General features: G+C 60.6%; 54 protein-coding genes (2 of these 54 running past the window's edge). 34 read left to right on the forward strand and 20 right to left on the reverse strand.

Annotated features, from left to right (window positions below; all coding sequences use genetic code 11):
* From GRO01_RS12170 to GRO01_RS13635, 20 genes are all read left to right on the forward strand, one after another.
* Window positions 1–849, forward strand: partial view of a phage terminase large subunit gene (locus GRO01_RS12170; RefSeq protein ID WP_174787451.1) — the 3' portion only. Its footprint begins 465 nt before the window's first position; the window shows 849 of its 1,314 coding nt (coding positions 466–1,314); the start codon falls outside the window, past its left edge; the stop codon is at window positions 847–849.
* A gap of 46 nt (window positions 850–895) precedes the next feature.
* On the forward strand, window positions 896–2,314 hold the full coding sequence (locus tag GRO01_RS12175; protein ID WP_062507278.1) for a phage portal protein: 1,419 nt from the start codon (window positions 896–898) through the stop codon (window positions 2,312–2,314).
* Entirely contained in the window at window positions 2,311–2,826 is a 516-nt protein-coding gene (locus tag GRO01_RS12180; protein WP_231490034.1) for a phage scaffolding protein, read from the forward strand. The genes GRO01_RS12175 and GRO01_RS12180 overlap by 4 nt, the downstream gene beginning before the upstream one ends.
* A gap of 70 nt (window positions 2,827–2,896) precedes the next feature.
* Window positions 2,897–4,276 (forward strand): hypothetical protein, encoded by a 1,380-nt coding sequence (locus tag GRO01_RS12185; RefSeq protein WP_062507280.1) that lies wholly within the window; start codon window positions 2,897–2,899, stop codon window positions 4,274–4,276.
* A 53-nt stretch (window positions 4,277–4,329) separates the two neighbouring features.
* Window positions 4,330–4,731 (forward strand): hypothetical protein, encoded by a 402-nt coding sequence (locus GRO01_RS12190; protein ID WP_062507282.1) that lies wholly within the window; start codon window positions 4,330–4,332, stop codon window positions 4,729–4,731.
* Window positions 4,732–4,741: 10 nt separating this feature from the next.
* The gene (locus GRO01_RS12195) at window positions 4,742–5,341 is read left to right on the forward strand and encodes a hypothetical protein (RefSeq protein WP_174787452.1); all 600 of its coding nucleotides are present in this window, start codon (window positions 4,742–4,744) and stop codon (window positions 5,339–5,341) included.
* 12 nt (window positions 5,342–5,353) lie between these two features.
* A complete protein-coding gene (locus GRO01_RS12200) occupies window positions 5,354–6,334 on the forward strand; it encodes a hypothetical protein (RefSeq protein ID WP_062507284.1) in 981 nt (326 codons plus the stop codon).
* Window positions 6,335–6,430: 96 nt separating this feature from the next.
* Complete coding sequence (locus tag GRO01_RS12205) at window positions 6,431–7,918, forward strand: phage tail protein (RefSeq protein WP_062507292.1); 1,488 nt, start codon at window positions 6,431–6,433, stop codon at window positions 7,916–7,918.
* On the forward strand, window positions 7,919–8,344 hold the full coding sequence (locus GRO01_RS12210; protein WP_011252772.1) for a hypothetical protein: 426 nt from the start codon (window positions 7,919–7,921) through the stop codon (window positions 8,342–8,344).
* Complete coding sequence (locus tag GRO01_RS12215; RefSeq protein WP_062507294.1) at window positions 8,341–8,658, forward strand: hypothetical protein; 318 nt, start codon at window positions 8,341–8,343, stop codon at window positions 8,656–8,658. Before GRO01_RS12210 ends, GRO01_RS12215 begins: the two co-directional genes overlap by 4 nt.
* Window positions 8,659–9,697: 1,039 nt before the next feature.
* Window positions 9,698–10,612: a hypothetical protein gene (locus GRO01_RS12220; RefSeq protein WP_062507299.1), complete on the forward strand. Its 915-nt coding sequence runs from the start codon at window positions 9,698–9,700 to the stop codon at window positions 10,610–10,612.
* Window positions 10,613–10,616: 4 nt separating this feature from the next.
* The gene (locus GRO01_RS12225; protein ID WP_174787453.1) at window positions 10,617–10,829 is read left to right on the forward strand and encodes a hypothetical protein; all 213 of its coding nucleotides are present in this window, start codon (window positions 10,617–10,619) and stop codon (window positions 10,827–10,829) included.
* Entirely contained in the window at window positions 10,826–11,887 is a 1,062-nt protein-coding gene (locus tag GRO01_RS12230) for a hypothetical protein (RefSeq protein ID WP_062507301.1), read from the forward strand. The genes GRO01_RS12225 and GRO01_RS12230 overlap by 4 nt, the downstream gene beginning before the upstream one ends.
* Window positions 11,884–12,507, forward strand: coding sequence for a baseplate assembly protein (locus GRO01_RS12235; RefSeq protein ID WP_062507303.1), 624 nt, complete (start codon window positions 11,884–11,886; stop codon window positions 12,505–12,507). Before GRO01_RS12230 ends, GRO01_RS12235 begins: the two co-directional genes overlap by 4 nt.
* Window positions 12,504–12,863, forward strand: a complete 360-nt coding sequence (locus GRO01_RS12240) for a hypothetical protein (RefSeq protein ID WP_062507305.1) — start codon at window positions 12,504–12,506, stop codon at window positions 12,861–12,863. Before GRO01_RS12235 ends, GRO01_RS12240 begins: the two co-directional genes overlap by 4 nt.
* A 44-nt stretch (window positions 12,864–12,907) precedes the next feature.
* Window positions 12,908–14,047 carry a baseplate J/gp47 family protein gene (locus tag GRO01_RS12245; RefSeq protein WP_062507307.1) on the forward strand — a complete coding sequence of 380 codons (1,140 nt, stop codon included), beginning with the start codon at window positions 12,908–12,910 and terminating at the stop codon, window positions 14,045–14,047.
* Window positions 14,048–14,089: 42 nt separating this feature from the next.
* Window positions 14,090–15,328, forward strand: a complete 1,239-nt coding sequence (locus GRO01_RS12250) for a hypothetical protein (protein WP_062507309.1) — start codon at window positions 14,090–14,092, stop codon at window positions 15,326–15,328.
* A gap of 4 nt (window positions 15,329–15,332) precedes the next feature.
* Entirely contained in the window at window positions 15,333–16,019 is a 687-nt protein-coding gene (locus GRO01_RS12255) for a hypothetical protein (RefSeq protein ID WP_062507311.1), read from the forward strand.
* Window positions 16,019–16,942, forward strand: coding sequence for a hypothetical protein (locus GRO01_RS12260; protein ID WP_244926382.1), 924 nt, complete (start codon window positions 16,019–16,021; stop codon window positions 16,940–16,942). Before GRO01_RS12255 ends, GRO01_RS12260 begins: the two co-directional genes overlap by 1 nt.
* On the forward strand, window positions 16,932–17,279 hold the full coding sequence (locus GRO01_RS13635) for a hypothetical protein (protein WP_244926383.1): 348 nt from the start codon (window positions 16,932–16,934) through the stop codon (window positions 17,277–17,279). Before GRO01_RS12260 ends, GRO01_RS13635 begins: the two co-directional genes overlap by 11 nt.
* A gap of 8 nt (window positions 17,280–17,287) precedes the next feature.
* On the opposite strand, the gene GRO01_RS12265 is transcribed toward GRO01_RS13635, so the two are convergent.
* The 9 genes from GRO01_RS12265 to GRO01_RS12305 form a co-directional block, all read right to left on the reverse strand.
* Window positions 17,288–18,601, reverse strand: a complete 1,314-nt coding sequence (locus GRO01_RS12265; protein ID WP_062507595.1) for a c-type cytochrome — start codon at window positions 18,599–18,601, stop codon at window positions 17,288–17,290.
* Window positions 18,598–20,376, reverse strand: a complete 1,779-nt coding sequence (locus GRO01_RS12270) for a GMC family oxidoreductase (protein WP_062507597.1) — start codon at window positions 20,374–20,376, stop codon at window positions 18,598–18,600. The genes GRO01_RS12265 and GRO01_RS12270 overlap by 4 nt, the downstream gene beginning before the upstream one ends.
* 1 nt (window position 20,377) lies before the next feature.
* Window positions 20,378–21,088 (reverse strand): gluconate 2-dehydrogenase subunit 3 family protein, encoded by a 711-nt coding sequence (locus GRO01_RS12275; protein WP_062507599.1) that lies wholly within the window; start codon window positions 21,086–21,088, stop codon window positions 20,378–20,380.
* 140 nt (window positions 21,089–21,228) lie between these two features.
* Window positions 21,229–22,050 carry a hypothetical protein gene (locus tag GRO01_RS12280; protein WP_062507601.1) on the reverse strand — a complete coding sequence of 274 codons (822 nt, stop codon included), beginning with the start codon at window positions 22,048–22,050 and terminating at the stop codon, window positions 21,229–21,231.
* A 687-nt stretch (window positions 22,051–22,737) separates the two neighbouring features.
* On the reverse strand, window positions 22,738–23,091 hold the full coding sequence (locus tag GRO01_RS13640; RefSeq protein ID WP_062507605.1) for a hypothetical protein: 354 nt from the start codon (window positions 23,089–23,091) through the stop codon (window positions 22,738–22,740).
* The gene (gene hslO / locus GRO01_RS12290) at window positions 23,088–24,017 is read right to left on the reverse strand and encodes an Hsp33 family molecular chaperone HslO (RefSeq protein ID WP_062507607.1); all 930 of its coding nucleotides are present in this window, start codon (window positions 24,015–24,017) and stop codon (window positions 23,088–23,090) included. Before hslO ends, GRO01_RS13640 begins: the two co-directional genes overlap by 4 nt.
* Window positions 24,017–25,072 (reverse strand): ornithine carbamoyltransferase, encoded by a 1,056-nt coding sequence (gene argF, locus GRO01_RS12295; RefSeq protein ID WP_371857414.1) that lies wholly within the window; start codon window positions 25,070–25,072, stop codon window positions 24,017–24,019. The genes hslO and argF overlap by 1 nt, the downstream gene beginning before the upstream one ends.
* Window positions 24,988–26,190: an aspartate aminotransferase family protein gene (locus GRO01_RS12300; protein WP_062507611.1), complete on the reverse strand. Its 1,203-nt coding sequence runs from the start codon at window positions 26,188–26,190 to the stop codon at window positions 24,988–24,990. The genes argF and GRO01_RS12300 overlap by 85 nt, the downstream gene beginning before the upstream one ends.
* 168 nt (window positions 26,191–26,358) lie before the next feature.
* On the reverse strand, window positions 26,359–27,936 hold the full coding sequence (locus GRO01_RS12305) for a D-aminopeptidase (RefSeq protein WP_062507613.1): 1,578 nt from the start codon (window positions 27,934–27,936) through the stop codon (window positions 26,359–26,361).
* A 66-nt stretch (window positions 27,937–28,002) separates the two neighbouring features.
* Here GRO01_RS12305 and GRO01_RS12310 point away from each other — a divergent pair, with 66 nt between their 5' ends.
* The 8 genes from GRO01_RS12310 to GRO01_RS12345 all read left to right on the forward strand — a co-directional run bounded on the left by GRO01_RS12310 (window position 28,003) and on the right by GRO01_RS12345 (window position 34,832).
* A complete protein-coding gene (locus GRO01_RS12310) occupies window positions 28,003–28,617 on the forward strand; it encodes a regulatory protein RecX (RefSeq protein ID WP_062507615.1) in 615 nt (204 codons plus the stop codon).
* A 5-nt stretch (window positions 28,618–28,622) separates the two neighbouring features.
* Window positions 28,623–29,108: a CHAP domain-containing protein gene (locus tag GRO01_RS12315; RefSeq protein ID WP_062507709.1), complete on the forward strand. Its 486-nt coding sequence runs from the start codon at window positions 28,623–28,625 to the stop codon at window positions 29,106–29,108.
* Window positions 29,109–29,178: 70 nt separating this feature from the next.
* On the forward strand, window positions 29,179–29,433 hold the full coding sequence (locus GRO01_RS12320; RefSeq protein WP_062507617.1) for a twin-arginine translocase TatA/TatE family subunit: 255 nt from the start codon (window positions 29,179–29,181) through the stop codon (window positions 29,431–29,433).
* On the forward strand, window positions 29,433–30,056 hold the full coding sequence (locus GRO01_RS12325; RefSeq protein WP_231490074.1) for a methylthioribulose 1-phosphate dehydratase: 624 nt from the start codon (window positions 29,433–29,435) through the stop codon (window positions 30,054–30,056). The genes GRO01_RS12320 and GRO01_RS12325 overlap by 1 nt, the downstream gene beginning before the upstream one ends.
* Before the next feature lie 2 nt (window positions 30,057–30,058).
* On the forward strand, window positions 30,059–30,625 hold the full coding sequence (locus GRO01_RS12330; RefSeq protein WP_062507621.1) for a 1,2-dihydroxy-3-keto-5-methylthiopentene dioxygenase: 567 nt from the start codon (window positions 30,059–30,061) through the stop codon (window positions 30,623–30,625).
* A gap of 9 nt (window positions 30,626–30,634) precedes the next feature.
* On the forward strand, window positions 30,635–31,318 hold the full coding sequence (gene mtnC, locus GRO01_RS12335; protein WP_062507624.1) for an acireductone synthase: 684 nt from the start codon (window positions 30,635–30,637) through the stop codon (window positions 31,316–31,318).
* Window positions 31,315–32,238, forward strand: coding sequence for a bifunctional riboflavin kinase/FAD synthetase (locus GRO01_RS12340; RefSeq protein WP_062507626.1), 924 nt, complete (start codon window positions 31,315–31,317; stop codon window positions 32,236–32,238). The genes mtnC and GRO01_RS12340 overlap by 4 nt, the downstream gene beginning before the upstream one ends.
* A gap of 206 nt (window positions 32,239–32,444) precedes the next feature.
* Window positions 32,445–34,832, forward strand: a complete 2,388-nt coding sequence (locus GRO01_RS12345; RefSeq protein WP_062507628.1) for a TonB-dependent receptor — start codon at window positions 32,445–32,447, stop codon at window positions 34,830–34,832.
* Here the strand turns inward: GRO01_RS12345 and GRO01_RS12350 are convergent.
* Complete coding sequence (locus GRO01_RS12350; RefSeq protein ID WP_062507630.1) at window positions 34,810–35,604, reverse strand: tetratricopeptide repeat protein; 795 nt, start codon at window positions 35,602–35,604, stop codon at window positions 34,810–34,812. The genes GRO01_RS12345 and GRO01_RS12350 overlap by 23 nt on opposite strands.
* Window positions 35,604–36,575 (reverse strand): TraB/GumN family protein, encoded by a 972-nt coding sequence (locus GRO01_RS12355; protein ID WP_231490076.1) that lies wholly within the window; start codon window positions 36,573–36,575, stop codon window positions 35,604–35,606. Before GRO01_RS12355 ends, GRO01_RS12350 begins: the two co-directional genes overlap by 1 nt.
* A gap of 178 nt (window positions 36,576–36,753) precedes the next feature.
* Here GRO01_RS12355 and ileS point away from each other — a divergent pair, with 178 nt between their 5' ends.
* The 5 genes from ileS (at window position 36,754) to dld (ending at window position 44,523) form a co-directional block, all read left to right on the forward strand.
* On the forward strand, window positions 36,754–39,612 hold the full coding sequence (gene ileS / locus GRO01_RS12360) for an isoleucine--tRNA ligase (protein ID WP_062507632.1): 2,859 nt from the start codon (window positions 36,754–36,756) through the stop codon (window positions 39,610–39,612).
* Window positions 39,612–40,124 (forward strand): signal peptidase II, encoded by a 513-nt coding sequence (lspA, locus tag GRO01_RS12365; RefSeq protein ID WP_062507634.1) that lies wholly within the window; start codon window positions 39,612–39,614, stop codon window positions 40,122–40,124. Before ileS ends, lspA begins: the two co-directional genes overlap by 1 nt.
* 65 nt (window positions 40,125–40,189) lie before the next feature.
* Window positions 40,190–40,762 (forward strand): DUF3035 domain-containing protein, encoded by a 573-nt coding sequence (locus tag GRO01_RS12370; protein WP_062507636.1) that lies wholly within the window; start codon window positions 40,190–40,192, stop codon window positions 40,760–40,762.
* 89 nt (window positions 40,763–40,851) lie between these two features.
* Window positions 40,852–42,711 (forward strand): DNA mismatch repair endonuclease MutL, encoded by a 1,860-nt coding sequence (gene mutL, locus GRO01_RS12375; protein ID WP_083541228.1) that lies wholly within the window; start codon window positions 40,852–40,854, stop codon window positions 42,709–42,711.
* A gap of 81 nt (window positions 42,712–42,792) precedes the next feature.
* Window positions 42,793–44,523 (forward strand): D-lactate dehydrogenase, encoded by a 1,731-nt coding sequence (dld, locus tag GRO01_RS12380; RefSeq protein ID WP_062507638.1) that lies wholly within the window; start codon window positions 42,793–42,795, stop codon window positions 44,521–44,523.
* A 23-nt stretch (window positions 44,524–44,546) separates the two neighbouring features.
* Here dld and GRO01_RS12385 read toward each other — a convergent pair whose 3' ends face one another.
* The 5 genes from GRO01_RS12385 to GRO01_RS12405 form a co-directional block, all read right to left on the reverse strand.
* The gene (locus GRO01_RS12385; RefSeq protein WP_174787454.1) at window positions 44,547–46,691 is read right to left on the reverse strand and encodes a TonB-dependent receptor; all 2,145 of its coding nucleotides are present in this window, start codon (window positions 46,689–46,691) and stop codon (window positions 44,547–44,549) included.
* 115 nt (window positions 46,692–46,806) lie between these two features.
* Window positions 46,807–47,229: a DUF2946 family protein gene (locus GRO01_RS12390; RefSeq protein WP_062507718.1), complete on the reverse strand. Its 423-nt coding sequence runs from the start codon at window positions 47,227–47,229 to the stop codon at window positions 46,807–46,809.
* 92 nt (window positions 47,230–47,321) lie between these two features.
* A complete protein-coding gene (locus GRO01_RS12395) occupies window positions 47,322–48,212 on the reverse strand; it encodes an EamA family transporter (protein ID WP_062507640.1) in 891 nt (296 codons plus the stop codon).
* Window positions 48,213–48,214: 2 nt separating this feature from the next.
* Complete coding sequence (gene parE, locus GRO01_RS12400) at window positions 48,215–50,230, reverse strand: DNA topoisomerase IV subunit B (protein WP_041111662.1); 2,016 nt, start codon at window positions 50,228–50,230, stop codon at window positions 48,215–48,217.
* A 67-nt stretch (window positions 50,231–50,297) separates the two neighbouring features.
* Entirely contained in the window at window positions 50,298–50,858 is a 561-nt protein-coding gene (locus GRO01_RS12405) for a hypothetical protein (RefSeq protein ID WP_062507642.1), read from the reverse strand.
* 312 nt (window positions 50,859–51,170) lie between these two features.
* Between GRO01_RS12405 and GRO01_RS12410 the strand changes: the two genes are divergently transcribed.
* Window positions 51,171–51,716, forward strand: coding sequence for a hypothetical protein (locus GRO01_RS12410; RefSeq protein ID WP_062507720.1), 546 nt, complete (start codon window positions 51,171–51,173; stop codon window positions 51,714–51,716).
* 132 nt (window positions 51,717–51,848) lie between these two features.
* On the opposite strand, the gene GRO01_RS12415 is transcribed toward GRO01_RS12410, so the two are convergent.
* From GRO01_RS12415 to topA, 4 genes are all read right to left on the reverse strand, one after another.
* Window positions 51,849–52,997, reverse strand: coding sequence for an OmpA family protein (locus GRO01_RS12415; protein WP_062507644.1), 1,149 nt, complete (start codon window positions 52,995–52,997; stop codon window positions 51,849–51,851).
* A gap of 156 nt (window positions 52,998–53,153) precedes the next feature.
* Window positions 53,154–53,495: a DUF1491 family protein gene (locus GRO01_RS12420; protein ID WP_062507646.1), complete on the reverse strand. Its 342-nt coding sequence runs from the start codon at window positions 53,493–53,495 to the stop codon at window positions 53,154–53,156.
* Between the two features lie 25 nt (window positions 53,496–53,520).
* Window positions 53,521–55,269 (reverse strand): S41 family peptidase, encoded by a 1,749-nt coding sequence (locus tag GRO01_RS12425; RefSeq protein ID WP_231490078.1) that lies wholly within the window; start codon window positions 55,267–55,269, stop codon window positions 53,521–53,523.
* A 177-nt stretch (window positions 55,270–55,446) separates the two neighbouring features.
* Window positions 55,447–57,671, reverse strand: the 3' portion of a protein-coding gene (gene topA / locus GRO01_RS12430) for a type I DNA topoisomerase (RefSeq protein WP_062507650.1). It continues 472 nt past the right edge of the window; only the last 2,225 of its 2,697 coding nucleotides appear in the window; its start codon lies beyond the right edge, outside the window; the stop codon is at window positions 55,447–55,449.

Below are 57,671 nucleotides of genomic sequence, written 5' to 3' on the forward strand. Positions count from 1 at the left end.
GAATATATCGATGCCAATCCGCCGAGCATGGGACACTGGCTTTATGTGCTTTTCGAAAGCGGGATCGAGCCGAAGTCGGGGGAACCGTTAGCGGACAGGTCGCTGTATGCGACGATGATCCTCAATCCGCAGGCCAACCGGGATAATCTGAGCGAGGATTATCTCGCCAGCCTTGAATCGCTCCCTGAGCGGGAAAAGCGGCGGTTTCTTTATGGTGAATATCAATCGGTTGTTGAAGGTGCGCTGTGGCGGCTGGAGATGTTCCGGCGTGAGGCGGCGGTTACGGCGCAGAGCCGGGCGGATGTGGCGGCCCGTATGCGGCGTATTCTGGTGTCTGTTGATCCTTCGGGGGCTGCGGGACCGGAAGATTACAGGTCCGATGAAATCGGGATTGTGGTCTGTGGCGTTGATGCGGCTGGTGTGGGACATGTTCTGGAAGATCTGTCTGCCAGGGATAGTCCGGCGGGCTGGGCTGCCAGGGCCCTGCGGGCATTTGATGAATGGGGTGCTGAACGCATTGTTGCGGAGCGGAACTTCGGCGGGGCTCTGGTAGAGGGCACGATCCGGAGTGTGCGGGCGCATGCCTCGGTCAAGCTGGTGACGGCGGCGCGGGGCAAGGCGGCACGCGCCGAACCGGTTGCGGCACTCTATGAGGTTGGCAGGGTTGTTCATCATGGCCGGTTCACGGCTCTGGAGGATCAGCTCTGCCATTTTTCGGTCAGCGGATATCGCGGACCACGGTCTCCGGACCGGGCGGATGCGATGGTCTGGGGGCTGAGTGAACTGATGCTTGCCGGACGTGGCGGCATGACGGGCTGGAGCTCGTCTGGATTTTCGCTGGCGCGCTGAACCGATCTTTGCGGGTCGGAATGCGGCCTGAAACAATGGAGAACACATGGATTGGTTGTCCCTGCAACAGCGTTACGCTGTTCCCGCGGGTGCGTCCGCGCGGACGGCGCGGCTGCTGGCGCTTAAGCGTGTTCTGGATGGGACGCAGTATGATGCGCTGCCGCACCCGTTCTCGATGGAGAAGTCGGGGGCGGGGGAATACATTCCGCTGTCCAGCCGGCGTCCTTCGGTACGGACAAATCTGTGCCGGACGGTGGTGGATGAGTCGGTTTCGCTGCTGTTCGGGGATACGCACTGGCCGGGTCTGGTGACGGATGATGCGCGGGTGACGGAAACCTTGAGCACGTTCGCTTCCCAGACCAGGCTGGCGTCGCTGCTGATGGAGGCGGCGCGGCTGGGGTCGGTTGGGTCGGTTGCGATCCTGTTCGAAGTCTCGGCAGGGGTTCCGAAACTGTCGGTTCTGGAAACGGCGTATCTGACGCCGTTCTGGGATGATGCGACGGGGGAACTGCTTCGGGTTGAGGAGCGGTTTTTGGTTCGGGGGCGGGATCTGGCGGCGCAGGGCTATCCGATTGCGGATGAGCTTCTGGGCGCACAGTTTTGGTGGCAACGGATCTGGACGCCTCTGGACTGTGCGGTTTCCGTGCCCTGGCTAGTGGGGATGGATGGCGGGGTCCGGGATGAAAGCCGGTCCGTGCGGCATGGGCTGGGGTTTGTGCCGATTGTCTGGACGCGCAATCTGGGTGGGCCTTATGGGCGTGATCCGGAAGGTGAATGCACGTTCGAGCGGGCGATCGATACGGTCATCGAGGCGGATTATCTGCTGTCACAGGCAGGTCGGGGGCTGAAATACGGGTCTGATCCGACGCTGGTGCTGAAGACGGGTGGGTTTTCCGACGGTGTGGCGCATCAGGGCGGGGCGGCTTCGGCGCTGACGCTGCCGCCGGAAGGTGATGCCAAACTGCTGGAAATCAACGGGAATGCGGCGGGGGCGGTGCTCGATCATTATCGGGAACTGCGTCTGGTGGTGCTTGAGCAGTTGCATGGCAACCGGGCGCATGGCGACCGGGTTGGTGGTGCGCAGTCGGGCAAGGCCATGGAGATGATGTGTCAGCCACTGATCTGGCTGGTGGATCGTCTGCGGCATTCCTACGGCGAGGGGGCGCTGCTCTCGATTTACCGGATGGCGTGCCGGTTTTCCTGTGTTCTGGAAAACGGGCTGCGGATCGGGGGAACGCTGGTCAAGGACCTGCCGTACTGCCGCATGAGCCTGCGGTGGCCGGCATGGTTTCCGTCTACCGATCCGGAGCTGCTGTCACTGACGCAGGGTCTGGTGACGTCGGTCTCCAACGGAATTCTGAGCCGCGAGACGGCGGTTCGGATGTTTGCGATGGCATCGGGAAATTCTGATCCGAATACGGAATGGAAAATGCTGGAGCAGTGGTGTGCTTCTGAACAAGCATGAGTGTTGACGGGGGAATGATGTCCGGAACTGATGACACCATTGAGGATGTGGAGGCTCTGCGTCAGGCGCTGAATGAAGCGCGGAGCGAGGTTGAGGCGGTCCGTCAGGAAATGACGGATGTTGTGACACGGCAGGAGACGCTTCAGCGCAGCCATGAGGAAGCGCTGGCCCGCGTGCGGGAGGACAGTGACCGGGAAGTCATTGTGGCGGCGCTTCGGGCGGAGGCGATCCGCAATGGTGCGCATAATCCTGATGATGTCGTGCGGCTGATTGATCTGGAAGGGATCAACCGGGGCGAGGATGGTTCCGTGGTCGGTGTGGCAGAGGCTTTGCAGCAGGCCCGTCAGGAGCGGGCCTATCTGTTCGGCGAAGCGCTGCGACCCGGATATTCGAGCGGAACCACCGTCGGGCAAGCAGCGCCTCGCCCGGGCGGGATTGAACCGTTCAATGCGCGCGCCGTCAGCGAGGCGGATTATGAAGCGCGCAAATGGCAGTTTCTGGCCCAGGGCTGAGGTCCGGGACGATATTTGACCGGGTCTGATGGCAGGCCGGGTTCAGAAAACACATTTACGGAAAAAATACATGAGCATTGATAATTTTCCTGTTCAGCTTCAGGCCGCCATTCAGCAGGGTTTTCTGGCCCGCGAGTTCGAGAATGGTCTGAAATCCCGGCTGGGTTTCCGGCAGGTTGCCGATCGTGAAGTATTCCCGAATGCCATTGGTGAGACGCTGACGAAGACCCGCAAGAGTCTCAAGGCGCCGGTGACGACGCCGCTGAACCCGACAGGCAATACGAATTTCGATAATGGTCTGACCCCGTCTGGCTGGTCGGTCGAGCAGTACACGCTCTCCATCAACCAGTATGGCGATACGATTGACCTGAATATGGTGACCAGTGGCGTGGGAATTGCATCGCAGTTTCTGGCCAATGCCAACACTAATGGCGTGCAGGCCATGCAGTCTCTGGACCGTCTGGCGCGTAACACGCTTTTTGGCGGTGCGCAGAATGGTGTTGGTGGCTATCTGGGCGGCAATACGCGTGTGACTGCGACGCTGGGCAGCGAAGAGAACACCATTGCGGTTGATGATATCCGCGGCTTCCAGTCCGTGATCGTGAATGGTCAGGTGACGCCGATCAGTGCGACCAATGGCATGACCGTGACTGTTGGCAGTGATGTTTATACGCTGGTCAGCGTGGCGGCAGATGCGGCGAATGTGTCCACGGCACCAGGCGGTGTTTCGGGGCAGATGACGTTCTCTACGGCTGTGTCTGTTGCGGATGGCACGGAAGGTCAGGCCGTTGTGGCTTCCACGGCACCGCTGGTGATCCGTCCGAATGGTCGTCTGACAACGGCGGCACTGCAGACGGCCAGTGCGAGCGGTCTGGCGGATACGCTGGGCATCCAGCAGGTTCTGGCTGGTGTGGCGACGCTGCGGCGTAACAACGTGCCGATGATCAATGGTGCGTATCACTGTTACCTTGATGATCTGCAGCTTCTTTCGCTGTTCCGCGATCCGGATTTCAAACATCTGTATCGTGGAGCTTATGGTTCGGAAGAGTATCGTTCCGGACAGGTGATTGAATTGCTCGGCGTGCGGTTTATTCCGACGACTGAAGCGCCGCAGCAGGCATCTCTGGGTTCCGGTTCCATTCATCGTGCGCTTCTGCTGGGACAGGGTGCGCTGATTGAGGGTGACTGTGCTCTGACGGGTCATTCCGATATTCCGGATTCCGAGCGTGCGCTGATCGAGATGGTGGATAGCGTGGCGATGGTGACGCGTGAGCCGCTGGATCGTCTGCGCCAGATCATTGCGCAGTCCTGGTACTGGATTGGTGGTTTTGCGCTGCCGACCGACGTGACGGCGGACATGACGGTTATTCCGACGGCCACGAACAGCTATCTCAAGCGTGGTGTCGTGATTGAGAGCCTTGGCACGGATGCGCTTGGTCTGACGTTCTGAGGTTTTTTGGCTCCTATCTGTAAGGCGGGGGCCTCTCTTGCAGGGAGAATGACATGTCCGGAACGGTTGGTTTATCGACGGATATTCTCTCGGAAGGAGAGAAAATGGATATCCGTCGGTTCTGTGGTTATCCCGCGATCGGGTCGCGTGAAGGCAATCAGGAATCCTGGCGTTTCTTTCAGGTGGAAGGGGCGCTTGAATGGCGGATGAATTGTCTGTCCGGGGCAGAGCTTCAGCAAATCCGGCTTTATCTGTCGCAGCTTTATCCGCTGGAAAACGCGATTACGGCGTCGTCGGACAATCTGGATACGGCGCGGGCGGCGGGCTGGTATCACAATGGCCGGGAAGTGCAGGACCGGGTGATGCTGTTCACGCTGTGGCGGCGGCGTCTGTGTGCGTTTCTGGGCGTGACGGGTGGTCTGGAGTTGCAGGACGGCCGGGCGATCGTGGTTTGAGGAGAGGGATGTGCAGCAGGCGATGATCGCGGCCAGGCTTTCCAAAGGATATGCGAGGGCTGCGGCTGTGCTGGGGGCCTCGGGGGAGCAGTATCGGCCTTCGGGAGGGCTGTCGCCAATGGAAACCCTTTATGCGCAGCCTATGCTGGCTTTTGACGTCGATGCCGGGTTTTCGTTTGCACGGCCGATCGGGTGGGGCATTCCGACGGAATATGTCCTGACGGACCGGCGGGATGATACGCAGGTTGCCGATATTCTTGTGGCGAGCGGACGGACGTATTTTGTGGCGTCCGTGGAGCCGTTGCGGCCTCCCCTGTGTGTGGTGTGTAGCCGGACGGTTTCAGTCAGCGGTGTTACGGGGACGGTGCAGACGCTGGTCTCGGAATGTCCGGCGGCCATTATCATGCGGGCGAAGGGAGAGTCTGCAGGCAGTGGTGTGCCGGGGGCAACGCGTCCGGGACAGTCCGTGATGTATCTTCCGCTGCTGCCCGGTGTGGTGCTGACGCCTTACATGACGGTCACGACTGATCTGGGCACGACTTATACAGTCAATGCGGTGGAAATGTCCGGGTTCGGGATCCGGTGTACCATGTCGCTTCAGCAGGTCTGAGGGAGGGCGAAAATGACAGATGCCTCCAGAGTCGGATTGGCGCTGGCTTATAACTGTGCGCAGATCCTGTATCCGGATGGGCTGTCGGGAGCTTCAGTGACAGGGCGGCAGGTGGTGCTGCGGCGGGGGTGGCTTTTGCCGAGCGATCTTTTCGCGGCGCAGAACATCCGCAACAACATCGATTTCGTGACTGTTACCATGGCGCCGCGGAAAATGCCGGAATGGGCTGAACCTTTGGGGCGGCCCTGGCGGGTACAGCAGAAAGTGGTTCCTACGGTTGGGGTCGTGGTTACGGATGGGACGGTTGAGATCGTCTTTTCCGGGACATCCACGCCTGCGGGTGTGGTGGCGGTCTGGCTGGATGACATGCCGCATGGAGGTGCCCCTTCCGCGGCTTATGCGGTGACGGCGCAGGATACGCCAGCGACGGTTGCGGCGGCTTTGGCGGCGGCGTTGACGGATGGTGTGGCGAGCGGAGCAACGGTCAGTGTGCCGGGACGGGTTCTGAACGGTCATGCCGGTGGGTATGGGCAGTCGGTCCGGGTGACGCGGCGGCAGGCGCAGCTTTATCGGGTTTCAATCTGGACTGCGGATGCGACGGCGCGGGAGACACTGGCGTCCGTGCTGGATGCGGCACTGGCGGAGCAGAGCTGGATTACTACTCTGGACGGGCGGGAGGCTCAGCTTCGGTTTCAGAGCGTGGAAGACGTCGACACGATGCAGAACGAAGCGTTGTACCGGCGGGATTATTTCTATGAGCTGGTTTTCGATACCCTTCAGGTGCAGTGGGCCTCCGAAATGCTGTGCGGTATCGGAAACCTGTCCGACGAAGAGGGGCTTCCGGCATCTTTCGGTATTCTGGCACCGGGTACGGCAAACCAGACAGTGACGGCGGCTCTGGAGGCCATGCAGGCGGCGGTTGCGGCGCAGGCGGCAGCCTCGTCCTATCCGGGGCTGGGTGTTGACCGGTTCGGGACGGTGGTTGCTGCCTGACGGACAGGCTGAGTCAAAGGGCTGAAATTTCATCAGGAAAGCGGGTAGCTTCTGTCGGAAGCGCCCGCTTTCTGCATTTTGGAGAGCGATCCGGGGATGTCTCTGGTCTATCAGGCGGGAACGCTGAATACCACGGCACTGACCGTGCCAAATCTTTATGTGCAGATTGCCCAGCCGCAGACGCTGGCCCTGGCTGGAGCATCGTCTTCGCAGCTGGGTGTCGTGGGAACTGCCGGCTGGGGGCCGGTGGGGATGCCGCTGCCGATCGGGGGCATGAGCGACTATGTCGCGGCGTTCGGTGCCAAGCAGAACAGGACGACAGATGCGGGTCTGGCGGTCAATATCGCCGTGATGCAGGAAGCGTCGTCCTTTGTGGTCGTCCGGGTGACGGACGGGACAGACGTGGCTGCGAAGGGCACGATTGATGGCGTGGAAATCCAGGCCGTTCATACGGGCAGCGTCGGCAACGGGATCGTGGCGGCCGTAACGGCGACGGGTTCCGGATACGCCCTTGCGGTGGCCCATGCGGATCTGGGAGCTGCGACCTATGCCGGGGCGGACTGGTCTGCCATTGCGGCGGCTGTGTCTCAGGATCTGAATGCACTGGTAAAAATCGTGCTGCCGGAGACGGTTCCGGCTGTGGCCGCTGCGAACGTTACGCTTTCGGGCGGTACGGATGGCGGTGTACCGACGACGGCTCAGTTTATCGGGCAGGACAGTACCGTCCGGACTGGCATGTATGCGCTGCGCGGGCAGGGCTGTGCGGTGGCGCTGCTGCATGGTGTGACGGACAGCACGTCCTATACGGCTCAGGCGGCTTTCGGAACCTCCGAAGGGATCTACATGATCGCGGCTGGGCTGGCGTCCGACACGGTAACGAATGCCATTTCGGTCAAGGCGGCGAGTGGGCTGGATGCGTCGTCGGTCAAGCTGATGTTTGGTGACTGGCTGTGGTGGAATGATGACACCAACGGCATGATGCTGGTCAGTCCGCAGGCGTTTGCCGGTGGCAAGCTGGTGGCGCTTTCGCCGGAACAGTCCAGTCTCAACAAGGCGTTGTCGGGAGTGGTTGGCAGCCAGAAGGCGGGTCTGACGGGGAGCAGTGCGACCTATTCTACGGCCGAGCTGTCTGCCCTGTTTACGGCCGGGATTGATGTGATCTGCAATCCGGCGCCGGGTGGAACGTACTGGGCCGTGCGTTGCGGTCACAACTCGTCCAGCAAGAGCACCATGAATGGTGACAACTACACGCGCCTGACGAATTACATTGCGGCTTCGCTTGCTGGTGGCATGGGTGGTTATGTGGGTGAAGTGATCAACGATACGCTGTTCAGCGATATTCGTTCGACGCTTCTGGGTTTTCTGTCGTCGCTGCTGTCGCAGGGTATTCTGGGCGTTCAGAATGGTGAACTGCCTTACAGCGTGGTCTGTGATTCGAGCAATAATCCGCAGTCCCGCACGGCGCTGGGCTATGTGCAGGCGGATGTTGCCGTGCGGTACCAGGGCATCAACGAGAAATTCATCGTCAATCTGCAGGGTGGTGCATCTGTCACCGTGTCGTCTGCATCGGGGAGTGTCGGCTAAATGGCAAATCCATACAGCATTGGCCGGGATTGCCGGATTACGGTTCTGTGGAATGGTCAGCGGGTGGATCTGCGAGATGTCACGTCTTTCAGTGCGGCTCAGGAAACGCAGGCTTTGCGTGCCAACCCGCTGAACGGGGTGCCGCTGGAGTTCAATGTTCCCAATGGCTGGCGGGGGGCATTCCAGATTGCCCGCGCCAATGCAGCACTGGATAATCTGGTGGCGGCTGTCGAGGCTGCTTACTGGAATGCTGGGACGGTCGGCAGCGGAACGATCTATCAGTACGTTACTGAACCGGATGGAACGACCAGCACCTGGGAATTCAGCAATGTTTCCATGCAGCTGAAAAGTGATCCCTGGCAGGCAGATCACATGATCCATCAGACGGTTCAGTTCTTTGCTTCTACGAGGACGAAAATTTCGTGAGTGATTTTCCGCAGGAAGTTGTCCTGTCCGACAACCGCCGTCTGACGCTGCGCGAGATTGATCCGGCGGATATGCTGGATCTGATCGAGGCAGCGGGCAGTGCGATCAATGGCGCGTCGGCATCCGCATGGCTCGGTTATGCGGAGATGATCTGTTCGGTGACGGCCATTGATGGTGTGCCGGTTCAGATGCCGCAGAACAAGGATGAAATCCGGGATCTGGCGCGTCGCGTCGGGAAGGCCGGGATTGCTGCGCTGACGCCGCTGTTTGAGCGTGATGCGGATGAGGATCTTCGGGACGTCGCAAAAAACTGAGCCGGCACTCCGGGTTCCAGGAGATGCTTTATCTGCTGGATCACGGAGTGCCGTGGGATGTGTTGCGGGGATGGTCGCGGGCACGGCGTCTGGCGGCCTGTGTCATTACCGCAGAGCGGGACGGGCACAGTTTTGACTGGAATATGATGTCCTATCAGGGAGAGATATGATGCGGCAGGTGCTCTGGCAGAATATTCTCTCGGTCAGGACGTTTCCTGTCGGCTTTTCCAGAGGAATGGCACGAAGTTCGGTTATGGTTTCGGCTGTGCCCCGTTTGAAAAGACGGGTCGGGGTTGCTGTGTCTCGTGGGCGGGGCCGTTCTATTTTGGAGGTCGGGAACGGGTTTTCCGGAACGCGTAGAAGTTCTGACAAGCCCGGAAAGGTTCATATCCGAAAGGTGGATGGAATTGTTCATCCGTCACTCTTTTCCAAACGTGCAGAGTGCCGGACAGACATGTTTTCTCGGCCGGTTTTGTCGGCATCGAGTTCTGCTTCTGGGAGTGTGGCTTTCCTGAAACGGATTTCGTGTTCGGTTGAACGGAAATTACAGGGCGTAGGTGCGCGGAAGCGGCCTGCTCCTGCAGGCGTACGAGGCACGGCATCTGCCAGGCATCCTGCGCCGATTGTGGCAATTGCGACGAAACGGCGCAGTCATAGCATGGAAGCTGGGTCCCGTGTTCTCTCCAAAGTGGTCAGGACCGGGACGGGGCGTAAAAGCGGAGCGGCCGTCAGGGGTAAGCCCGGGAGCGGAGTAAATTGTGTGCCGGCGGTTCGCAGGGCTGTGGTTAGCGGGCAGTCTCATGAGGGCGTTGGTCAGGCGTATGCGCGGCATCAGGACGTTTTGGAAACCGAGCGTCATCATGAGCCAGAGGCTCCGGATGTTCATGTGAACAATGAAGCGGGGAATATTGGTTTTCTGCTGGGAAATCGACGTTCCCGTCTGGCTGCGCGCCGCTCTGGCGGTGGTGTCGATGAAATCATGCAGCCTCAGTATCCGGGCCGAAGTATCGGATTTTTCTGACAGAGGAGATGTTTCCTGATGGGTATTGGCCTTTCTGACATAGAAAATGCCATTGGCGCTGTGGGGCGGCTGGGATCATCATCACCCGTCATACTGGGAAATCTGGTTCTGACAGGAATTGAGGTTCCTGACACATTGCAGGTCGGCGGGCGTCAGATGCTCGTTGTGCATCGTCTGCCGGGAGGCGGGCGGGTTGTTGATGCGCTGGGGAATGACCCAGGGCGTCTGGAACTGAAGGGCCGGTTTCTTGGTCCGGATGCGCAGATGCGGGCGCAGGCGGTCGAGCGCATGCGGATGGCGGGGCAGCAGGTCGCCTTTTCGGCGGCTGGTTTGTCCGTGCAGGTTTGGATCGCCCAGTTCACTTATGTCTATCAGGCAAAAGGGGCTGTCTGTTCCTATACGCTGATCCTTGAACGGCCGCAGGAAACAGCATCCACACAGACGTCAAGCACTCTGTCCGGAGTGCTTGGGGACGATGTGGGAAGTGCTCTGGACAGTTTTTCGGGGGTGGTTTCAAACGTTTCCGAAGGTGTGTTTACGGCTGCTGGACAGGTGTCTTCAGTCGTGGGGCAGGTCATGCCGCTGGCCAGTCTGGTGGGTGCGGGTGGATTTGCCGCGAAGGTGACGGATGCTCTGGGGACGGTCAACGGTGTGGCGCAGAGTGGTATGAATCTCGCCACGGTTCCGTCTGCACTGGCGTCTGTTGCAGGTGGACTGGAAAGTGGGGGAAGCGGTTTGCAGTCCGTGATCACCGGGGCGGGGCAGAATGTCGAATCTATCCAGCCGGTCAATAGTGTGTCGCTGAATGCTCTGGGTCAGAACGCAGCCCTGCTGAGCGCTGCGACGGATGCAGGAAGTCTGATTAATCGGGCTGCGGCGAATGTGGCCGTGGCGCAGGGACAGGAAACGTCTGTACCGTCCGTTTTCGCATGAGGGAATGATGCAGGATATTATTGTCAGTGCTGCGGATATTTCCCTGTTTCATGTGGCTGCGCGTGAGCTTGGGGATGCGTCCCAGTGGTGGAGAATTGCGCAGGTCAACGGGATGACGGATCCGGATCTGGGGAAAATCCCGGAAACTGTCGTGCTGAAGGTTCCATCGGTTGAACGTGATCTGGTGTCCGGTCTGCCGGATGGAGCCGGGTCATGAATGTCAGGAATCTGGAAGCCCAGGTCCTTTTTGACGGGCAGGTTGATCCGGTTCTGGCGCTTGTGCAGTTTGAAGTCGATGCCAGCCGGTATGAAGCCTGTGATGTTGCCTCGCTGCGTTTTGCGGTTCGGAATCAGGGACAGGGAAACCTGTGGTTTGAGGCAGAGCAGCCGGCGCGGAAACGGGTGACGCTTCAGATGCGGAATACCCAGAGCGCCAGTTCATCCTGGACAACGCTGTTCGAGGGGCGCCTGGATCATATCGAATATGCGGCTGAACATGCCTGTCTGGAAATGGAATGCCGGGATGCGCTGGCGGCTCTGATGGATCTGCGGGTTCAGGATGCCTGGCTCAATCATACCCAGCAGGAGCTTCTAGAAATCATGGCTCAGGCTGCGGGGTTGGATGCGACGATCTCGTTGCCTTCAGATCAGGCCACGCTTATGGCCGGTCAGTTCTGGCAGATCGAGCATAAACGTGGCGCTCTCATGGGGCAGCATCGGTTCCAGACGGCGGCTGATCTGGCTTTTACGATTGCACGGGATGCATTCTGTGATCTTTACGCAGAAGGAACATCCCTTGTCTGTCAGCCGCTGGGCTCTGCTTCCGATGCGGGCGCGCAGGTCACGGATATGCGTCATGCCGTTCTTGAGACGAATGTTGCGCGGGACCTTCAGCTTTTATCCGGTGTCGTTGTGCATATGGCGTCGTGGGATTCACGACAGAGAAGCACGACGCAGGTCTATTACGATGGTGTTTCATTTTCTCAGGATGCACCGGCGGGAAGTGCCAGCATCCATACATTTCGTGTTCCTGGACGCAGGCTGGATGAGTTGCAGCGGCTGGCTCGTGGCAAACATGCGCGGATTGCTGCTCATGCCTTAACCGTCCGGATCAGGATTCCAGGCGTCATTGGTATTGCGCCACGGAATTTCATGACCGTCGTGACTGGCAGTCAGGAAAAGACTCTGGGAATTGATCAGGTTATTTCCCGTTTTTCTGTGGAAAAGGGATTTGTGCAGCAGGTTGTCCTGCGGGATCGCGGAGGGGAAACATGAATGATGCCCGGTTTGATGCCGCTGTGCTGCAGGGCCGGACGGCGCATACGATGTTCGGGATTGTCTCGGCCGTTGATCCTGTCAACTATGCCGTGAAAGTCCGGATTCAGCCTGAAAATGTGGAGACTGGCTGGATTCCGGATGCGGGTGGCGTTCATGCGGGGGATCTGCGGATTGCATGTCCGTCTTCGCCTGGAACGCATGTTGTTCTGCAGCCGGTTGAAGGGGATGGCGAGCATCTGGTCGTGATGGGATGTGTGTTTGATACCGTCGTGATGGCGCCTGTTTCTCCGTTCACCGGTTCTGCTGCCCAGCCTGGCGAACTGCTGGTCAGGGGCGGGTGTGGACGCCCGCCGGTTTCATCCTCTGGAGCATCGGGAAGTGCATCTTCCGAGGCTGGCTGGCTGCATATCGGGCCGAGTGGTGTTGCGGCAGGGGCGGGCAATGCGCGGCTGGTTCTCAGGGACGGAGAGATCAGTTTTTCTGTAGGAGGCACAGCTATGACGCTGAGCTCCGCCGGGCTGAAGGTTTCGGGTGGAGATGTGCGGACGGACCAGCATTCCCTGAACGGGCATGTCCATCTGGCAGGAAGCCAGAATACGGGAGGGCCGATTGGATGATCGCTCTTTCACATGTTTTTGGAAATGATCTGGTTCTGGATTCTGGCGGACTTGGGACGGTTTCCGGAACTGAACTGACGCGGCAGAGCCTGCTGAGGCGTTTGCTGACCGTGCCAGGGGATTATATCTGGCAGCTTGATTATGGTGTGGGACTGCCGCTCATGGTTGGTCAGGTCATTGCGCCGGAAGCCATGGAATCTGTCATCCAGGCGCAGGTGCAGGCGGATGCCGGCGTGGATTCATCGCAGGCAGTGACTGTAACTGTAACGGACGAAGAGAGCGGCGTTTGCAGATGCAACGTCTCCCATGTCGATGCTGGATCCGGTCAGCAGCAGAGCCTGTCTTTTTCCTACTGAAATAATGAGAGCGGCACGTTACTGAACCGCTCCAAGAGGATGCGATGTCTCTCTCCTTACGTTCCTTTTCCACGACTGTTTCCGCAGCCGTGACAGCAGCGCAGGCCTCCTGTTCCCAGTTGCTGGATGTTTCCATCGGTTCCCCTGCGCGGGCTCTGATGGAAAGTGTGGGCGGTGTTGGCCTGTGGTTGCAGTATCTGGTGCTGCAGTCACTGCTGCGGACCCGTCTGGCGACGTCTACGGGCTCCGATTGCGACAGTTTCGTCAATGATTTCGGCATGACCCGACTGCCGGGTACGCCCGCGACGGGTCTTGTGACGTTTACGTCTTTCATGGCCAGCGAGCAGTCGGCGGTTGTGCCGCCCGGCGTCATTGTACGGACTGTCGGTGGGATCTCATTTGTCGTGACGCAGGACCAGTCTCTGCCGACCTGGTCGGCGTCTGCCGGGGGATATGTACGGGCAGCGGGAGTTTTCACGTTGTCTGTCCCGGTTTCGTGTCAGGTGGCTGGATCGGCCGGGAATGTTTCAGCCGGTGCGATCTGTCTTATGGGTACGGCGGTATCGGGACTGGATACCGTGACGAATACGGCACCTTTTCTCAATGGTTCCGATCAGGAAACGGATAGTCAGCTGAGGGCGCGGTTTCCGCTCTGGCTGGCGGCCAAGGCATCCGCAAGTCGTGCAGCGGTCGGGAATGCCATTGCGAATGTCCAGACGGATCTGAGTTACTCCCTGCGGGATGGTCTTGATGCGGCAGGGCTGGCGCGGAGCGGGTATTTCACCGCCGTGATCAATGATGGGAGCGGTGTACCTTCAGATCAGCTGCTGTCAGAGGTCTATGAGGTTATTGATTCGGTCCGGGCGCTCGGGGTCGGGTTTGGTGTGCAGGCGCCTCAGGTTCTGAGCGTGGATGTCTCCATGGATGTGGTGGTGCCGTCTTCCGTAACGGTACAGCAGGCGCAGAGTGCCATTCAGTCTGTTGTGGCAAAGGATATTGCGTCGATGACGGTAGGCGATGGCTATCCGTACAGTCGCCTGTCTTATCTGGCCTATGCCGGTGCAGGCATTTCCGTGACGTCGGTTCTGAATGTCCGCCTGAACGGAGGGCAGGCCGATATTCCTGCAAACGGCAATCAGGCTCTGGTTGTCGGAAACATTCAGATCAATGTCACTCAGGGCTGAGGATTCGGAATCTGGCTCTATCGGTAGGGATGAGGAATTCTCATGGCTGTCTTTAATACTTATCCGAAACTCGACTCCCTGACAGGAGAAGAGGTTCTTGTTCTGGCGGATTCCACCGGAACACGGACGGTTACGGCTACTGTGGCGCAGGTGATCGAAGCACCTGTCAGCGTTGAGGCCAGTGGTCAGTTCTATTCGGACAAGGGTGCGCAGGTAAAACGGTTTGCGGACCGGCTTCTGGTTGGTGTGGCGGCGGAAAATCCGGCTTTGAGTGATCGGGCCAGTTCTTCGCAGGATGACTGGCTCTCGGAAACCATGGCGGCGACATCAATCGGTCCATGGGCCCTGCAGGATGCCCAGTGCGCGTCGGTTGCGCAGTTTGGCAACAGTGCGTTTGTGGCGGGTTCGCGGACGTCAGATGCGCTGAGCGGGTCTTCGGTTCTGGGTTTTCAGCCGAGCAGCATTGGAGTGGCGTCATGGGGAATTTCCGATGACACGTCCAATCCCACGACCACGACAGCCTATGCCTATTATGGCGAGGCATGGCGCATGGCGGGTGTGGATTATCAGCCTACTTTCGGGATGGAGCTTGAGGCGGTCAATTTTGGTGGTCTCGCCGTCGGACAGTCGACGCCTTATGCGCCGAATGTTGGTGGTGGCGTGTACGGGATCCAGCTTGGTGCAGGAGGTGGCCAGACTTCTGGAACTTCTGATGCTGCGGCAGGAATGGTTTTCGTGTCCAATCCAAATTCTTGGCAGACGGGTACTGTCTTTGGGGCACAATCCCTGACGGGGACGGATGGGAAGGATTCAGGCTACGCATCGGCTGTTTCGCTGGCTCGCAATCAGGCGGTCGAGTGGCACACACCTGAAACCGTTTCTGGTGTGGCAGGTGCCAATGTGGGGGCATTTGTCCGTTCGACGGTGACCGAGCGCTCCAATGGGACGCGACAGGAGTTTAGCGATAACGGAATCCTGTTTGCCAACATCGAAGGGCAGACGCTTTTTTCGGTCGCTACGATGGAGAACCCGACCAATGCGCTGCAGGTGCAGGCTGGCGCAGGAACGCAGGCAGCGGGTCTGTATGTTCAGGAAGGAACGGGTGGTTCTGGAAATCTGGGTCTTTTCCCGGCAAGTGGCGGAGAATTACAGATTACATCCCCAGTCACGGGGGCAGGCGCTACGATGCCGAGTGTTGCTGATGGTGGTTTCCTGCATATCAACATCAATGGCGCAGATTATCGCATCCCGCTGATGAGTGCTGCCCAGGCCGGGGGTTAATGGCATGGGCATTCTTTATGATGAAGAACGGAATATTCTCCGGGCCTCGGATGGAAGTATTCTTTTCGATACAGGTCCGGCGCCAGGATCGGCAGAGGATTTTGCGGGCCGGTTGAGGCGGCTGTTGCCGAAAGGATGGTTCCCGGCTGAACCTCAAGGGCTGGAGGAAGAAGCTGCGCCGGTTCTGGCTGCTCTTCTGAAGGGGTTTGGGGTTGTTCTGGCCGGGATCTGGCAGTTGATGCTGGAATGCTCGCAGCAGATGCGTCTTTCGACGATGAGCGGCGCGTTTCTGGATATGGCCGCAGATGACTATTTTGGTGAAAGCGGTCTGGTGCGACAGGTATCCGAAACGGATGTTGCCTATCGGAAACGGATTAGAACTTCCCTGTTCGCCGAACGCAATACACGTCAGGCTGTCACAAACGCGATCGTGGCCGCAACCGGTGTTCAGCCGATGATCATTGAGACACTGAATGCGGCTGACTGTCATGCTCTGGGCTGCGCGCCTTCTCCCGCCATGGGCGGAGGGTATGGTTATGGGGCAGCCGGTCTGCGGTATGGCAGTCTTCAGGGTGGCCAGTTTTTTGTAGAAACACAGTTGGGAAAAGCTGCGGATCTGGCAGCAGTCTGCCGTGCCGTCGACCAGACGGCAGCCATGGGCGTTACCGGCTGGATCAAGGTGAAAAGTTAATGGATCGGGCAATCGTTTATGCGGGATCGATCCCGCTTGATACGGACCTTCTGCGTGCAGGGCGATACACCAAGGCTGCGCTCGGAAACCTGGCATCAATGCTTTATGGCCCGAATGTTACGGCGGCTTCCGGGTTGGGGTATTCCGCGTCTTCCAGTGATCTGAGCCTGACAGTGTATGCGGGCTCGATCATAGCGCCCGGGGTCATGGATGTTTCGACCATTGGTGGGAATGGTGGTGGCCTCGGCGCGGATACGACCGCTCTGACGTGCCAGTACTGCAGCACTGCGGCCCAGACTGTCAGGATGCCCGGAACGGGAAATACCTATACGGTCTACGCCATCTGCTCCGAGCAGGATGCTGACCCTGTGGTGCTGCCATTCTTCAATGCCAGCAACCCGTCGCAGACACAGGTCGGTATCCAGAATGCCGGTGGTGCCCTTCCTGTTCGGCGATCGGGTGTCATCACACTGGTTGCGGCTACCAATCCTCCCGCTGCTCCGGCGGGAGGGTATGTTGTAGCGCTGTACACGATTGCGGTCCCACAGGGGGCCAGCAGTCTGGCGGGTGTAACGGTTCAGCCGGGACAGGTTTTCTGGCCAACCATTCCTGAGCTGGCCACCCAGGCACTCCTCAAGGCTTCGACGGAGCCCATGACGCTTGTGACAGGAAATGGCTCGGTTCCCGTTCCAGCCTGGGCATCAAGGGTGGAACTGCGCGTTATTGGCGGCGGCGGTGGTGGAGCTGCTTCGCAGGCCGTGACGACGGCCAGTTCGTTTTCAGGAGCAGGCGGCGGCGGGGGGGGGGGGGAATGCTTGGGGTATTTATCCTGTCAGCCCAACGCAGGGAAATGGTCTGGCTATTACCATTGGAAATGGAGGTGCGTCCGAACAGACGGGTGGTACGTCTCTGGTGAGCTATAACGGACAGACACTTCTGCAGGCTGAAGGTGGCCAGGGCGGAACGTTCTATTCCACAACCGGATCGGCCGGCGGCGTTGGCGGGAATGCTTCTGGTGGAACGGTCTGGAACCAGAGCGGAACTTCTGGCGGAGACGGGCAGTGCAATGCCTATACGTTCTCTGGCTATGGAGGAGATGGTCCATGGGGCGGCGCAGGGCGTTGCGGCAATCAGGGAGGCCGGAACGCTACACGGTATGGTGCGGGGGGAGGCGGTTCCTATTCGGCAACGGCCGATGGAACCGCTTCCAGTGGCGGCTCAGGATATCAGGGCTGTGTCCTGTATCGCTTCCTGCCCTGAAAACATGGTCAGTTCAGCGAAAGTGCGTCATCCGCCATATCTGGAGGAGGCATGCTTTTGCTGAGCCGTTTCACGTCCTCTGCTGACACCGGGGAAGCATTGTTACCCCACGCATGGCGGATGAATGTCACGACATCGGCGATCTGTTCGTCCGTCAGCTTGTGTTTGAACGCTGGCATGACGATGGAGGAGGGCGCGGCTGTCATCGCGGGGAGCGTTGCACCGCTCTGGATGATGTGAATGAGTGAGACAGGATCGTCCTGCATCATGACAGGGTTGCCGGCGAGAGGCGGAAAGACGGAAGGATAGCCTTTCCCATCAGTGCGATGACATGCCGCGCATCGATCAACATAAATGCGCGCCCCCCGATATGAGAGATCTGCCTTGTGAAGCTGATCGGTTATCGTGGAGTCATAGGTCCATGGCTTCTGGGTCTGATCGGCAGCTTTCAGACTCTTGAGATAATGAACGATGGCGTGCAGGTCATCATCCGTCAGTTTCTGCGTTCCATGCACGACGGCAGAAGTCATGGATCCGAAAACACTACCGGTATTCGCGCGACCGGTTCTGAGAAAAGATACGATGTCATCCTCGCTCCAACGACCCAGCCCTGTGCGGTTTTCCTGACGGAGTGACGGGGGTGTCCAGCCATCCACCATGGCGCCACCGGCGAGGTAAAGATTCCCATCCGTCGCAGTAAGCGCTTTTTCCTGCATGGTTATGGCGCGGGGGGAATGACAGGCCCCGCAATGGGCTGGTCCTTCCACGAGATACGCACCGCGTGCAAGTTCGGGATCAGTGAATTCTCCCGAGGTTCTGGGGATGGCTTTTGTAGGAGTAGGAGCAAAGGCCCAGCGCCAAAAGGTTAGCGGCCAGCGGATGGAGAGCGGCCACGCAATGCCGTTCTTTGGAGGAGAAATGGGTGCGGCTTTTACGCCTTCCCGAAAATAGACAAATAGGGAATGGATATCGCTGTTCGTCAGGCGGGCATAGGATGGAAAAGGCATGGCGGGGTAAAGCGTTGCGCCATCACGACGCACGCCTTCGCGTAATGCTCTTCCGAACTGGGCTTCCGTATAATGGCCGATTCCGTGCTCTGGATCTGGTGTAATGTTGGTGGAGTAGATTTTTCCCATGGGAAGGGAGAAAGAAACGCCCCCGGAATATTCTGGCTTTCCGCGTACGGAGTGGCAGGCTGCGCAATCGGAAGCTGCGGCCAGATAGCGCCCTTTTTCTAAAGTTGCGTTGTCAGTATCCTGCGCGACGGCTTTTCCAGCCAGACCGCTTCCGAGAATGCATGCTGCAAGCAGAGGCCATTTCATGCCTGCACCAGCGGGCCAGGAGATTTTAGATAGGTCGTGCGAATATGGTGTGCGGTCCAATATGCGAGTGCAGCCACCATTCCTGTTGGATTATATCCCATGCCCTGCGGGAATGCATTTGACCCGATAACAAAGACGTTTGATACGTCCCAGCTCTGAAGATAGCGGTTCAGAGCGCTGGTCTGGGGATTTTCTCCCATAATGGCGCCTCCGCCCAGATGGGTGGTCTGGTATTTGCGAGTGTCAAAAGGCTGACCCGGATTGAGGTGAACCAGATTCATTTTTGTCGCACCCATAGCGCGTGCGATGGGTTCGATCTTGCTGACAACATACTGGTTCATGCGGATATCGTTGTCCTTCCATGTGAAGGTCATGCGGAGCAGTGGCTGTCCGTACGCGTCCTTCCAGGTGGGATCGAGGTCCAGATAGACGTCCCGATACGCCATGTTGCTGCCATGTGCATCAATACCCAGCGAATGCTTGTAGGTATTGATCAAGGCGTCCTTATAGGCAGAACCCCAGCGTGGGGTGCCTCCGCCTCCGGCACCGGTTGCCGCGGCAATCGGCTTCATTCCGGCCTGATTGACCCAGACAGGGGAGCCTCCCACAAAACCAAGTGGCCCATGATCGAAATTCATGCTGTTGAAATCATCGATGGCAACGCCGGCACCACCTGCCCCGACAAACTGGTTGGTATAGGTCGAGGAGGGGAGCCAGACGCGTGAGGATGTGATGGTCTGGTAAACAAAATTGCGTCCGACTGTTCCGGTGTTGCTGACAGGGTCGTAAGGTTTGCCGATACCGGAAACCAGCATCAGATGAACATTGTTGAACTGAAATGCTCCCAGAATGACCAGATCGGCGGAAAGCGATGTTTCCTTGCGGGTTCTGGTGTCCAGGTAAGTGACGCCGGTCGCCTTCTTTTTCGTGCTGTCGAGATCGACCCGAAGAACATGGGCGTTTGGAATCAGAGAGAATCTCGGATCCTGCCGTAATGCCGGCAGGATATTTACGTTGGGCGAGGCCTTGGAATACAGGTAGCAGTCATACCCGCTGCAATATCCGCAAAAATTGCATGGTCCCATCTGACAACCATAGGTGTTCGTGTACTGGCGTGATGCATTGGCTGCGGGTAACGCGTAGGGATGGTATCCAGCACTTTTAGCTGCATCGCGGAAAACCGACGCCGAAAAAGTATCCTTCATTACCGGAAGTGGAAAATCGCTGGAACGATCCGGAGAAAAAACATTTCCGTTTCCAACAATTTTTCCCTGAACCTTGTAGGCTTCACCCGATGTGCCGAACACTTTTTCCGCCTTGTCGAAAAAGGGCTCCAGCTCCTCGTAGGTGACACCATAATCCTGAAGGTTCATGCCTTCGGGAATGAATTTCTCGCCATAGCGTTCGATCACGGAGCTGCGTAGTCTCAGGTCTTCAGGCGCAACGCGGAAATGGACGCCCGACCAGTGAAGACCGGCTCCTCCAACACCTTCACCGGGGAGGAAGGCTGCGAGTTGCCGGTAAGGTAAAGCTGTCTGGTCTATGGTATTGCGGATGGTCACCGTGGACTGGGACAGGTTCTGGAAAAGGCGTTTGCGCACAGCGCCGCGCAGTTCATCAATTGAATCCGGATAGGCGCCTTCAACCTGCGTCGTTCTTTCGGCGCCACGTTCAAGCATGACTACGGAAAGCCCTGCTTCGGTCAATTCTTTGGCGAGAATTGAGCCGGCCCAGCCAGCTCCCACGATGACGGCATCGACATGCTTTTCACCCATTTTACGCGGTCTCCCCCGAGATGGAGACCGGTCCGATGGGGTAGGGTGCACCTTCCTGATTGGCCCAGTCCATGAAATCCGCTCTGGCTCCTGGAAAGCCGAGCATGACCCAGCCTGCGAGACCCCGGTTGCCACCATAAAGAGGATCGGCAAACACGCCTTCAAGGGTATTAGTCCGGAGCTGTTCGAAAAACACGCGCCCTGGAATTTCGCCGAGCTGGACGGACCCTCCTTCCAGCGCAGTCAGGATCTCGTCCTGCTGTACGGCTGCAAGGGCTGTAAACTCCTTGCCATATTGCTGTCTGGCGTAGGTTTCGACGCCGGCAATACCTTTGCGATAGAGGTCGCGCGGAACGAACGGAAGCTGATAGCCAAGATTGGCAGGGCCCTGCTGGAACGGACCAGACATATACCAGTTTTCCCCATGCCCATAAGGGGTCTGCATCTGCCGGTCGATGAATTCGGCCACACCCAGTGCTTTACCGCCCGGACCATTATGGTCAGAGGGGAAGAGGCGGTCGCTGGCGGCTTCCAGAAACTGGTATTCCTTCATATCGAAGAAGGTGGGCTGATAGGACTGGACCGCTTCCGCTGCCAGAGATTCGGTCCACTGGGTACTTCCCGAAGCCATCCAGAATGATGTGGTTCCCACGAGCCCTTTCACGAAACTGCGGCGGAGCGGACGGTTCAGTGTCGGTTCCATGGGTGGCACAGGTTTCTCCGGAGAATAGGGCAGGAATCACAGAAAATCTGAAAACAGGCGATTTACAAAATCAGTATCTTCGTCCCCTACCCAAGACGGGGGCGGACTTCCAGACGCACGGCCATCACAACATGACGAGAGTTGTAAATTCAGTGCGTTGCTGTGCTGTCTGTTGACGGAAGCTGCAACGTTCCGGGCTGGGGAGAATGCTGGATGGCAGGCGCTGTTGTCGTCTCAGTGTCTGCGCCGGTTGGGAAAATGGCATCCGGCCCGCTTGGAGCGGCAACGGGTGTTACGGTTTTCTCAGGCGTAACCGGAGTTGCGGGAATAGCAGTTGTTGTCACTACCGGCGTCGCAGGAGTGGATACGGGTGCTGTGCCCGGAGCTCCGAGAGCCTGCTGCTGAACGCCACCATTGACGAGAGGTGTACCGGCAGCATCCGTCATCCATGACATGAGCTTTTTGTGGATCTGGAATTCCAGTTCCACGTTCATGTCCTGCATCATCTGGCTGGTAAGGGTATAGAGTTCCTTACGGGATGTTGGATCATGGTCTCCTGCATCAAGCTTGCGCGTAATGCGGGCATGGACGAAGCCGGTATGCTGGTTTCCGGCATCGGCGATATTGAGCTGCACGTCCATTGCACCGGTCACAGCATTGTCGCCTGCCCGGTTCAGATAGGCCTGCTTGATGATGAAATCGGCCTTGCCCGAACTTCCGCTGGCAATCAGGCGCTGACTGGCCATGGCTTTCAGGGCTTCATCCGGCGCTGTTGGTGCCTTGGCTGAAAGTGAATCTGGCGTAGCCGGAGCCTCATCCTGCACGTTGATGGAGGCTACATTCAGATGGATCTGTGAAAGGTAGCTGTAATCGAGCGGCGGAAAAGTCTGGTTCGTGTCTCCATCAGAGCATGCGGCTACGCCAAGGGACAGCACCAGAGCACCCAGACCAGTCCAGTAACGTACGCGCATATCCTGTCTCCTGAAGACGTTATAGCCGTCCGAAAAGGGACTTGAACCGGCTCTTCAGCCCCTGTTTAGACGTCTGAGGGTAAGATGGGGAAGCTGGCTGTTCAGCCAGAGGCAATGACGGACTGGTCTGCTGTGCTTCCGGTCCGGGAGTCGCAACAGGGCCTTCATCAGGTTCGGAAAGCGCAGTCTTTATTGGGAAAGGTTCTGATAGATTGTTCGTCAGATTCTTTGCCTGAAGGCCAGAAGCCTGTCCCACGCCAAAATCCTCTGCCATGAACGGTCGTGCCTCTCGAATAAGTGCCGCATGTTCAGGATGGCGTGCATACCAGCTCAGAATCAGTCCCGGAATCACCGCCGCGCCCGGATCATCGCTGATCAGGAGGGGGCCGTCAGGATAATAAAAAGATGGACGCAGCGCAGGCAGGTTTTCGTTCCAGATCAGGTAGAAGACTGTATTGCCATCCTGAAAGCGACTGATACTCAGAGGCCCCGTCTGAAACGTGATCTGAGCCAGAAGGGGTAGCGCCGTAAAGGGTGAAGAAACAATCAGTGGTCCTGATGTCCGTTTGGTGGACATCAGGGCAGTCATCCGATTTTTACCGATCTGACGACCGTTCGGACAGGGGAGTGCCTCTCCGCTATCAGCATGGCCCGAGGGTAAAATAAGCGTATGGGGTGCAAATCCCCCTAACCAGGAACCCGACAGTTCGTTGAAGGCGATTTCCGGCAGAGTTTTGCACGACAGAGGCGGCTGATCAGGTAGGGGCCCCCCAGCACTCCTGTTGCCAGAGGCCAGAAAACATAATCCATGGCTGTCAGGAGACGCCGCCGGACAGGTTCATGCAGAGCCAGGACATGGCTTGCACTGTAATTTTCGCCTTCAAGCCACCAGCAGGCCTGTCGCCCGCTGCTGTCTTCGCCGAAAACCACGACACTGAAATCGTCTACAACCGGGGTGCGGCTGACAGGCGCCCAGCCGGGATAAAGCTGCTCGACCGGAAAGCCATCGAGCTTTACGTCATCAAGCAGTGTCAGCGTCATTCAGACCGTTCTCCAAGTTCTTCGCGCGTAAAGCGGAAACCCACATTACAGAACTCACAGTTCATCGTAATGGCCCCGTTCTCGACCATATGGTCGAGATCATCATCGGGGAATGTTTCCAGAACGGATGCCAGCCTTGCCCGGTTGCATCGGCAGCCATAAGCCAGTGCGCGTGGGGCGCCCAGACGGACATCCAGCGTACCGAAAAGCCGATGAATCAGCTGCTCGTTCGAAAGTGCCGGATCAAGAACTTCCTGCTCCGTAACCGTCTCGGCCAGCGTGCAGGCAGTTTCCCAGGCATCTTCATCCTGCTCGGTCGCCTCAATCCCGCCTTCGGCTGCAATCCGCTCCAATACCAGCGCTCCGGCCTTCCAGCCATTTGCCGATTTCGCACAGAACAGCCGGATCCAGCAGTCATGCTGTTCACTGGTGTGAAAATAGTGCATCGCCATTTCGGCAAGGGTCATGCCAGTCAGGTCTACGATGCCCTGATGCCGGTCCATGTCCGGCCCCTGATCAATGGTGAAAGCCATGTAGCCGTCACCAAGGAGTTCCTTGGCGGTCTCAGGTAGCGCATTCCGGTCAGCACCTTCGCGCAGACGCGCAAAGAACCGCAGATCTCCGCTATCTGTTGCATCTGCAACGAGCATGGAGACCGGTCCATCCCCCTTGATCTGTAGGGAAAAGGCCCCTTTGAACTTCAGAGCCGAGACCATGGCGGCCACGAGCGCCAGAGCCTCGCCTCCCAGCCGGGAGACGGCATCAGGATTGTCGTGACGGGACAGGATGGCATCAGCCAGTGGCCCAAGCCGCACCAGACGGCCCCGGACAGGGGAGCGTTCCAGATAGAACGGCATTACCCCGCCGGAGACGACCATGTTCGGAACATCAGGACGGTTCGTGTCGAGGAATGGTGGTGTATCCATTACCCGTTTTCTCTCCCAAGGGCCCAGAGCAGCAGGCCCTTCTGCGTGTGCAGGCGGTTTTCCGCCTCATCAAAGACAACGGACGCCGGGCCTTCAAAGACTTCGGACGTCACTTCCTCTCCGATATGGGCAGGCAGACAGTGCAGGAACAGGGCATCAGGCGCAGCTTTCGCCATCAGGGCCGTGTCGACCTGATAGGGCTGGAAGGCCTTGAGCCGTCTTTCGCGATCCTTGTCCCCCATGCTGACCCATGTATCGGTCAGGACGGCATCGGCTCCGGCAACCGCTTCGGCCGGATCACGGAAGACCTCGATCGTCGCGCCATGGGCACGGGCCCAGTCTACCGCTTCGGGGTTGGGAGAGAAGCTCTCCGGCGTGGCCAGACGGACATTGAAGCCCAGAAGAGCTGCGCCTTCCATCAGAGACGTAGCGACATTGTTGCCGTCACCAATCCAGGCCAGCGTTTTCCCGCGGATCGGCCCGCGATGTTCCTCGAATGTCAGGACGTCCGCCAGGATCTGGATTGGATGGGAGACAGGCGTCAGGCCGTTGATGACCGGCACCGAACTCCATTTTGCCAGTTCGCGCAGATTGGCGTCATTGCCGGTCCGCAGCACGATCACGTCCAGAAAACGCGACAGCACGCGGGCGGTGTCCGCCACGGTCTCGCCCCGGCCAAGCTGCATGTCGCCCGGCGAAAGGACCGAAACCGACCCGCCAAGCTGTCCCATCCCGACCTCGAACGACACGCGGGTGCGCGTCGAAGGCTGGGCGAGGATCAGGCCCAGACTCCGGCCTTCAAGCGGGCGATCTGGGTGCAGCGGCTGGCGACGGCCGTTCTGCATCGCCTTGACCTTTGCGGACAGGTCAATGATCTGGCGGATGACCTCAGGCGTGAAATCGCGCAGATCGAGAAAATGCCGGGGCGCCTGCTGATCCGTGGCGGTCGTGCGGCTTGCAGTTGCTGCGCTCACGAGGCGTTCTCCTGGGTCTTTGTGGTCTGTGCGTTCAGAGCCGCGGCAGCCCGGATGAGCCGCTCGCACGCCTCGCGGCATTCAGCTTCCGTGACGATCAGGGGCGGAACGAGTCGCAGGACATTGTCTCCTGCGCCCACAGCCAGAAGATCCTGATCCAGAATCGCGGCCATGACATTGGCGACCGGCGGGACGCAGTGCAGTCCACGCATCAGCCCGACTCCACGCACGCTGTCGAAAACACCCCCAGAGCGCTTCACGACATCCTCAAGCATGGCGCCAAAGGCGCTACCGACGGTCCGGACATGTTCAAGGAAACCGGGGCTGAGCACTTCCTCCAGCACAGCAAGACCCGCCGAGCAGGCCAGCGGATTGCCTCCATAGGTGGTGCCATGAGAACCCGGCGTCAGGTGCTTTGCCACTTCTTCGGTCGCCAGAACGGCGCCGAGCGGGAAGCCACCGCCAATGCCCTTGGCTACGGAAATAATGTCCGGCTTCACATCATAGAGTTCATGGGCGAACAGGCGTCCCGTGCGGCCTACACCGGTCTGGACCTCATCGAAGCCCAGATAGAGTCCATATTCGTCACAGGCGGCGCGGAGGGCCGTCATGAATTCCCGCGTAGCCGGCTTGATGCCGCTCTCACCCTGCACCGGCTCGACGACGATACCAGCCGTCTCAGGTGTAATGGCCTCACGCAGCGTGTTGGTGTTGTTGAACGGCGCATGGTCGAACCCAGCCACAACTGGCCCGAAGCCTTTCTGATAGGCCGGATTACCGGTGGCCGAAATCATGCCCAGCGTCCGTCCGTGGAAGGCGCCGTTGAAGCACAGGATATGCGTGCGTTCCGGATGGCCGTTCTCGAACTGGGCGCGCCGGATCATCTTGACCATGGCCTCGTTGGCCTCGGCGCCCGAATTGCAGAACAGCACCGAGTCCGCAAACGTGTTCTGTACCAGAAGCTGTGCCAGCTTTTCAGCCTGGGGCACCCGGTACAGGTTCGAGACATGCATGACCTTTGCGGCCTGATCCGCAATGGCCTTCACCAGTTTCGGGTGGGCATGTCCCAGCGAGGACACGGCAATGCCGGCCCCGAAATCCAGATATCGTCGCCCGTTCGTCGCCGTCAGCCAGACGCCTTCGCCCTGCTCGAAAGCAAGGTCGGCACGTTTGTAATTCGGCATCAGCGCGGGGATCATGATGGATCTCTGAATATCTGGTTGAAAACGAAACGGTTGTTGCGGAATCGCAAAACCCTGCTCTGGTTGCCCGGAGCAGGGCTTCAAAATCCGCCTGTGTATAGTGAAGGGCGGAAAGGGGTTCCGTCAAACCCCATGACCGGATAACTGCCCTGCGCGGGGGCTGGGTCAGACGCGCTGATACACGAGATCCCGTGCCAGCCAGCACCCGACCCGCACCGCGGCCACGCTGCTGCCCTGTCGCTCGAAGGCCAGCGTCCAGTCTCCCGGAGCCGTGTGATCAAGCGCGCGCGGGCAGGGGAGAACCCACACATCCCGTGCCAGACGCTGGAGCATTTCCATCCGGCCATCTCCGAGAATTCCCGAAAAACCGCCATAAACCACGCCACCTGCCAGCTCGATGGTGACTTCGGCCTCGTCCAGTTCCTCGCAGCGATAGATCCCGGCCAGCTCGGCGATGTCCTCACCGGGCGTTTCATCGCAGCGCGTCAGAATACCCGTCCGGTTTTCGCCCGGACGTTCCATCACAGCTTCCGTGCCTTCCGCAGCATCCTGTGCCCTTATGACAACCGATCCTGCTTCAGCCCGCGTGGCCGAGACCCCCTCCAACAATTCCGGCACCATCAGATAGCGCAGCTTTGCGCCGCCCGGTGCAGGCTCGACTCGGGCCGACAGTCCCGTCTCACGCTCCAGATAGGTCCCATACAGCGCTGTCGGCTGCTGGGTACTGCGGTCCGGCTCGTAAGGAACGCCAAGTGCCGCAGCCAGTATCTGTGCCGCTGCAACCTGCGCCGCACTCATATGGTTAAACATGATCACGACCGACAGCCGTTCCGAAGCAACATGCAAACGATGCGAGCGCCAGCCCCGAAGAGCGCCACCATGCATCGTCACGTCCCGGCCGAACATTGTGCTGCGCTGCAGGCCGAATCCATAAGGTGCGGGCTGTCCGTCGCTGAACGTCACCGGGACGGTCAGGCGGCGGTAAAGGCTGTCCGGAGCATCACGGGTTTCATCAATGAAGCGCTCCCATGCGATCATGTCATCAAGCGACGCCCCCAGTCCGGCATCGCCCGTCCACAGCACATTATTGACCGCCGGACGGAAGCCGCTCTCCACGGTCCCCTCATATCCGACGGTTCCATCCGGCATGGCGCGTGTCTCAGCCGCAAGAATCGCCCGTTCCATACCGACCGGATTGAAGATCGACGTCTGGAGTAGTTCAGCGAAGCTACGCCCCGTCCGATCCTGAAGAATGTCGGAAATCAGCCGGAAGTTCTGGTTTACATAGGAATAGGACGTGCCCGGCTGGAACTGGAGCGTCCGCGTTCCTTCAATGACACGCCGGGCCTCGCGGTCTCCGAAATCGCCTTCGATCGGCGCGCCATGCAGCATCGCCACAGCCCAGTAATCCCGCAGACCCGACTGGTTATGCGCCAGATGCAGCAGCCCCGGTGAGGGTTCATCCAACTGCGGCAGGCGCGCATCCACATCCCCATCCAGTTCGGACGGATCGTCATACAGGTCCAGCAGCGTTCCGCAGGTGAACTGCTTGGTGATGGAGCACATGCGGAACAGCGTGGACGGCGTGAACGGAATGCGACGTTCCACATTCGCATAGCCCCAGCCATGCCGGACCAGAACTTCTCCGTCCTTCAGAACGGCCACGGCCCCGCCGGGGCCGGGAAAGCGGGCAGGGAGGGCGGAGACGGCCGCTTCAAGACGGGCAGAAAATGAATCGCTCATGGATGGAATGATGGCTGCAAGGCGTCTTGCCGTAAATGCCTTTCACGCCGCATACTCCGAAGCATTATGGAGGACAGTCCCGCCCCGCCACCTATTCCGGATGCCGCGTCCCTGCGTGAAGCGGCGCTGGCCCATCTCGCCCGCTTCGCCACAACCGAACAGGGTCTGCGTCAGGTGCTGGACCGCCGCCTGCGCCGCTGGGGCGTGCGCGCCTCCCGTGCGGGACTACCGAACGAAGACATCGAATCCACTATTGCTGCCATCCGCCCCGCCATCGACGGAATCGTCGCATCCATGACCGATCTCGGTGCGGTGGATGATGCCGGCTATGCCCGCAATCGCGCCGTCAGCCTGACCCGGACCGGCCGCTCCCGCCGGGCTGTGGAAGCCCATCTCGCTAACAAGGGCGTGGATCAGGACACGACCCGCGAAGCCCTCAACGACTCGCTCGGCGAACGCTCGGACAGCAGCGCGCAGGACGCGGAACTCGCCGCAGCCCTCGTTCTGGCCCGCAAGCGCCGCCTCGGCCCGTTCCAGAGACCGGACCGCGAAGAAGAAGAGCCGCTCAAGGCGCTGGGCGTCTTCGCCCGCAATGGCTTCTCCCGCGATGTGGCGCAGAGCGTGCTCGACATGGACCCCGATGAGGCGGAAGACCGCATCATCGCGTTCCGCAGTCTCTGACGGTGATGATGTCCCGCGTTCTCCGCTTCCTGCCTCTTGGTCTTCTCGTGATCCTCGGGGCGTGCGGCAACCGCTATGAATACAGCCGCGCCAGCTTCAATGGTCCGCTGCAATGCGCACCCTATGTCCGGGAGCGGACCGGCCTGAAACTCAGCGGAACTGCGGCCTCATGGTGGCGGCAGTCCATCGGACGCTATGGTCATACCCACGTCCCGCGACCCGGAGAGGTGCTTGTCTTCCGCGCGACGTCCCGCGTGCCCAGCGGGCATGTCTCCATCGTGCGCCGGCAGATTTCGGACCGGACGATCCTCGTCGATCATGCCAACTGGGAGCCCGGCCGCATTGACCGCGCCGTGCCTGTCACGGATGTTTCCGCCCGCAATGACTGGACGCTGGTGCGGGTCTGGTGGGCTCCGGTTCACAGCCTCGGAAAGCGCGCCTATCCGACCTACGGGTTCATTTCATCGCAGGACATTGACGACGCTTCCTGAGAGGAACGCTTGCACAATCGTCCAAGCCTTGCCACATGATGGTGGCCTTGGCTTTTCGGAGTAATACATTATGGGCAGCATGAGCCCCGTTCACTGGCTGATCCTGGCGGTCGTCCTGCTCGTCGTGTTTGGCGGCGGCGGCAAAATCAGCGGCCTGATGGGAGACTTCGCAAAGGGCATCAAGTCCTTCAAGAAGAACATGGCTGATGATGAATCCATGAGCGCGCCGGAAGCCGGTCAGGCTCCGGGTCACATCTCGCCGCCGAACCAGAACCCTGGCTACAACCAGACGACCACCAGCGAAACGCACCGCAACCAGGCCTGATGCAGACCAGGGTTGATGAAAGCTGGAGCAATGCCTGCCGCCAGATCGTGCAGGCAGGTCAGCGAATGGACCAGCGTGGCTGGGTGCCGGCTACGGCGGGCAACCTGTCCTGCCGCCTGCCGGATGGCCGTATCGCAATCACGCGCTCGGGCGGCCACAAAGGCTTCCTGACGGACAGCGACGTCATCGAGATCACTCCCGATGGCGTTCCCGTTGATTCCGCAAACCGTGCCAGCGCGGAAACACTCCTACACACGCAGCTTTATGCGCATGATCCCGCAATCGGGGCCGTGCTGCATGGTCACTCTGTCGCTGCGACCATCCTGTCCATGGATGAACCCTCCGACGCGATCACGCTTGCGAGCTACGAGGTCCTCAAGGTGTTCGAGGGACAGACGACCCACGAGACCAGCCTTGAACTGCCACTGTTCCACAATGATCAGGACATCGCGCGTCTGGCCACGGTCGTCGCGCCGAAGCTGGCGGACATGCAGCTCGGCTATCTGATCCGCGGCCATGGTGTGTATGTCTGGGGCAAGGACATGTTCACCGCCCTGGCCCGTCTCGAAGGGCTCGAGTTCCTGCTGGCCTGCGAACTGGCCCGTCTGCAGAAGAAGGCCTGACCATGAGCCGGCTGACCGTCTATCGCGACGATGCTCCCGATACGATCCTGCTGGACGTCACCACGCCCGGCGAGATCGCGGAGACCCTGCGTCCCCACAACATCCGTTTCGACCGCTGGTCCGCTCCCGTCACACCGGCGCCCGACGCGGCGGCGGAAGAGGTGCTGAACGCCTATCGTCCCTATCTCGATACCCTGATGGGTGAGACAGGTGCTGGCAGTGCAGACGTTGTGCGGATCAACGCGTCCATGCCAAATCTCCCGGAGCTTCGGAAAAAATTCCTGTCCGAACACACCCATAGCGAAGATGAAGTCCGCTTCTTCGTGCACGGACAGGGGGCGTTCGTCCTGCATATCCGCGGACGCGTCTATTCCGTCCTATGTACCGAAGGCGACCTGATTTCCGTGCCCGCAGGCATCCCGCACTGGTTCGACGCCGGACCGTCGCCGGATGTCGTGGCCCTGCGCGTCTTTACCGACACGACCGGCTGGATCGCGCAGTATACCGGCGATGACATTGCCAACCGTTTCCCGGCCGAAGTGCCTGCCGAATCCTCCGGCAACTCCTGAAAGTTTCCCATGATCCGTCTCGTCCTGCTTGATATCGAGGGCACAACCCTGCCGATTTCTTTCGTGCGGGACGTCATGTTTCCCTATGCCGCGAAAGCCCTGCCGGCCCTGATGCAGGACCATACGAACCCGACGGTCGTGGGTGCCCGCGCGGATATCGTCATGGAGCATCCGGGGCAGGACCCGCTGAAGGTCTGTCAGGACTGGATGAAGGCGGACGTGAAGGCCGCACCCCTCAAGACGCTTCAGGGTCTGACCTGGCGTCAGGGTTTCGAGGACGGTACCCTGAAAGCGGATCTCTATCCCGATGTCCCGCCCGCTCTGGAAGCATGGTCCAAAGGCGGTCTGCGTCTGGCTATCTATTCCTCCGGCTCCATCCCGTCCCAGAAGCTGCTTTACGGCCATAGCGAACAGGGTGATCTGACGCCGCTGTTCGAGGATTTCTTCGATCTTTCGACTGGCGGAAAAAAAGACGCGGCCTCCTATGAAAAGATTACCGCCGCAGTTGGGCTACCTCCGGCCGAAATCCTGTTCCTGTCCGATATCGGCGCCGAGTTGGACGCCGCCCAGAGGGCAGGACTGACTGCCTGCCAGCTCGTCCGCGAGCAGGACGGCACTGTTCCCCATCCGGGCGTGCCACAGGCCCCAGACCTGAATGCCGTCTCCACCCAGTTCGGCTTGCCTGTCGCATGATCCTGCATACGGACTGGCGCAATATTCCGGCCTCTGCCCGCAATACGGTTGCGGCCCTGGGTAATTTCGACGGCGTGCATCGCGGGCATGTCCATCTGCTCGACACGCTACGGATGGCGCGTCCCGACCACCCGCTTTCGGTCGTCACGTTCGATCCCCATCCCCGTACACTGTTCCGCCCGCAGGACCCGCCCTTTCGCCTGATGCTGCCGGATGTCCGCGCTGCCGCTCTCGGTGCGCAGGGTGTGGACCATGTCTTCCAGATCCCGTTCGATGCGGTGTTTTCCCGCCTGAGCGCCGATCGGTTCGTGAACGACGTGCTGGTGAACGGCCTTGGCGTGGCCCATGTGGCCTGCGGAGCGGATTTCGCGTTCGGTCATCGTCGCACCGGCAATATCGAGCGCCTTGAAGCCCTTCTGGCTCCTCACGGAATCGGCCTGACCATCGTACCCCAGCTTTCCGATGAAGGCGGTCCGATCTCCTCAAGCCGCATCCGTCGCCTGTTGCAGGAAGGCTATCCCCAGCGCGCGGCGCAGGAACTCGGGCGTCCCTGGAGCATCACTGGCCCCGTCATGCACGGAGACCAGCGTGGACGCCTCCTCGGCTTCCCGACCGCCAACATCCCCCTGACGCAGCATGTCGAACCCGCACGCGGCGTCTATGCCGCGCGCGTCACGCTGCCGGATGGGCGCGTCATCCCCGGCGTCGCCAATATTGGCCGCCGTCCGACCATCAATGACGGTCAGGAAAGCCGGCTTGAAGTCCATCTCTTCGATTTCAACGAAGACCTGTACGGCCAGACCCTGAGCGTCGCGCTAATCGCGCTTCTGCGCGAAGAGAAGAAGTTTTCCGGTCTGGATGAACTCAAGGCCCAGATCGCAGCAGATGCCGTGCAGGCGCGGGTCATTCTCGGCGTCTGATTCCCTTCATTCATTTCCAAATTCTGCTGAACCCCTTCTTCGCCGTCGGAGAAGGGGTTTTTGCCGTATGTCGTTCTGTGTCGTTTTCGCCACAATCAGACAAAGAGAATGAGAATCTTTCGCAATGTTGCTGAATCTGTATTGAGAATTATTCGCATTAACATTTTAAGGGCAGCATCCGTTTTCGTTTGCAGGATCGTGATCCGATGTCGTCCAGAACACCTCGTTACCCTCTGGGACCACTCTCCCTTGCCGCAGGCCTGACGCTTGTTTGTACGGCCGCGCACGCCCAGGACGACACCCGGCACCACCACAAACCCCGTCGCCATCCCGTTCCCAGGAATGACGCCGCCCGCCCACAGGACACAAAACCGGCAGCCCCAAAGAGCGCTCCACCCGCGCCGAAGACAGCGGATAACAGCGTCACGGCCGCACCGGAGGAAGCCGAGCATCTTCAGGTCGTGGGTTCGCCCATGAACATCCTGCATGAATCGATGGGTCTGAGCCGCATGCCGCAGGATGCGCTGCACACGCCACAGACCATCAACATCGTCCCGCAGCTCCTGATGCAGCAGCAGAACGTCAAATCGCTCGACGAGGCCCTGCGCAACGTGCCGGGCATCACCGCTTCGGTTGGCGAAGGCGAAGGCGGCATGGCGGGGGACCAGTTCCTGATCCGCGGTTTCCAGGCCCAGAACGACATCTACGAGAACGGCCTGCGTGATTTCGGCGTCTATACCCGTGACAGCTTCGATTATGACCATGTCTCGGTCATCAAGGGCCCGTCTTCGGAAGTCTTCGGCAATGGCACGACAGGTGGCGCCATTAACATCACCACCAAGATCGCCCATCTCGGCGACAGCTATGGCGGCAGCTTCTCGGGCGGGTCAGGCGCCTATTATCGCGGCACGCTCGACTTTAACAAACAGATTGGCGAGTCCACGGCCATCCGCATTACCGGCATGGGCAACGAAAACAACGTCGTCGGCCGTGACCAGCTCTATTCCCACCGCTGGGGTATTGCGCCGTCCATCGCCTTCGGTCTGGGCAAGCGCACCACTTTCACGCTCGAATACTTCCACCAGAGCGACAACCGTATTCCCGATTATGGTGTGCCGGTCGTGACGAAACCCGGTACGGCCTATGGTCTCCCGGTAACGGAATACGGCGTCAAACGAACCAACTGGTATGGCACATCCTACGATCAGGACGCGTCGAACGTGGATATGCTGACCGGCCGTCTGAAATTCACGCTCAACCCGCACATCACGCTTTACGACGATCTGCGCGGTGGCATGTACGAGCGGTATTTTTCATCCTCGCAGGAAGCCTGCGATGCGACCTGCACCGCCAATCTTTTCACCAATCCTTCTGCGGCGATGGTCAACCGTCGCGGCGGCGTGGGCGGACCGGAGCCCTATCAGCAGAACGACTGGTCCGTGCAGAACGTCTTTTCAGCCGTCGCAAAGTTCGACACCGGCTCCATCCGGCATGAAATGATCGCCGGCTGGGATGTCTCGCATGTCTATGATCGCCGCACGAACTACGCCTATAATTTCGACGGGCAGAACGGCACGCAGAAAGACACGACCAGCCTGCTCAACCCGAACCCCAATCAGCCGGGCCTGCTTCTGGGGTCTCTGGGCCAGTATGCCCCCAATATCGTGAACATTCCTGGTGTGGGGCATGCCATCTACAAGACGGGTGACGCGACGGATGTCGGCGCGTTCTTTTCCGAGCAGATGTGGCTGCTGCCGGTCTTTTCCATCAAGGGCGGCTTCCGCTGGGATCACTGGAACAGTCATTATTCGGCCAATGGCGGTGTTGCCGGATCGGGCGTGGCCTTCGGGCAGGATCAGGACACGTTCAACCCGACCGTCAGCCTGATGTATACGCCTGACGATAACACGATGATCTATTTCAACTGGGCGCAGTCCACGACGCCGCTTGGCCTGTATGTCACCAACAGTTCCGAGCCGCTGAAATCCAGTACGGAAGGCTTCAAACCCGAGCGCAGCAGCCTTTACGAACTGGGCGCCAAGTACAACGCCTTCCACGGCCGCATGGGCTTTACAGCCTCCGTGTTCCGTCTTGAAAAGGGCAATTCGCTGCAGACGGACCAGAACGGCGACGTTTCCTCGTCAAGCGACCGTCAGCGCAACCAGGGCGTGGAACTGAGCGTATCGGGCGAGATCCTGAAGAACTGGACCATGATCGGCACCTATGCCTTCTACGACGCCAAGACGCTGGCGGGCACGGCCGCCGATGTCGGCAAGCGCATCCAGTATGCGCCGAAGAACTCGGCCACGATCTGGTCCACCTACACGATCGCGCCCAACAAGCCCTATAATCTGACGTTCGGTGGCGGACTGACATGGCGTGAAGGAGTATGGCTCGATGCCGCCAATACGGCCCGCGTTCCGGCGACGGTGGAATGGGATGCCATGATTTCCCACAACATCACCAAGCGCTGGCGCGTCGCCATGAACGGCTACAATCTCGATAACCGCCTGAACTACGGCAGCCTGTTCAGCAACCGCGCCACACCTTCGATCGGCCGGTCCTTTCTCTTCAACCTTTCGGCGACATACTGACCGATCCAGCCGCGCCTGACGGAGAAATCCCCATCTCCGCCAAGCGCCCGCGCACCTGTTCCAGCAACTCCGCATCGCCTTTCGGCCCCAGCGCCGTCAGCTTCTGATCCATCGCCAGCAGAATATCGGACGTCGCATCCACGACGGCCTGCCGCCACCAGCCCAGCGCCTCATTGATCTTCCCGGTATCCACAAGCGCCGTGGCATGATTGTGCTGCCCGCGATAATCCCCGCCTTCTGCCGATTTCCGGTACCAGTCCAGCGCCGCCGCCCGGTCCTGCGGCACCACCCATCCTTCTTCCAGAAACCGCGCATACAGGTTCATGGATTTCGCATGGCCGTTATTTGCCGCTGTCCGGAACAGATCCAGCGCTCGCGCCAGATCCGGCTCCATGCCGATCCCGCGCATGGTCATGATGCCCAGATTGTACCGGCCCCATTCGTCTCCGGCTTTCGCAGCAGCTTCATAACAGCGCGCGGCCTGCTGAAGGTCCTTCTCGCAACCCCAGCCGAACTGGAAACACCGCCCGCGCATGTTATGCCCCGGCCCGAACCCCGCATTGGCCGCGATCGTGAACCAGTCCAGCGCTGCCACCGGATCATGCGGAACATACACACTGTCCAGCAGCACCTGCCCCCACTGCACGATTTGAAGATGCTGTCCTTTCAGCGCACCCTGACGGATGTCTTCGATCTGCGGTGGCAGGGCAGGTGCGTTAGGCCGACGTGACAATGGCTTGCGGCCCAGAAACCTCTGAACGATCCGCTTCATCAGGGCGCCGGCACGATCTGCTGGACCTCGAACCCATCCTTGCGGAGCAGGGCGGGCAGACCCTTCGGCCCAGCCATGTGCAGGGAGCCCACGGCCGCGAACAGCGATGTCCCGCTCTCATGGATCGTCTCGATTTTCTGCGCCATCCCGACATTCCGTTCGTCCAGAAGCCGCGTCATGAAGCGCCGCTCCTGCGCGGTATTCAGGCAGTCGCACCAGTCCTGATACCGGTCCAGCCGCTTCACGTCGCTTGAGGCCCACATCTCCGCCAGACGCTGGTTCTCGGTCTGCGTCTTGCCGGACGACACACCTTTGACGATGTCATCGATGAACGCATCTTCATCCGCCTGATCCGGTCCAATCAGCAGTTCCCGCTGCATCTGCACCGTCTCCAGCCCGATCAGCGGCTTCTTCAGACTGCCCGCCATGCCCTGCAAAACGGCATCCACGGCATAATCCGGATAATATTCGTCCGGGCGTGACGACAGGGATTCAACCCCGGCTGCTTCCACGCCAACCGCCACATGCGCGAACGCCGCGCTGGGCACGCATTGCTGATCCATGAGCGCATCCACCTTCGCCTTGCGGCCCGACTGCACGAGATGCGCCCATCGGGCCGGATCTTCCGGCTGCCGCAGCGTGGTAGCCGTGTCCGGGGCCTTCAGATCAAGCTCCAGCGCGATCTCGCTGCTGTGCAGGATCGCGGCGCGTGTCAGCGGGCCGGGCAGCAGCCAGTCCTGCTTTGCGACATGCAGCGTTCCATACAGCCAGGACGAGTGACCATCCTTCGTGACTTTCCACAGGAACCCCCGGTCCGGTGACGTCTGGAACATCTGCGCCATCCGGGTTTTGTCCGGAACACTCGCCGCCGCCGGGCAACGGGGCGCCTGCGCGTGTGCGGCGATGCTGAACCCCGCACAGACACCCAGAACGGCTCCTGCAACAGACTGGAAGAGACGAAGTGCGTTCACGGATCTGCCTTCTGAAAAAAGCGCCATACCGCCCATCATCCGCGAGTCCCGCCGCTCCGGCAACCCGCTTTGGGGTGACCCTGCATTGCTGCCGCCCTTAACGCGGACTTGACCGGATTGGCCCGCAATCTCCATATGGTTCCCCCTTTGTGTGAATGACCGAAACTGGCCCGTCCCCATGTCCGATAAGACCCCCGATCCTTCCGTCGCAGCCTTCAAGGAACAGCAGGACCGCTACCGCGATACCGTGTTTCTCCCCCGCACCGGTTTTCCGATGCGCGGTGGCCTGCCCAAGCGCGAGCCCGAAACGCTCGCCCGCTGGGCCGCGACGGGACTGGACGAAAAGATCCGGGAGGCCGGGAAGGGACGTCCCGTCTTCACGCTTCATGACGGACCGCCCTACGCCAACGGCCACATTCACATCGGACACGCCCTGAACAAGGTGATGAAGGACGTCATCAACCGCGCCCATCGCATGTCGGGGTATGAAGTCCGCTATCTTCCGGGCTGGGACTGCCACGGCCTGCCGATCGAATGGCGGATCGAGGAACAGTACCGCAAGGCCGGCAAGGACAAGGATCAGGTGCCTCTGCTCCAGTTCCGTGCCGAATGTCGCCAGTACGCCGCCGAATGGGTGCAGAAGCAGGCCGAAGACTTCAAGCGCATCGGCGTTCAGGCCGAATGGGCCAACCGCTATGTGACGATGGACTTCAGCTCCGAAGCCAAGATCGTCGATGAAATCGGCAAGTTCCTGCTCAATGGCAGCCTCTATCGTGGCCTGCGCCCCGTCATGTGGAGCCCGGTCGAGAAGACGGCCCTGGCCGAAGCCGAGATCGAATATCACGACATCGACTCCACCACGATCTTCGTGGCCTTCCCGATCATCAAGGACCCGACGCCCGCCCACGCCCTGAACGGTGTGTCGGCCGTCATCTGGACGACCACGCCCTGGACCATCCCGGCCAACCGCGCGCTCGCCTATGGTCCGGACATCACCTATGTCGTTCTGCGGGTTGATGAGACGAACGAGAACAGTCTCGTCCCACAGGGCGCGAAGCTGCTGGTGGCCGAAGACCGCGTGGAAGCGTTCTGCACGGATGCAGGTATCACCGCACATCACGTCCTCTACACCCTGCCGGGCAATGCGCTCGAAGGTGCAGTCTGCGCCCATCCGCTGCGGGGTCGTGGCTATGAGTATGACGTGCCGATGCTGCCCGGTGATTTCGTCACGACCGATGCTGGCACGGGCCTCGTCCACATGGCACCGTCCCACGGTCAGGACGACTTCATGCTGTGTCGGCAGTACGGCGTCGAAGTCCCCGAACTGGTGGAAGACGATGGCCGTTACGCGCCGTGGGTTCCGCATCTCGCTGGCATCCATGTTTTCAAGGCCGCCGATCCGGTCTGCGACCTGCTGACCGAAGCCCGCCAGTCCGCCGAACATGACGACGCCCCGGCCACCGGCCTGATGGCCCGCGGAATGGTCCGTCATTCCTATCCGCATTCCTGGCGTTCCAAGGCCCCGATCATCTTCCGCGCCACGCCGCAGTGGTTCATCGCGATGGATGGCCAGACGAAGCTGCGCGAAAAATCCCTGAGCGCGCTGGATAACGTCACCTTCGTCCCCGAAGCTGCCCGCCGTCGCCTGACCTCCATGATCGAGCAGCGTCCCGACTGGTGCATCTCCCGCCAGCGCGCCTGGGGCGTGCCGATTGCAGTTTTCGTTGAAAAGCGCACCGGTGAAGTCCTGCGCGATCCGGCCGTCATGCAGCGCATTGTCGAGGCCTTCCGCGAAAAGGGTGCTGATGTCTGGTACGAAGCTGATCCGGCCATCTTCCTCGGTGCCGACCGTGATCCCGCCGATTACGAACAGGTCTTCGACATCGTAGACGTCTGGTTCGAAAGCGGCTCTACCCATCGCTTCGATCTGGGGCAGGAAGGCCTGAACTTCCCGGCCGATCTCTACCTTGAAGGTTCCGACCAGCATCGCGGCTGGTTCCAGTCCTCCCTTCTGGAAAGTGTCGGCACGATGGGTGTCGCACCCTACAGGGCGCTCGTGACCAACGGCTTCGTCATGGACGAGCAGGGCCGCAAGATGTCCAAATCGCTCGGCAATGTCGTGGCCCCTGCGGACGTGACCGACAGCCTCGGCGCCGATATTCTGCGTCTGTGGGTTCTGAATTCCGACACGAACGAAGATCTCCGTATAGGGCAGGAAATCCTCAAGCAGCAGGGCGAGCTCTACCGCCGTCTGCGCAACACCCTGCGCTGGCTGCTCGGTGCGCTGGACGGCTTCACGCTCGAAGAAGCCGTGCCTTACGCCGATCTGCCGCCGCTGGAGCAGTATATCCTGCACCGCCTGACGGAACTGCGCGGCCTGATCGCCAGCGCGGTCGAGACGCATCAGTGGGTTGGTGTCTATCCGGCACTGCACGGCTTCTGCACCACCGATCTTTCGGCCTTCTATTTCGACATCCGCAAGGACGCGATCTACTGCGACGCTCCGTCCGACCCGACCCGCCGCGCCGCCCGCACGGTGCTGGACGCCCTGCATCGCGTCCTCTGCACCTGGCTCGCTCCCGTCCTCGTCTTCACGGCTGAGGAAGCCTGGCAGGCCCGTTTCGGTGAAGGAGAGAGCGTGCATCTTGCGCAGTTCTTCGAGCCGGACGCCGAGTGGAACGACCCGGAACTCGGCAATCGCTGGGAAGACATCCGCGCCTATCGCCGCCTGATCACGACCGAACTGGAAACGGCCCGCCGCGACGGTACGATCGGCTCCTCGCTCGAAGCCAGCGTCACGCTGCCGCTTTCGCAGGAAGAGGCCGGGATCTTCGGCGGACTGGACTGGGCCGAACTGCTCATCACCTCCCATGCCGAAACCGAGCTGCTGCCGGGTGACACGGCTCATGGCGGTCCGCAGGTCGAGCGTGCGCCGGGGCATAAATGTGCCCGCTGCTGGAAGGTCCTGCCCGAGGTTGGCGAGAACGCCGAACATCCGGCCCTGTGCCGCCGCTGCATCGACGTGGTGAGTGCCTGATGTCCCTGTGGCATGAGGGCATGAGCCGGACCGGCCGCATGGTTCTGGGTCTCGCCCTGCTGGTTCTGGTCCTCGTTCTGGATCAGGCCAGCAAGGACTGGATCCTCTATGTTTACCATCTGCCGGATCGCGGATCGGTCGAGATCCTGCCATTCCTGAACTTCACGATGGTCTGGAACCACGCCGTGACGTTCGGCATGTTCGGCGGCCTCGGCAGCCGGGGACCGTGGATTTTCTGCGCGGTTTCCCTGATCGCCGTGGGGCTTCTGGTCTGGACCCTGACACGTACGAAGCGCACGCTTGTGGCGGCGTCCTGTGGCGCGATTGCCGGTGGCGCCATCGGCAATGTCATTGACCGCCTGCGCTATGGGGCGGTTGTGGATTTCCTGCACGCCCATGCATTCGGCTGGTCATGGTATGTCTTCAATATCGCGGATTCAGGGATCGTCTGCGGCGTCATTGTCTGGCTGATCGACTCCCTGCTCGCAGAACGTCAGGCCGCTGCCAAGTGATGCGATTGCGGAACTTGTTCCAATGGCTTGCCCCCGCGTCGCGCGGACTGTAGGAGTGTTGCATCATGATCGCGTCCCAGGGGCCCTCCATGCGTCGTAACCGTCTTTCCGTTGCCCGTCTCAGTGTCCAGATGGGTGCCATGGCTTCCGTCGGCCTGCTGCTTTCGGGCTGCTCGGGTGCGGATGTCTCACGCGCGATCGGCCTCGAACGGGCCATGCCCGATGAGTACACCGTCACCACCCGCGCCCCGCTGTCGATGCCGCCTTCCGAGCAGATGCAGCTTCCAGGTGCAGCCGACGCCCATCGTCCGGACGAAAGCCCGCGGATGCAGGCGCTTGAAACTCTGTCGCCGGACACGGCCCTGCACCCGGATGCCGGACAGGGCAGCTCGGGCCAGAGCGCGCTTGTCGGGCAGGTGGACAAGTCCGCCAATGCGCCGAACAATGCCGAACTCGGTACGGCTGACGCGGGCTTCGTGGACAACCTGATGTTCTGGAAAGGTGGCAGCGCCGGTTCCGTTGTTGATGGTGACGCCGAAAACCGTCGTATCCGCGAAAACTCGGCTCTGGGCCGCAACCCGGCAACAGGTGCAACTCCGACCGTCCGCAAGAAAAAAGCTTTCCTGGGCGTTCTCTGAACACCCTCCGTCCCGTCTGTCCTGATGACCGGGCAGAAGGGACGGCCCTGTCTGCCGTCCGGACCCGTTCCGGACGATGAGGAGGCATCGTGTCCGAGGCCCCGTCCTTTTCGCGCCCCACAATCCGTCGTCTTTCCGGCCATCTCATTGACCTGATCGCAGCCGGCGAGGTCATTGAACGCCCCGCTGCCGCTCTCAAGGAACTGGTAGAGAACGCCGTTGATGCTGGCGCAACCCGCATCGTGGTCGCCCTGCGTGCAGGCGGGACGGACCGGATCGACGTCACCGACAATGGCTGTGGCATGACCCCGGCCGAACTGGAATTGGCCGTCGAGCGGCACTGCACCTCCAAGCTTCAGGATGAACGCCTCGTCCAGATCCGCACGCTGGGTTTTCGGGGCGAGGCTCTGCCCTCCATCGGCGCCAGCGCGCGCCTGTCCATCACGTCCCGCACACCGGAGTCAGACACTGCCTGGTGTATCCGCGTCGATGGCGGTGTCATTACCCCACCACAGCCTGCATCCGGTCCGGTTGGTACGCGCATCGTCGTGACAGACTTGTTCTTTGCCACCCCAGCGCGTCGCAAATTCCTCAAAAGTGCGCGTGTCGAGAGCGGCCATGCCGAATCCGTCATGCGCCGTCTGGCCCTGTCCGCACCCCATTGCGCCATGCGTGTTCTGCTGGACGACAAGGTGCTGTTCGATCTGCCGGAACAGAGCCCCATCGCGCGTACGGCCGCTGTTCTGGACACGACGCCAGACACGCTGATTCCGCTGGATGAACAGCGCGGGGCCGTGCGTCTGTCTGGCTTCGCCTGCGGGCCGGCCCGCACCCGCGCGACCGGGTCAGGCCAGTTCATTCTGGTCAACAACCGCCCGGTCACGGACCCGATGCTGCGCACAGCCATCCGTGTCGCCTACCGCCCCGTGATCGAGCGTGGCCGCTTCCCGGTCATGGCGCTGCACCTGAAAGTGCCGCTGGAACGCCTGGATGTGAACGTGCATCCTGCCAAGACCGAACTGCGCTTTGCTGATGAAGCCGAAATCCGGTCTCTCGTGATTGGCGGTCTGGGCCGGGCTTTGGGGCACGGCTCGAATGGCGGTGGCGGCATTCATGCAAGCTTCGGTTCGCGGCCGTCCATCGTCTATCCGCCCCGCCCGCCGGAGCCGCGGGACGCACCGGCCTCTGTTCCGCTACAGGGCAGCCTGCCGACCGGGTACGCCCCGCGCTCCTCGCCTTTGCCGGAGACCACTCCGCCTCTGGCCCGACCGGGTTTTGCGGAAACGGACCCCGCTTTTGCCCCCGCTGCCCGTGCTCCACAGCAGCCGGAAGCCCTCGATCCTGCATTCCCGCTCGGTGCCGCCATCGCGCAGGTTTTTGACACATACATCCTGGCTCTCGCACCTGATGGTGACCTCGTCCTCGTGGACCAGCATGCCGCCCATGAGCGTCTGACCCATGAGCGCCTGCGCGAACAATATGCCAGCGGTGGGACATTGCGATCGCAGGCCCTGCTTCTGCCGGAAGTGGTGGACCTGCCCCGTCGTGAAGCGGAAGCCCTCATGGCGCGCGCGGAGGATCTTTCAAAGCTCGGGATTGATCTTGAATCTTTCGGTCCCGGCAGCGTGCTGCTGCGCTCGGTTCCCGCTCTTCTGGGGGCACAGGACATTCAGGGGCTTCTGAAAGACGTTGCCGACGAACTGGCCAGCGATCCGGATCTGGACCCTGCAGGTACGGGAAGTCTTTCACATCATCTGGATGCCATTCTGGCGCGGATGGCATGTCACGGCAGCATCCGCGCAGGTCGTCGTCTCAAGCCTGAGGAAATGGATGCCCTGTTGCGCGAGATGGAACTGACACCGCGTGCAAATACTTGCTCGCATGGACGGCCAACATGGCTCAAACTGACGCGGCGGGAACTTGAACGTCTTTTCGGGCGCGTTAAATAACACGCAGGGTTGAAGAGTGGTTTCTTGCAACACCATGTTAGGACCAGCGGCGATCACTTTGGCGGCAGGAAAGACAACAGAATGTCAGCGTCACTAAAAGGCAGTTCCGAGGTCAGTAACGCCTCGCTCATCCACTCCCTCCGCGCCATTGTAGGCGCGCGACATGTCCTGACGAAGCCGAGCGCGACCTACCGTTTTCGCAAAGGTTTCCGCTTCGGCATGGGTGACGTTGTTGCGGTGCTTCAGCCGGGGAGTCTGGTCGAACTGTGGCGCGCCGCAAAGCTCTGTGCCGAAACGGGCCGGATCATCATCATGCAGGCCGCCAATACCGGCCTGACCGGTGGCTCTACCCCGGATGGGAACGATTATGACCGTGACGTGGTCATCATCAGCACGAACCGTCTGGACGGCATTCACCTGATCGGTCAGGGCAAGCAGGTCGTCTGCCTGCCGGGCTCGACCCTGCATGATCTGGAAGAAAAACTGGCTGCGATTGGCCGTGAGCCTCATTCCGTGATTGGTTCGTCCTGTATCGGCGCCTCGGTTCTGGGTGGTGTGAGCAACAATTCCGGCGGCGCGCTGGTACAGCGTGGACCGGCCTTCACCGAGATGGCTCTGTTCGGCCAGATGGGTGAGGACGGCAAGCTCCACCTCGTCAACCATCTCGGCATCCGTCTTGAAGGCAATCCCGAGCAGATTCTTGCCGCCGTACAGGCCGGTCAGCTTCCGGAAAGCGCCATCGACTGGAAAGCCGGTCGTGGTCACGACGAGAACTATGCCACCCATGTCCGCGACGTGGACGCCGACACTCCAGCCCGTTTCAATGCCGATCCCAACCGCTGGTACGAAGCCGCCGGCTGTGCGGGCAAGCTGGTCGTGTTTGCTGTCCGTCTCGACACGTTCGAAGCCAACAAGAATCCGGGCGTGTTCTATATCGGGACGAACAACACATCCGACCTTGAAGACCTCCGCCGTCACGCCTTGACCCATTTCGACGAACTGCCGATCGCTGGTGAATACCTGCACCGCGATGCGTTCAATATTGCCGAAAAATACGGCAAGGACACCTTCGCGGTCATCCGCTATTTCGGCACGAAATACCTGCCGATGTTCTTCTCCATGAAGTCCCGGTTCGACGTTTTCGCGCAGCGCCTGCCATTCCTGCCGGATCATTTCAGCGATCTGGCAATGCAGTTTATCAGCCGCTTTCTGCCGAAACAGCTTCCCCAGCGCATGTGCGACTACCGCGACCGCTTCGAGCATCACCTGATGCTCAAGGTCTCCGCCCATATGACCGGACCCGTCCGCGCCTATCTGGAGCAGTGGGCCTCAAGCACGGGTGGCGCCTTCTTCGAATGTACGCCGGATGAAGGCACACGTGCCTTCCTTCACCGCTTTGCCGCAGCCGGTGCCGCCGTGCGTTACCGTGCGGTCCACACGAAAACCGCTGAAGACATCGTGGCGCTCGACGTTGCCCTGCGCCGTAACGACCGTGAGTGGTTCGAGGTCCTTCCCAAGGAAATCGAGGACCGGATCATCGTCAAGCTCTATTACGGCCACTTCTTTTGCCACGTGATGCATCAGGATTACGTGGTCAAGAAGGGCTACAACGCCATGAAGGTGGAGCATGACATGCTTCCCGGACTGGATGCTCGTGGTGCGCGCTATCCGGCCGAACATAATGTCGGCCACCTCTACAAGGCCCCTGAGGAAATGGTCGAGCATTACCGCAGCCTCGATCCCTGCAACTGCTTCAACCCCGGCATTGGTCTGGCGACGAAGAAGCGGAACTGGGTTGCCGAGAGCGTCTGATGCGCTCCCGGTTTGGCTCTTCGTCAGAATGCGGCGGTCAGGTTCATGTTGAAGGACCGCCCCATTCCCGGCAACGGCCCCAGAATACCCGTGGCATCGTAATCTCCCAGCGAGAGCCCGCCGAGCGGCAGGTAGTATCGCTGGTTCAGCACATTCGCCAGTTCGGCATTGAGCGTGAAATACCGCCAGCGATAGCTTCCCCCAAGCCCCAGCAGCGCATAGCCCGGCGTGCGGGGCTCGTTGCGCAGCCAGTCCACGGTATCCTTGGACTTCACGAACGTTACTTCCACGCGTCCTGTCCAGTTTTCATACGTTTCGTGCAGCCCGATCACGCCATTCGCCGGCATCTGGTGATACAGCCCCGAATGTGTCACCAGATCCACGCCGCGCACCCAGTTGATATTTCCGACAAGCTCTCCGCGACCATAGGCCGGCCTGTCCCAAAGACGCACGGACTCTGAGGCGTTGATGCCATAGCTCTGGGCATTGTGGTTGACGAAACCCAGCATCGACAGCCCGTTCGAGAAGCTCCCCAGCCGCCGGACATTAATGTAGTTGTGGGTGTAGGTATAAAACGGCTGGATCTTCAGGTCCCAACGCCGTGTGGTTTCCGGATCGTGCCAGTCCACCGTCACGCTGGCCGTATTGGCAACTTCGGGAGACAGGTCCAGGTTCCCCACATAGCCGTTGCCGTCGCCAAACCAGCCGATCATTCGCGTCGCCATGCTGCCCATACCCCAGGCATAGCGCTCATACAGGTTCGGTGAGCGCGTCTTGCGGGCATAGCCCCCTTCAATGGACAGACTGTCCAGCGGCTTCCACCGCCCCGTTGCCGTGACATCGAAATTAACGTCCGTCCGGCCGCGTGACGCCTTGTTGAATGTCTCGGCTGCGGCAGCATCCGCCATCGACATCATGCTGCTCCAGGAATAGGGGGCGACCTTCCCCGTATTCATCATCACCACATCATTGCGGAACCCGAGCTGCGTGGAAAAGCGCGGCAGCCACTGCGCATCCCATTCCGCGAAATGCCCCAGCCGGTCCCGATGGCCGTTATTGATGTTATGATAGGTGCCAGGCCCCATCATCATGCTTCCCTGCAAAGGCGGCCACCAGTCATTCAGCCCGTTATGATCGAAGGAGCTGCCCAGCTTCAGCGTGTGTTTCAGCCCGAGCGGAATGGTCGCCTTGATCGCATAGGCCGCCGTCCGCGCATCCGTGTTCATCGGCATACCCGTGGTCGCGCTGTGACCGCCTTTGTCCGAGAGCATGTCCATGACATGCGTCACCCGCTGCCAGGATCCGCGCACATCCAGCGTGCCCCAGTTGAAGTCGCCCTTGTACTTGCCGTTCACGAAGGTCGAACGGTTGTTCGTCATGTCCATATACTGGTTGGGAAAGCCCTCATACGGGATGTCCTGCTGACCGAACGTCAGGGCCAGCAGATGATTGGCTTTCTTCACGCCCAGCGTCACCGCATGGTTGAAGCTCAGGTAATCCGTGGACCGCACACGCTGACCGTTTCCGCCGGCCTGATAGTCGCTGGCATGGGAATAAGACGCCGTATAGCGCAGACTAAACATGTCATTGGCGACCGTCAGGGATCCGGAAGCGCCCGAGCCGCCACCGTTGCTGCGATAATCGCCACGGACATGCCCCGTTACGAGAATATCGCCTGCCTTGGCGAACAGCGGGTCCTTCCGTTCGATCTCCACGGTGCCGCCGATACTGTCCCCGCCCAGACTGACAGGCGTAATGCCTGCAATCGCCACAGCATGCGAAACGCTGTCCGGATCGACATAGGACATGGCCGGGTTCATATGGTTCGGGCAGGCCGCGTCAATCCGCATTCCGTCCACGAGTGTCGCTACCCGGTCATCGGCCATGCCGTTCAGGACGGGCAGGGCAGAAACTCCCCCTGCGGAATAGGTGCTGTAGCCCAGCGCATGATCCAGAAGATGCGCCGTATCCGCGCTGGTCGTCCGGGGCTGGCGCATGCCGATGACGCTCAACTGTTCGGCCTTGCCAGCTTCAACCGACACTGGCGGAGAAGCATCATCTTGTGCAGACGCCTCTGGAAAAGCGCTCAGGGAAAAAGCGATAGCGGCAAGAAGCGTGCAGGCACGGCATGCGCTTCCGCCTTCACGGACGCTGAAGAGAGGGAGCATGATCCACATCCTCGACTGGTCTGAAAACCCAGTCACGGCGGATCACGCCCTGAAAACCCGCTTCAGAAAAGCAGATCGCAGAACCCTTCATCCTCCGCCATGACCACGATGGAGTTCAGATGAGGCAGGGAGGACCTCGGGAAGGGGGAAGCAGACGCTGGATCGCCGGCGGCGCACGTGGCGCGCCCGGTTTCTGCCGGATCCGGCGTCCGACGGTTCCACAACCCGGCATGACAGGCAGGCTGGCAAGAATAACCGCCAGAAGCTGCAACAGAGGGCAGAGCGGGCAACTGCCATCATGGGAATGGTGGTGAGAATGATGCCCGGCCATCATGCCCGGCATTGGTGCCGCCATCACTGCGGGTGACGGTGCAATGTCGATTCCCGTCAGGCGCTCGATCGTCGCCCGCGGGCTTTCTTCGGGATAGGCACATCCCTGAAGGACAAGCTGCCCTAGAAATCCCAGCAATACCGCGACGATGACCGCAAGCGCACAGGCGCGGGACCGTCGGGTTGAAGGGAAAGGAAGGGCAGACATGATGCCCGCATCTGGCGCCCGCGCCACGGGCCGGTCAAGGGAGCAGAATACGGCCCATCCCTATATTTCCGCCGGTTTTCAGCTGATGACGATTAGTGCAGCGGCTTCTGCCGACCCGTCAGGACATTCCCGGCCGAAGCCGCGGCAATGCACAGCACGCCCATCCAGCGCATGATGGACAGCGCCTCATGCAGGAAAATGAATCCTGAAAGGGCACCAAGCATCGGCTCCATGCTCAGCAAGATCCCCAGATCACGCGGGCTCAGGTTCCGCATGGCCATCATGTCCAGGATATAAGGCACCGCCGAGGACAGGACCGCAACGCTCAGCGCGGCACCGCCCTGCCAGGGATGGGCCAGAACCGTCGGGATCGTCGGGATCAGGCAGGGCAGCAGGATGATCGCCGCCGTGCTCATGCCCAGAGTGGTCGCAACGGGCGCAGGAAACATCCTGCCCATCCGTGTGCCCGTCAGGATATAGACCACCCAGCCGCACCCGCTTAGAAGAGCTGCCGCTACGCCGAACAGGTTGAGCGATGACAGGCCGACCGTCGCGCCTTCCGGCCGCAGCAGCAGAAAGAGCCCCAGAACCACAAGCCCGGCCCAGCACAGATCCAGCCATCGGCGGGACCCGACCAGTGCCAGCGTCAGAGGACCTGTGAACTCAAGGGCGACAACAACGCCGAGCGGCAGCCGGACAAGCGCCACATAAAAACAGAAGTTCATGACCGCAACAGATGCGCCATAGGGCAGCAGCAGCTTCACGCGCTCGACCGTCAGGGTCCCCCGCGTTGGTCGCCAAATGGACAGCAGGATCACGGCCGCCAGACACACGCGCAGCCCCACCATGCCGGTCGGACCGAACAGGGGAAACAGCCCCTTTGCCAGCGTTGCGCCGATCTGAAAGGAGGAGATCCCTCCAATCAGACATCCGACGGCCTTGAGCTGGCTATGAGACTCCGTGGTACTGGCCGGTGACGACACGCTCAGACGTCGAGCTCGTCAACGGACCGGGCATGTTCCTGAATGAAGCGGAAACGCAGCTCCGGCTTGCGGCCCATGAGGCTTTCGACACGCTCGCTGGTTGCCAGACGGTCTTCGGCCGGGGTGATGACCCGCAGAAGCGTACGCCGGGCCGGATCCATGGTCGTTTCCTTGAGATCCTTCACCGGCATCTCACCCAGACCCTTGAACCGGGAGACCTCGACCTTCGCATTCGGCTTGAAATCGGCCTTGATGCGCCGGACACGGTCCTGATCGTCCATCGCATAGACCGTCTTGGGTCCATGCGTGATGCGATAGAGCGGCGGCTGCGCCAGATGCAGATGTCCGTGACGGATCAGTTCCGGCATCTCGCGATAGAAGAACGTCATCAGAAGCGAGGCAATATGCGCCCCGTCCACGTCGGCATCCGTCATGATGATGACGCGCCCGTAGCGCAGGCGGCTGATGTCGAAAGACGCTCCGATGCCGCAACCCAGAGCTTCCGTCAGATCGCGGAGTTCCTGATTGGCCCGTAACTTGTCCGTTGTCGCGGAGGCCACGTTGAGGATCTTCCCCCGCAGCGGCAGTACGGCCTGCGTCTCACGGTCACGGGCCTGACGTGCCGAACCACCGGCCGATTCGCCCTCCACCAGGAACAGTTCCGTTTCCGCCGCATTTTCGCGCGTGCAATCCGTCAGCTTGCCCGGCAGACGCAGCTTGCGCGTCGCGCTCTTGCGGGCCGTGTCCTTGACCTCACGGCGGCGCAGGCGCTCTTCCGCCCGCTCCACCATGAACGCCAGCAGGGTGTCAGCTTGCTGCGGATTGCCGCCCAGCCAGTGATCCACACGGTCACGCAGTGCGCCTTCGACCAGCCGTGAAGCCTCCTGAGAGGTCAGCTTGTCCTTGGTCTGGCCCTGGAACTGTGGATCGCGGATAAAGACCGACAGTTTGGCGGCCACGGAACCAAGCACGTCCTCGGCCGAAATCGCTGCGGCCCGTTTGACCTTGCGCTGGTCGCCCCAGGCGCGAAGTCCCTTGACCAACGCCGCCCGGAACCCGGCCTCATGCGTGCCACCCTGCGGCGTGGGAATCGTGTTGCAGAACGACGACAGCGAGGCCGTACCGCTCTCAAGGAAAGCCACCGCCCATTCCACGCGGCCACCCGTACGGCCGTCTGCCGCAATCGGCAGTTCGACGTCACCAGCCCAGATCGGCGTCAGCAGATCCGGATCAGGCCCGAGTTCTGCCGAAAGGGCGTCTTCCAGACCGTTGGGGAACTGGATGGTGGCCTCGACCGGCGTCTCGTCTCCGGCCTTGATGAGGGAGGGCTCGCACTTCCACTGGATCGTCACCCCCCGGAACAGCGCGGCCTTGGAGCAGCACATCCGGTAGAGGCGCGCAGGGGAGAAATGATGATTGCCGAAGATTTCCGGATCGGGCGTGAAACGCACCGTCGTGCCGCGGCGGTTGGGCGCATTGCCAACTTCCGCCAGCGGCGCCAGCGAGACACCGCGCACGAAGTCCTGCCGGTACAGCGTACGGTCCCGCGCGACCTCGACTTCCAGCTTCTCGGACAGCGCATTGACGACCGAACTTCCGACGCCATGCAGGCCGCCGGAGGTGTCATAGGCCTTGCCGGAGAACTTTCCGCCCGCATGCAGCGTGGTGAAAATCACTTCAAGCGCGGATTTCTTGGGAAATTTCGGATGGGGATCGGTCGGAATACCACGGCCATTGTCGCGCACCATGAGCGTGCGCGGGCCTTCCAGCCGGACGTCGATGGTCGTGGCGTGCCCGGCCACTGCCTCATCCATCGCGTTATCAAGGATTTCGGAGGCCAGATGATGATACGCGGTATCATCCGTGCCGCCGATATACATGCCCGGACGGCGCCGGACGGGCTCAAGCCCTTCCAGCACCTCGATGTCGTGGGCGCCATATTCCGTGTCGACCGTCCCCTTGCGGGTACCGCCGGCCCGGGTTTTGCCTGTCTTTCCTGACTCGAACAGATCGCTCATGTCTGCGTTGTCGCCGTCCCGTCACGGAACGTCAAGCGAACGCTTCGCAACAGGATCAGAGAGTGGCTCAGGCGCGGTTCGTGCGACGGGTGGTGGCCCGCTTCGTTACGCCCTTGCGGGAGTGGCGGTCCACCGTGGCCGGGGCTTCGCAGCTCTCATAGGAGGCCGGCTGGGCCACGTCCTTGGCTTCAGCGTAATGCGCCAGGTCGGACGCGGTTTCCAGCGCGTCGATCTCATCGAACATGGCTTCGCGCTGCTGGCAGAAAACCGTGCCGGATTTCAGACCACCCAGCGACTGGATGTCGGCAAGCTGCGTGATGTAGTCGTCATGCTCGACCTGGGCGCGACGGCCATAGGTCGTGCGGAAATAGCTGTTCAGACGCTCATCGGCGCTCAGCAGGGCCGGGCGGAACTTGCCGACGAAGGCATTGTAACGCTCCTGCGCCTTGCAGGACAGCGCCGTCACCATCAGCTCGGATTTCAGGCCGGCCACATCGAAAGCTTCGTGAGCGGGCGAATTGCCACAATCCGCAGCACGGGCGGACAGGGGATGAACGGCAGCAAGCGTAGCGCAGGAAAGCCCGACAGCAAGCAGGCTCTTGAAGGAACGACGAAAGATCGACGGCATTGACAGACTCCACAAGACCGGATCGACCGGCCACAACCACTGGAACAGACTACCCGCGGTCGACCCCCTGCGAAAGCTGATTCTGCGTCTGAGGAACGTGCGGCAAGCCCTTAATCCGAAACATGATTTCGTGGCAGAAAATGGGCGCATACCCTCTCAACACCAATTTATCCGCCATCAGGCATAAAATACCGTCAAAATGGCCGCTGTCCCTTCACGCAGTCTTTCGCCCCGTGCTGTCCTGTTCTACATCCGAACGTCTGTCCGCCGTGAAAACGCGGCATGTCCAGTCACGATGCGTTGGAGTTGACCGTGCGTCTGCGAGGTTCTGCCATTACCCTGGGTTCGGCACTTGCCGTATCCCTGCTTCTCTCCGGTTGTGCCCAGCAGCCGATCGTCCAGCGTTCCGTGGCTCCGAATCCCTTCGGCTACCAGCGGACCTCCGCTGTCTGTCACGTCTCCGCCGTCAAGAAGGCCGCTGACGGGACAATGAGTGTCGACATGACGGTCCGCAGCGATGACGGACTGTGCTCCATCGCCATCCAGAAGCCGATGGGTGGTAACTATGCCTCCTTCGGCGTCAGCCCGGCGCCGACACACGGCAAGGCCTTCCTCTATAATTACGATGGCAAGACCTACGTGGATTACACGCCGGCTACGGCCTATGCCGGAACGGATTCGTTCACGGCCGAGCTGATCCCTGGTGGTGGCCAGAAGCGTGAACACCTGACGATCCACGCCACGGTCGATGCAACAGGGGTTGTCGTTCCGAAGCCGCCTGCCGTTGTCGCCCCGGCACCGACCAAGACGACCGCCAAGAAGGCGACTGTCCGTCACACGGTGCGCCGCAAGAAATAAGCGTTCATCCCGCTAGATGGATCCAAAAGGGCGGAGAGAGACCTCTCCGCCCTTTTTTCATGCCCGACAGATATAAAAAAACCGGCAGTCTCACAGGAGACCGCCGGCTGACCGGATCGCGGATAGAACGCCCTACTTGAAGTCGATTTCCACCCGGCGGTTCTGGGGCTCGCGGGTGTTGGGACCGGTAACCACCAGCGGGTGGCTCTCGCCAAAGCCCTGCGTCGTGATCAGCCCGGCTGCCACACCATCACGCACCAGCTCTTCCTTGACCGTGTTCGCACGACGCTGCGAGAGCGCCATGTTGTAGGCCTCGCCACGGTGTCCCGGATGGGCAGCCGACGTGTCGGTATAACCGCTGACTTCGATATGCGTGACCTGCACGGATGTGGAATTGCGTGCCGCAGCAGCCACCACAGCCTTGGCACGGGCGCTCAGCTCAGCAGAATCCCAGTCGAAGAACACCAGATAGGTGCGGGTGGGGGCCGGGGCAGGGATTGGCATGGGAGCTGCAACCGGCTTCGGCGGCGGGGGCGCCGGATTGAACTCGTAGCGCAGCCCCAGCATCAGCGAATGATTGAAGTCCGTTCTGGTATCGCGGTTGCCACTGGAAACCCCGAATTCCTTAGTCTTGTCCCAGCCACCATAGATACCGGTCGCCGTGGCATGATGCCCGTTCGGGCCCATCAGCGTGTAGAACCGGTATTCCGCCGTGGCCGAAAGACCCACGACCCAGGGAACAGGGAAGGACAGGCCGAAGATGCCCTGATAGGCAAAGTTCCCGGTCGTGCCGCCCACATGCTGGTCAAAGGCGCCGTTCGGAGCATGAACATAGGTGTTCATCGCCTGCCAGCCATAGCCGATACCGGCACCAAAATATGGGAAGACCCAGGACTTGCCGATATCCATGTCGAACAGGGCATTGGCCATGACGCCATAACCCTGCTGACGGCCACCAACGGAAGACGGGAAGGTGCTGGAGCGGAACTGCTGCAGACGATTGTTGCGGTAATTGCCCTCAACTTCGACCCGGAAACCATTTCCAAGCCCATAGCCCAGGCTGCCAATACCGGTTACGCCGGCTTGGTAGTGGTCACGACCGCTCGGAAAAACAGGGGACAGGCGTGCGGTCTGGTCCTGATTGAAGCTCGCACCGCCTTCACCTGCAACATACAGGCCTTTGACGGGCTGTGCGGTTGCGGCACCCATGACGAGCATCGAAACGCCTGCAGTGAACCCGGCGCGGGTAAGCCAGGTCCTGACAACGGATCGTTGCGTCATGTCCATTTCTCTCCAACCAGCCAAATCTGCCAACCTTATCTGTGTGTGTTCTTGCCGAAAGCTCGGACGATGGCAACGCATCACACAGCACAATGCCGCATCATGCGGTTTTCTTTATGGCAGGTTCGCCATGTGCTGTGTCTTCCCTCCCACAGTTTATGCCTCTTCGTCCAGATCGAGGCGCCGTGATCCGAGCGTCCGCTCCACAGGCTGGGAGACATCCCGCATCTCCAGTTCGATGATCCACAGGTCCGGGTCATATTTCTTCTGGCGCTCCAGATAGGCGTCCACGCTGGCCGGATCGTGGGCGTCCACGCGGGCCCAGTCGGAGCCGTCTTCCCGCAGGACACCGAGTCCCCCCGAACGGTCGGTCAGGACGATCAGAACCGCACCGGCATCTTCGTCACCTTTCTTCAGGACCATGGCAGACGTGCCGTCCGAGGAAATACGGCGCAGGACGGCCCGTACCCAGAGTCCCGTTTTCAATCGTGCGCCCATGACTGTTTCCGTTCATCCTGCAAGGTTAGTGGAGGGGCGCGCTGTTCTCGTCAGGAACAGACTCCAGAGCCGCCCTGTAGGCGGCGGGGGAAGACAGCAGTGCCCTCGCTGCGTCCATGTCGGCGTCCGAACCGATGGCGGCCGGACAGTGCTTCCGGATTTCGAGAATTTTCGAAACCGGAACCGGGTAACGGGCCGCGCGCGCCATCTGCACGGCTTCGGCCTGCAGGGTGTTTCCCTGCTTGAGCGCAGAGATCTGGGCCTGCAGGGAGTCCGTGCCGAGTGACGTACAGATTTGCGGCATGACACCCAGCCCCTGGATCGGCCAGCCGAGCGGGGCTTGGTTGCGACTCCACGTCACGAAAAGTTCGCCGCCATTCGGCATCTGTCCGATCACCTGCACGAGTCCCTTGCCCAGCGTCTCGCTGCCAATCACGACGGCGCGGCGATGATCGGCCAGGGCGGAGGCCAGGATTTCAGCCGCGCTTGCTGTCCGTCCATCCACGAGAATTGCCACGGGTGTGCCATTGGTCATGTCCCCACCCTGAACGGCCCAGATATGGTTGGCCAGAGGGTTTCGGCCATGCGTGGTCACGGCAACCCCGTGATCCAGCAGCAGGGCTGCTGTGGTCACGGCCTGCTGGAGAACGCCGCCACGGTCCCCGCGCAGATCGATGATGATCCCCGCGGCCTTCTTCCTGTCTGCGGGCTGTGAGGGGGCATCCGGCGTTGGCTCGTCCACGACCTGATCAATGTACTGGCTGATTTCTTCGGCCGTCTGGGTCGAAAAGGAGGTGACGCGCAGAACGGTGAAGGGTCCGTCCGTTGAAGCAAACACGGTTTCGGGGGGCACCTGCGCGCGCTCCAGCCGAACGGTCGTCGTCCGGTGTCCCTTCGCGGCGATTCCCAGTGTCACTGCCGTATGTTCGTCACCATCCAGCCATGCCTGGACCGTGGCGACATCCTGACCGCGCGTCGTCCGCCCGTTGACGGAGACCAGACGCTCCCCCATGTCCACGCCAGCTTCCCAGGCGGGGCCGTTGGCGTTGACGGCGGTGATCACGATCGTCCGGCCGCTCTGTCCCAGACTCAGGCCGACCGTTCCCGTATTGCCGGTTCGTCGCGTGCGGTCCGACATGGCGGGCGAGGGGCCAAGATAGCGGGAATAGGGGTCAAGATGATTGAAAAGCTCGTCAAAGAAACCCTGCAAAAGGGCATCTGATCCGGCGTTGCGCAGAATCGAGGAGTGCTGCCAGGCTTCCTGCATGGCCGCCGTCACCAGATCGGCCCAGGCGCCGTTGCTGTCTGCGGCAGGCATGGTCCGGCTGAATATGACCGCCTGTCCCTGAAGGACGTTCAGTATGGCAGGGGCATGTGCAGACGCGTCAGCAGTTTTTTCCGCTGCCATGGCAGTTCCCGGAGTATGCGCTGTTGTTGGCTCCAAAGCTGCAGACTGCGTTTCGGTAACGGACAGCGTCGGGTCAATGGCTGTCAGACCATCCAGCCCCCAGACACAGAAATCCCGCGCGGAATGGGCCTCAAGCGTACGTGGCTCCAGGAAGCCGAGGGCTGCAACCAGAACCTCCCGTGTGACGGAGGTTGAAAATGCGGGTGGGACAGGTGTGGGCGTGGCGGCGGAGGCGGCCTGCCCGGAGGCTCCCCCGGCAGCGGGAGCCGGCTGTGATCTTGCGGATCCTGTCGGGGCCACCAGAAGAAACATGCAGACCACCAGACACAGGGCCGGGTGACATGCCGCCTCGCGGCTGCGCGGCATGAAAAAGGTCATAGGGCGGACGGCATGACGCAAGACGGGGTCCTTGGAGACGGGACGGCAAAAAACGGCTGCTCCCGTAACGTGACCACGCCACAAACTTCAGCCACGGTAAAGACTTGCCAGACCGAATGTGGGGTCGGGAGTGTCATCTGGCAACACTGCCGACCCGATCTGTTCTCAGTCTTCCGACGACGTGTCGGAGACAGTCTTACGCTTCCGCGGCGTTGTGGTTTTCGTCTTTGTGGCGGTTTTGGCCGGACTGCGCTTTGTTGCCTTCTTCGGAGCCGCCTCATCACCTTCCGCAGACGCAACGGCTTTCTTGGCCTTCGCAGCTTTTGGAGCGGCTTTTTTGGTTGAAGATTTTTTTGCGCCACCTTTCAGTGGTTTGCCCTTTTCCGCCAGAAGCGCCACGGCCTCATCCAGCGTGACCTCCTCCATATCCTGCCCCTTCGGCAGATTGGCGATCAGCTGGCCATGCTGCGCGTATGGACCAAACCGTCCCTTGCGGATCATGACCGGCTCGCCGTCTTTCGGATGCGGCCCCAGATTGCGGATGGAGGCCAGTTTCTTGGCCAGCGCATCCACGGCCCGGTTCAGCCCGACCGTCAGGACGTCATCGTCCTTGTCGAGCGTGCCATAGATGGCACCCATCTTCACATAGGGCCCGAAGCGCCCCAGACCGGCCTCGATCTTCTCGCCTGTCTCGGGGTGAAGCCCGACCAGACGCGGCAGGGACAGCAGTCCCAGCGCCTGTTCCAGCGTCATGGTGTTGCCGTCGAGCCCCTTGGGAATGGTCGTCCGCTTAGGCTTGGCCTTCTTGTCCTCGGGGTTCGGCTCTCCGCGCTGGATATACAGACCGTAAGGTCCGCGGCGGATTGTGACGTCCTCACCGGTCTCCGGATCCTGCCCCAGAACTTTAGGGCCGTCGTTCAGCCCTTCGGTATCGCCTTCCTCGGCCACCAGACGACGGGTGAACTGGCAGGTCGGGTAGTTCGAACAGCCGATGAAGGCGCCGAACTTGCCCAGTCGCAGGCCCAGCCGCCCGGTTCCGCAGGAGGTGCAGACGCGCGGATCGGCGCCATCAGGACGTGGCGGGAAGAAATGCGGCCCAAGATCCTCGTCCAGCGCGTCGATGACGTCCGAGATCTTCAGATCCTTGGTCTGTGCGACGGCGGCCGAGAAGTCGTGCCAGAAAGCGGCCATGACATCGTGCCAGTCGGCCCGACCGCCCGAAATGTCATCGAGCTGCTCTTCGAGCGAGGCCGTGAAGCCCGTATCGACATAGCGTTCGAAGAACGAGGTCAGGAACGCCGTCACCAGACGGCCGCGATCCTCAGGAACGAAGCGCCGTGCGTCCAGACGCACATAATTGCGGTCCCGCAGCACACCGAGAATGGAGGCATAGGTCGAGGGACGGCCAATGCCGATCTCTTCCATTTTCTTGACGAGCGAGGCTTCCGAATAACGCGGCGGCGGCTGAGTGAAGTGCTGTTCGGCTTCCACAGCCCCCGTCGTCAGGCGATCGCCTTCCTTCATAGGCGGCAGAAGCTTGCCGTCCTCGTCCTCGGCCTTCGTGTCGTCACGGCCTTCGATATAGAGCTTGAGAAAGCCGTCAAACGCGATGGTCGAGCCCGTGGCACGTAGAAGCGTCTGGCCGCTCGCATCCGCCAGCGTTACCGCCACCTGATCCAGTTCGGCCGACTGCATCTGCGAGGCGACGGAACGCTTCCAGATCAGCTCGTAAAGCTTCTTCTGCTCCGGCGTCAGGGCATGGGCGACCTGCTGCGGTGTGAGGAACACATCCGTCGGGCGGATGGCCTCATGGGCCTCCTGCGCATTCTTGGCCTTGGTCGAATAGCTGCGCGGATAATCCGGAACGTATTCGTCACCAAACGCCTTGCCGATATGCCCGCGAATGGACCCGATGGCTTCCTTTGCCATCGTCACGCCATCGGTCCGCATATAGGTGATCAGACCGGTGGTCTCGCCACGCAGATCCACACCTTCATAAAGCTGCTGGGCCGTGCGCATCGTGGTCTGCGCGCTCATGCCGAGCTTGCGCGAGGCTTCCTGCTGCAGGGTCGACGTCGTGAAGGGCGGGGGAGGATTGCGCTTGGTGCGCTTGCGCTCGACGGAGCGGACCGTGAACTGTCCACCCAGAACGGTGTCGCGTGCGCCGAAAGCCAGCTGCTCGTTGTTCAGGTCGAACTGGTCGAGCTTCTCGCCCTTCAAATGCGTCAGCCGCGCCTGAAACGCAGCCTTGCCCGGTGTCGTGAAGCCGCCGGTGACGGTCCAGTATTCCTTGGGGCGGAAGACTTCAATCTCGGCTTCGCGCTCGCAGATCAGGCGCAGAGCAACGGACTGCACACGGCCCGCACTCCGGCTGCCCGGCAGCTTGCGCC

It is taken from the genome of Gluconobacter roseus NBRC 3990 (assembly GCF_006538885.1).
GTDB lineage: Bacteria > Pseudomonadota > Alphaproteobacteria > Acetobacterales > Acetobacteraceae > Gluconobacter > Gluconobacter roseus.

Coding starts and splice junctions, on each gene's coding strand:
- GRO01_RS12175 (WP_062507278.1), top strand. CDS start 896: ATGGATTGGTTGTCCCTGCAACAGCGTTACGCTGTTCCCGCGGGTGCG.
- GRO01_RS12180 (WP_231490034.1), top strand. CDS start 2,311: ATGAGTGTTGACGGGGGAATGATGTCCGGAACTGATGACACCATTGAG.
- GRO01_RS12185 (WP_062507280.1), top strand. CDS start 2,897: ATGAGCATTGATAATTTTCCTGTTCAGCTTCAGGCCGCCATTCAGCAG.
- GRO01_RS12190 (WP_062507282.1), top strand. CDS start 4,330: ATGTCCGGAACGGTTGGTTTATCGACGGATATTCTCTCGGAAGGAGAG.
- GRO01_RS12200 (WP_062507284.1), top strand. CDS start 5,354: ATGACAGATGCCTCCAGAGTCGGATTGGCGCTGGCTTATAACTGTGCG.
- GRO01_RS12205 (WP_062507292.1), top strand. CDS start 6,431: ATGTCTCTGGTCTATCAGGCGGGAACGCTGAATACCACGGCACTGACC.
- GRO01_RS12210 (WP_011252772.1), top strand. CDS start 7,919: ATGGCAAATCCATACAGCATTGGCCGGGATTGCCGGATTACGGTTCTG.
- GRO01_RS12220 (WP_062507299.1), top strand. CDS start 9,698: ATGGGTATTGGCCTTTCTGACATAGAAAATGCCATTGGCGCTGTGGGG.
- GRO01_RS12225 (WP_174787453.1), top strand. CDS start 10,617: ATGATGCAGGATATTATTGTCAGTGCTGCGGATATTTCCCTGTTTCAT.
- GRO01_RS12230 (WP_062507301.1), top strand. CDS start 10,826: ATGAATGTCAGGAATCTGGAAGCCCAGGTCCTTTTTGACGGGCAGGTT.
- GRO01_RS12235 (WP_062507303.1), top strand. CDS start 11,884: ATGAATGATGCCCGGTTTGATGCCGCTGTGCTGCAGGGCCGGACGGCG.
- GRO01_RS12240 (WP_062507305.1), top strand. CDS start 12,504: ATGATCGCTCTTTCACATGTTTTTGGAAATGATCTGGTTCTGGATTCT.
- GRO01_RS12245 (WP_062507307.1), top strand. CDS start 12,908: ATGTCTCTCTCCTTACGTTCCTTTTCCACGACTGTTTCCGCAGCCGTG.
- GRO01_RS12250 (WP_062507309.1), top strand. CDS start 14,090: ATGGCTGTCTTTAATACTTATCCGAAACTCGACTCCCTGACAGGAGAA.
- GRO01_RS12255 (WP_062507311.1), top strand. CDS start 15,333: ATGGGCATTCTTTATGATGAAGAACGGAATATTCTCCGGGCCTCGGAT.
- GRO01_RS12260 (WP_244926382.1), top strand. CDS start 16,019: ATGGATCGGGCAATCGTTTATGCGGGATCGATCCCGCTTGATACGGAC.
- GRO01_RS12265 (WP_062507595.1), bottom strand. CDS start 18,601: ATGAAATGGCCTCTGCTTGCAGCATGCATTCTCGGAAGCGGTCTGGCT.
- GRO01_RS12270 (WP_062507597.1), bottom strand. CDS start 20,376: ATGGGTGAAAAGCATGTCGATGCCGTCATCGTGGGAGCTGGCTGGGCC.
- GRO01_RS12280 (WP_062507601.1), bottom strand. CDS start 22,050: ATGCGCGTACGTTACTGGACTGGTCTGGGTGCTCTGGTGCTGTCCCTT.
- GRO01_RS13640 (WP_062507605.1), bottom strand. CDS start 23,091: ATGACGCTGACACTGCTTGATGACGTAAAGCTCGATGGCTTTCCGGTC.
- hslO (WP_062507607.1), bottom strand. CDS start 24,017: ATGGATACACCACCATTCCTCGACACGAACCGTCCTGATGTTCCGAAC.
- argF (WP_371857414.1), bottom strand. CDS start 25,072: ATGCCGCGAGGCGTGCGAGCGGCTCATCCGGGCTGCCGCGGCTCTGAA.
- GRO01_RS12300 (WP_062507611.1), bottom strand. CDS start 26,190: ATGATCCCCGCGCTGATGCCGAATTACAAACGTGCCGACCTTGCTTTC.
- GRO01_RS12305 (WP_062507613.1), bottom strand. CDS start 27,936: ATGAGCGATTCATTTTCTGCCCGTCTTGAAGCGGCCGTCTCCGCCCTC.
- GRO01_RS12310 (WP_062507615.1), top strand. CDS start 28,003: ATGGAGGACAGTCCCGCCCCGCCACCTATTCCGGATGCCGCGTCCCTG.
- GRO01_RS12315 (WP_062507709.1), top strand. CDS start 28,623: ATGATGTCCCGCGTTCTCCGCTTCCTGCCTCTTGGTCTTCTCGTGATC.
- GRO01_RS12320 (WP_062507617.1), top strand. CDS start 29,179: ATGGGCAGCATGAGCCCCGTTCACTGGCTGATCCTGGCGGTCGTCCTG.
- GRO01_RS12325 (WP_231490074.1), top strand. CDS start 29,433: ATGCAGACCAGGGTTGATGAAAGCTGGAGCAATGCCTGCCGCCAGATC.
- GRO01_RS12330 (WP_062507621.1), top strand. CDS start 30,059: ATGAGCCGGCTGACCGTCTATCGCGACGATGCTCCCGATACGATCCTG.
- mtnC (WP_062507624.1), top strand. CDS start 30,635: ATGATCCGTCTCGTCCTGCTTGATATCGAGGGCACAACCCTGCCGATT.
- GRO01_RS12340 (WP_062507626.1), top strand. CDS start 31,315: ATGATCCTGCATACGGACTGGCGCAATATTCCGGCCTCTGCCCGCAAT.
- GRO01_RS12345 (WP_062507628.1), top strand. CDS start 32,445: ATGTCGTCCAGAACACCTCGTTACCCTCTGGGACCACTCTCCCTTGCC.
- GRO01_RS12350 (WP_062507630.1), bottom strand. CDS start 35,604: ATGAAGCGGATCGTTCAGAGGTTTCTGGGCCGCAAGCCATTGTCACGT.
- ileS (WP_062507632.1), top strand. CDS start 36,754: ATGTCCGATAAGACCCCCGATCCTTCCGTCGCAGCCTTCAAGGAACAG.
- lspA (WP_062507634.1), top strand. CDS start 39,612: ATGTCCCTGTGGCATGAGGGCATGAGCCGGACCGGCCGCATGGTTCTG.
- GRO01_RS12370 (WP_062507636.1), top strand. CDS start 40,190: ATGATCGCGTCCCAGGGGCCCTCCATGCGTCGTAACCGTCTTTCCGTT.
- dld (WP_062507638.1), top strand. CDS start 42,793: ATGTCAGCGTCACTAAAAGGCAGTTCCGAGGTCAGTAACGCCTCGCTC.
- GRO01_RS12385 (WP_174787454.1), bottom strand. CDS start 46,691: ATGCTCCCTCTCTTCAGCGTCCGTGAAGGCGGAAGCGCATGCCGTGCC.
- GRO01_RS12390 (WP_062507718.1), bottom strand. CDS start 47,229: ATGTCTGCCCTTCCTTTCCCTTCAACCCGACGGTCCCGCGCCTGTGCG.
- parE (WP_041111662.1), bottom strand. CDS start 50,230: ATGAGCGATCTGTTCGAGTCAGGAAAGACAGGCAAAACCCGGGCCGGC.
- GRO01_RS12405 (WP_062507642.1), bottom strand. CDS start 50,858: ATGCCGTCGATCTTTCGTCGTTCCTTCAAGAGCCTGCTTGCTGTCGGG.
- GRO01_RS12415 (WP_062507644.1), bottom strand. CDS start 52,997: ATGACGCAACGATCCGTTGTCAGGACCTGGCTTACCCGCGCCGGGTTC.
- GRO01_RS12420 (WP_062507646.1), bottom strand. CDS start 53,495: ATGGGCGCACGATTGAAAACGGGACTCTGGGTACGGGCCGTCCTGCGC.
- GRO01_RS12425 (WP_231490078.1), bottom strand. CDS start 55,269: ATGCCGCGCAGCCGCGAGGCGGCATGTCACCCGGCCCTGTGTCTGGTG.